We start from the raw sequence: 56,931 nt of genomic DNA on the forward strand, positions 1-56,931 counted from the left end.
AGGCTCACGCTTCTTGGACTTCTTCTTCGACTTGCGACCACGTGACACCGGAGACACCCGCTCGATGGTAGTGATCCCCTGTGCGCGACACGGCCGCACCGCGGTGTGTCGGACGGACGGTCTCGTCCTCAGGCCTCGGTCACAATCTCAACTGCGAGGCCCGGCACGCTACACACGGCGCCGTGCGGGCGACGGCGTACCGCGTCCCATGGCTGGTGTATGATGTGGTGTATGAAGCGGACGAACATCTACCTCGACGAGAAGCAGGCCGAGCTGCTAGATCGTCTAGCTCGCAGTGAGGGCGTCTCCCGGGCCGAGATGATCCGCAGGCTGCTCGATCGCTCCCTGCGCAATGAGATAGATGATGTCGCCGCAGGGCTCGCAGCAATCGACGAATCGTTCGGGGTTCTGGCCGACACCAAGTGGCCAGAACGACGCGACGGCAACCGGGAGGAACACCTCGCCAAGATGTGGGCGATCGGGTCATAGTCGTGTATCTGGTTGACTCCGATGTGCTCATCGCCCACCTACATGGCGTCGAAGCGGCCAGAGACTGGCTGCGGAAGGAACGAGAGGCAGGCCCGCTCGCGGTCAGCGCCGTGTCCGTCACCGAGATCACCGGCGGCATGCGCTCGGCCGAACGGCGCGAGGTCTGGCAGCTGCTCGGTTCGTTTCGCGTCGAACCAGTCACCGCGCACTCGGCTGGACGAGCTGGCGAGCTCATGCGGAAGTACCGCCGCAGCCATACCGGAATCGGCATCGCCGACTACCTCATAGCCGGCACAGCCGACGTCCGCGGCCTTCAGCTCGCTACGCTCAACGTTCGCCACTTCCCGATGTTCGACCAACTCACCGCTCCTTTCCACGTCTGAACTTCACGAGGAAACAGGCAGGCGTGGCCGTTGTCCGGTAGCGCCAGTGTCGTCCGAGGCACGGTTCACCCGGCCTGCGGGTCAGGACCGTCGGCTACGGATGGGGACACCATGAATGTCGCGCTAGTGGACGCGGGTGTCGTCTTGGTAATCCTGTTGCCCCAGGCGCGTCTCTCTCGGCGGACAGCCAGCCCCAGACACGAACCACGCTGTCCATGTCCGTGGTGATCGACAGCTCCATCCGGTCGGCCGCGTTCCGCTCTGCAGCACCCGTACGGGGTCATATGGGCGCGGATGCGTGTGGCCAACTTGCCGAGCTGGATCGAGCCGAACCGGTGTGCCTCCCCACCAACTGCTGTTCGACCTGAATACGAGTCCGCGTAGACACGTCGTCTGGTAGTTGCCGACGGCCGACGGACGTAGGCGCGCCAGGTCCGTTCCAGCTCAGGCGCTTCGTCCAGCGGGTCGTTGTTCGCATCGGCCGCACGCGCCCGATCCTCGAGCATCCGGCGCATCTCTCGTCTCTCGCACCACGCCGTCCACCAGCTCGACCGACACCCGGCCCACATTGCACGACCAGCCCGAGTCCGGCGGACACTGCGTGCACCAACTCCTTGAACTCGCTGTCCTGGCCGTACCGCTCGACCAACCCGGCGTGCACGACGTCCCTGGCCGGCGCCGCTTCGACCGCATCTCCAACTCGACCAGCCGTACGGCGTGCTCGGCATCGATCCGCCGGCTCGCTAGGCCACCTCCCCATCATGTGTGGACTCGTTCGGCCACTACACCCGCGCGATCGCCACCAGCAATCGGCGCCGCCGAACTGAGTATCGGTCAGTTCATGCCGCTGTAGGCCGCGACGGGCTGGGCCAGATCCACGCCGAGACCGTCCCGATCCAGTGCGGGCACGAGCAACATCTCGACCAAACCGACCAGGCCGGGCACGCTCGGCTGCCGCTGGCCGGTGCCGGCGCCGGCACCGAAGAAGACCCAGGTCGGGCTTGCCGCCACCTCACGAGGGAGGTCCAGGCACGGGACGGGCAGCTGGCCGAACAAATCCATCGTCGCGCGTCCGGGCGGACCGGAGAACTGCTGCCGGTCCTGTTCCGCTCGGAACGTCGCGCCGGCTTCTTGCAGTCGGGTCTGGAGCTGGGTATGCAGACGACCGCAATCAGTCACGATGTCGACCAGCACCGCTGCACGCCGCTCGCGGTCCAGCTCCTCCGCGTCCCGGATGGCCGTGATGTTCCGCAGTATCGCGTGCTAAGCGCGCCTCGTCGATCAGGTCAGGCACACTCACGCTCCCAGTCGACGACCCGCACGTCCCGCCGGGTGGTGTCCAGCTTGCGCCGCAGCGTCTCGGCGTACTGCACGGTCCGGTACCAGGCCTACTCAGCGGCCAATCTGGCGTCGGACAACCGGCCCCGCTTGATCAGGTTGTCCGGACCCAACCGGTGACGCGGTCGTGTTCAGCGTCGTCGCGGTCCGGTGCCTGCGCAGCTACGAAGGGCCGCACACGCGCCACCACGTGGTCGGACCCGGCGCCGCTGCTGACCTCTCGTTACGCGACCGGCAGCGGCACCGAGCCGGACAGAAACACCTTCAACCGGGCCTCGGCGCGAGCCAGTTGACGGCGAAACTGGTAGGGCGACACACCGCGTTCCTCGGCAAGTGACGACGTCCCTTCTCCCTCGAGACAGGCCCGCACGATCAGCCCGGCCTCGTCATCGGTCAGGCCGTGGTCCCGAACGGCTCGCGCGAGCACCAGATCCGGGTGCCCCTCCACCGAAGGACGGTATCTCGTGGACAAGCTGTCGTCGTATTCTGTGCTTTGCGCCCGGTCTCGATCGGCGTCGAGACGGGCATCCATGCCATAGCGCTGAGCCATGGAACGAAGTCGCGAGTACACCCGCGGCGTTCGCGGATCGACGGTCTTCAGCGCATACAGGAACCCTTCCACGATATTTGAGTCGAAATCGGCGATGTCACCGCGGAAATCGCGAGCCACATCCCCCGCGACCTTCTTCAATGCGGGCATCATCATGCCGATCGCGGCGGTAACCCATGGTTCACCCTCGTCCTGCGCCCGACGCACCAACTCGGTCCAGACCGCGTCGACGGCGTGCCAGGAGGTCCGCCGCTTGAGGAGCATGACTCGTAGCTCATCCAAGGGAATCGCCCGTTCCGGCATGCCGAAGCCAATACAGCAGCCGTCCAGCGAGAGGGGCGCGGGTGGCGAGGTCAGCTTGGCGAAGCTCTGCTCGATCGCCTGCAACGAGGTGGGGGCCAGGTTGGTACGCATGCATTGCTCCTTTGTGATCGACGTTTCGATACCCCAAATAGCAGCCCCACATGTAGATCATGAAATTAATCACCCAATCGTGTTACCGCCCCAACGCCGCGCGTGACCGTTCAACAGAAGGGAACATCCAGGTGAACGCGACAATCCCCAGGTTGCCAACAGTTGCGCCGGAATGGCATGCGCTGGCTCAATGCCGCAACCACCCCGAACTGAACTGGATCGACGCCCTTCCTGGGAGCGCGGACGCAGACCGGTGCAAGTGCGAGTGCCGCCACTGCCCGGTCCGACCGGCGTGCTTGGCGACCGCGATGAAGAACCAGGAACCGTGGGGCGTATGGGGCGGCCTAGACGCCGACCAGCGAACCGACCGTGCCACTGCCGGCGCCACGGGTTCTGCCACCGCACGGACTCAACACTCGCTACGCGAAGCACGGCTGCCGATGCCAACCCTGCCGAGAAGCGCACCGAGTCTACGAATGCCGCCGTCGAATCCGATTGACCGGCAGTCACACCGCAGCGTGAACCTAGCGCAGCACCGAAAGGAGAACATCGTGCCACTCCCAGTCGATCTTGCGAACCTCACTGAGGAACAGCTACGAGGCGAGACATGCGTTCGATGCGGCCGAGTGCCGCTCGACGCCATCAAGATCCACCGCCAGGACGGTATCGAACTGGCCACCTGTGCCGACCGACATGCGCGAGTCTGCACCGACCGCCCGTTCTGGCTGACCCGACCGTGCCCCTCGTGGTGCGACGGCCACCACCATGACCGCGACGGCGGCAACGACCGCACCCACATGTCGGCGTGGCGCGGAGCGGTCCCACTCGTTCTAGAGGACGGCTCGGCGATGGGACGTGGGCTGCCGTACCAGCCCGAATACGCATCGCTGTACCTGCTCCAGGGGATGTACGAGCGCAAACCACGAATCTGGTGCGGAAAAGGTGAATCCAACCAGGGATGGCACATGACGGCCGCCGAAGCCCGCGAACTCGCGGCCACCACCACCGCGGCCGCAGACCTTGCGGACCAGGCCTACGAAGGCGCACCAAGCGCCGTCCTCACCAAACTGGCCGCCTGAGGTTCTGGCTATCAACGCGTACTCCGAACGACTGGTGTTGGGGAGCGCTACGATCCGGTCATCGCCGCCCAGACCGTGTGACGCCGAGTGCCGCGCGCCAGGTCACCGTGATTCGTCCGGTCATGCCGTGCCACCAAGAAGCTGCTGAGTCTGACTGGCCCGTCGATCGCAGCCGTCCACGACCGCGGCACCACGCTGCTGGGTCCTTGGTATTCAGTGGTCCTGTTCTGGCTGCGTCGGGTCGCGCTGCTTGGCGCCAGGCTGCAGGTGTGTCGTGACGTCGTGCGCAGCGGGCGCCGTCATGCCATCCCGTCTGGATCTGTACTGGCGACTCATCGGTGATCAAGTGGAGCCGGGCGACAACCGAGCAGGTCGTAGGCATGGGTGACGCGTACCGCGCTGTTGGAACCCGGAACGTGGATGCCGAACTCGGGGTGTACCTCGGCGTGATGGCCAGGGCAAATGTAACGGCGATTGCCCAAATGCGACATCAAGATGCGACGGCGCGGAGGGGAACCGCTTCGGCCTTTGTTGATCAGTCTGGTCGACCGCCACGCCGGAATTGTCGGTGGTCGGCTCTATCGTCTGCGGCGACGGACCCTCACGCGTCGACTGGGGAGGAGATATGAGCGAGGTCGTCGGTGAACTCGCACGTGCGCAAGATGCGCTCGGCCGTCCCACCTTACGGCTGTTGGACGGCAAGTGGGCGGTATTCCGGGTCGCGGCGCTGCGCAGCTCCTTCTCTCGTGAGCGACGCTCGGTCCAGGCTGATCAGCTCCACGTTCAGGTCGACACATATCTGAGCGAGTTGCAGCGGGAGGGCATGGACGTTCCACCCAATATGAACGGTCGGGCGTTGTGCAACGCTTGGGTCAACGACCAGTGGCTGTTCCGTGACAACGCCTCTGACGGCAGCCTCGTCTATTCACTCACCTCGTCGGCTCTGGAAGCACTCGACCTGGTGCAGAACCTGTCCCGTGACCGTGTGCTCGTGTCGGAATCGCGGTTGACGACGATCCTGGACACGGTCCGCCGGTGGGCACTGGAAGCATCGCCCGATGCTGAGGCTCGCATCGAGCGGCTGAACGCACAGATCCGCGAGTTGGAAGTTGAACGGGATCGCCTCGTGGCCGGCGGTGAGGTGACCGCGGCGTCGGATGATCGGATGCTTGACGGGTACACGAACCTCATCGATCTGATTGGCCAGTTGCCGTCGGACTTCAAGCGGGTCGAGGAGTCCGTACTCGGCATGCATCGCAAGATCCTTCGCGACTTCCGCGACGAAGATCGCCCCGTGGTCGAGGTCCTCGACGAGTATCTGGAGAAGCACGACGAACTCGTGAAAGCGACCCCGGAAGGGCGAGCGTTCGACGGCGCGTTCGTGCTGCTCCGTGATGACGCCCTCCTGCTGGAACTGCGCGAGAACGTCCAGGTCCTCCTCGCACACCCGGCTGCCGCAGCACTCGACGCCCGAGATGTGATCGAGATTCGTGGTGCGGTGGCGGTGATCCGGCAGGGCACGAGGGACGTGCTCGCCCAGCGCCGGCGGCTCACCGCGACGCTGAAGGAGCACATCGTGAACCATGACGTGCTCCAAGAGCGCGAGCTCGATCGTGTGATACGTGGCATCGGGCGTGAGTTGGCGAAGTGGATGGAGACCGCCGGACCACGTGCGGCGGTTCCGGTCGAACTGCTGCCGCCGACGATGAAGGTCGGACACCTTCGTGAACGGCTCTGGGACCCTGCCTCGGACGCACCGCCACCTCCGCTGGAAGAGGTTGAGGACGACACCGTGGAACCGCCGACTGTTGAGGAACTGCGGATGCAAGGCGGTCCGTCGTTGGATGAATTGCGCACGGCGCTCATCGACACATTCACGAATGGTGACATCGACACGGTGGGACAACTGTTCAACGAACTGCCGACCGAGCTGCGTCGACCGGTCGAGATTCTCGGTCTCCTGCATGTGGTGTCCCGGGTCGATGCCCTCAAAGACGACACCGATGCCGAGGTGTTCGAAGCGATCCGTCCGAACGGGGAACGTCGTAATTTTCTGGCTCCCATGATTTCTCTTACTCGGGCGGAGGCTGCGGCGCTCGCGGGCCTCACTGTCGAAGGAGACGTTGATGAGTGACGCAGACGAGGTGTTCGGCTCGGAGTTCGACAACGACAACGACTTCCTCGACGAGGGGTTCGTCGGTGACGAGACCACCGAGGAAGGTTCGACACTCGCCCTGTTCGAGGGAGACGCCGGAGGGCTCTCACTCGAGCAACGTCGCACCTTGGTCGTGCTGTTGAAGAACCGGTTCATCTCAGCCGGGCAGAATCCGACAGAGTGGCGGGTCATCCGCGAGAACCCACTGCCGATCAAGGCTCGACTCAACGACATGTTCCTCGACCTCCACCTGGACGTGCAGCACGAGGTGGCGTTCAAACGACAGGCGGCGTCGGACGGCGGGGGCAAGGAGTTCCCGACACTGCTGCACGACATCGCCTACACGCGCGAGGAAACCATCCTGCTGGTGTTCCTGCGGCACAGGTTCCAGAGCGAACGAGCGTCCGGGCACGAGGACGTCACCATCGAACGTGACGACCTCATCACCCACGTCGCCTCGTTCCGGCCAGCCCATGCGACCAACCGGTCCGGCGACGAGTCGAGAGCCACCAACGCCGTCGACAACCTCATCAAGGCGAAAGTCCTCATCAGGACCAATGACACCTCCCGGCTGCGCGTCTCCCCGGTCATCGCCGTTTTGTTGCCGCTGGCGAAGCTCACCGAACTGTGGGAATGGCTCATGAACGAGAACGGCACCGAACCCGCCACTACCGACGACGACCATCGTTCGGCCGATCTCGGCAGCCAGGCGCCTACGACCATCGAACGGGAGGTGCGCGTGTGACGACCAACAACGCCGACACACCGCTGCTCTACCTCGCCGGAGCCACTGAGGGAACCACCCAGTGGAAGGTCCAGACGCTGCAGCTGATCAACTGGGGCGGTTTCCACGGCCACTCCACCGTCACGTTCGCCCCCACCACCACGCTCCTGTCCGGTGCGTCCGGCACCGGCAAGTCGACATTGCTCGACGCCTACATCGCGTTGATGATGGACTCCGGCACCCCGTTCAACGGCGCCTCCAACGACGCCACCATCGGACGCGCCCGCGGGGCCGACCAGCGCAGCCTCGTCTCCTACCTGCGCGGCAAGATGGACACAAGTCGCAACACCGCCACCGGCGAACTCGCCGACGAGGTCCTCCGAGGAAAGGACTCCGCCACGTGGGGTGCCCTCGCTGTCACGTTCGTCGACGACAACGATCGCCGCTACACCGTCGCACGGCTCTACTACGTGCCACGGGCCGCCGTCCGAGACAGTGAACTCACGCGAAAGATGTGCACCGTCGAAGGCACCATCGACCTTCGCGATGTCGATCCGTTCGCCGAGGGGAAGTTCGACAAGCGGGCCGTTGAAGGCCGGTTTCCGAACCTGAAGATGTTTGAGTCGTACGGGGCGTACTCGCAGGCTTTCTTCACCCGTCTCGGCATCGGAGCCCACGGTGACGGCGCGAAAGCACTGCGCCTGCTCGCACGCATCCAGGCCGGTCACCAGGTCAGGACCGTTGACGACCTCTACAAGTCCATGGTCATCGAACCTCCCGGCACCTACTCCGCCGCCGACGCGGCCGTCGAGCACTTCAGGAACCTCGAGGACGCCTACGAAGCGATGGCCACCGAGGAAAAGAAAGTCGAGGTGCTGTCCTCGATCCCCGACCTGCACGATGCCCGCGAGAAGGCGTTGGAGAAGGCCCGTCTCATCGACACGTTCGGCATCCACCGCACCGGCGACACACCGTTCGAGCTGTGGAAGCTCAACACCGAGGACGCCCTGCTCGAGGCTGCCGAGATCACGAATCAGGGGCAGCGCACCAAGGCTAGGAAGGACAAGGCCGAGGCTGAGGAGTTGCAGGCCGGGCTGAAGTCGCGTAAGGCCGTCCTTGATGCCGATCTCAGCAAGAATGAGTCTCACGCGACCCTCGCGAGGATCGACGCGGACATCACCCAACTCGGCTTCGAACTCGAAGCAGCCACGACCCAGCGGGCCAGCTTCGATGAGTTGACCGCCTGCCTCGACCTGAGCGTCGACACTGAGGAAGACTTCACCGCGGCCCGACAGCAGGCCCAAGTGTTCGTCGACGGTTTCGAGTCGGCGCTACAGGAAGTCACAGGGCGACAGCGAAAGCTCAACGAAGACTCCTACGAACCTCACCGGGATAAAACCGATCTCGTCAAGGAGCGTGCGTCGTTGTCGAACCGCGAAGGACGCATGGATCCGCGGCTCCACAAATCCCGCATGATTATAACTCAAGCGACCGGGATCGCCCCTGAGAATCTCCCGTTTATCGGCGAACTCATTGACGTCCGCCCCGACCAGAAGAAATGGTGCAAAGCAATCGAGACCACCCTTTTCGGCCTCGCTCGCGTGCTGCTCATCGACGCGAACGAACTCGACCGGGTCTCCCGCGTCATCGACCCACTCAAACTTCCCCATCGCATCAACTACGAAGGCGTCGACCTCGCCACGTACCAGCCCAAGAACCTCAACCCGACCTATATGTCCGGCAAACTCGCCTACAAGGACACCCCGTTCACCGCCTGGGTCCAGGACCGCATCACCGCCAGCAACACCGACGCGTTGTGCGTCGATACCGCTGACCAACTCGGCGGCGGAGGACGACGCGTCACCGTCAACGGCCAGACGCGCCAGGGACGGTCCGGCGCGCACGGCGAGATCAACGCCCCGTACGTCATCGGGTTCTCGAAGGAAGAACGCATTGCCGAGATCAAGACCCGCCTCGACGAACTCGAGGCGATTCTGACCAACCTCGACGAGCAGCGCACGGCCGCCGATCGCGAGTTGAGAGGGCTTCTCGCGACCAAGAGCGCGCACGAGCACGTCCTCACGACCACGTGGCACAACATCGATCCCGCCGGCGTCCAGGCCAAGATCGACGACCTGACGGAGCAGAAGAACCGCATTCTCTCCTCAGACGACGCACTCCGCGCACTCCAGGAAGAACTCAACGACCTCAACACGAAGTTGAAGGATGTCGGCAGCGACATCTACGCGGCAGAGGAGAAGCTCAAGACGCTCGATGTGGAACTTGACAAGATCATCACCCGCAAGGACCACGTCGTCACTGAGATCGAACGTATCGACCGCGAGCAGGTCGTCACACTCACCGACAAACAGACAGCCTACTTGGACGCCGAGTTCGCACTGGTCGCCACCCTCGGAGATCGCGACGATTTCAAGGCGGGGGTCGGCCGCCTCAAGTCCCGACTCGCCGAACTCGGCATGGGAGCCCGCGAGAAAGCCGATCAGGCGAGGAAGTCGCTCGAAACCGCGTTCCAACGGTACCTCGACAGATGGCCAGACCCGAACCTGTCAGAATCCGTCGAGAACTATCCGTCGTTCCGGAACATCCTCGACAAGATCCTCGCCACCGGCCTACACGAGCGACGCCAGGAATGGACGAAACGACTCACCGACTGGTCCGGACAAGACCTCGTTCCACTCGCGGGCGCCTTCAGCCTCGCGATCGACGACATCCGCAACCGGCTCGAACCCGTCAACGCGATCCTCGCCAAACTCCCGTTCGGCGCTCACCGATACCGCCTCAAGATCGACCTGCGCGAGCTGAACCGCGAGGACATCCGGAAGTTCAAACAGGAGCTAAACAAACTGTCTCGCGCCAACACCGACGACTTCACCGACGACCAGATCCAGAACTGGTTCAAACGACTCCGCAAGTTCATGGCGCACATCCGCAACGACACCACCGGCAAGAACAACCGGGACTACTTCCTCGACGTACGCAAGCACGTCGAGATCACCGCCGTCTCCTACGACGACCAAGGCCGAGAACGGTCCACATACGCAGCGCTCGGCGGAAAGTCAGGCGGTGAAACCCAAGAACTTGTCGCATTCATCGTCGGTGCCGCACTTCGCTTCCAACTGGGCGACGAAGCCAACGCACGCCCACGATTCGCGCCCGTGTTCCTCGACGAAGGGTTCGTGAAAGCCGACAGCGAGTTCGCCGGCCGAGCCGTCGACGCATGGAAAGGACTCGGGTTCCAACTCATCGTCGGAGCCCCTTACGGCCAGTTCACAGCGCTGGAACCGCACGCCGATCATGTGCTGTACATGGCGAAGAGCAGCAAAGGCTACTCATCCGTGAAGTCCCTGCCCCCAACCAAGCGCCGAGCCGAAGCACAAGCCGACATCACCGAGATGCCCGCATGAAGGCACCCACCGACATCCTCAACGACATCCGACGACGACTCAACCGCACCTGGGCTGGCGACCTCACCGGAGCCACCACATCGTGGCCACACCAGTTCCCTCTCGGCGCGACCACGAAGACGGAACTCGAGGCCGGGTGGCGGACGACTTACCAACCACTGATCCGGCAATGGCGCGACTGGGCACGAGCACACCCCGTACTGCTGCACACCCAACCCAAACGGGTCTACACGACCACCCAGGACATCCCGACCCATGTCGAAGTCGCCGATCTCGACGCCGCCGCGACCTTGGCGGGCGGTGGGGAGATTACGCAGCTGACGCGAGCCCGAGAGCGGCTCCAACTGGTCGGCAGCCGCTTCCCCCAAGTCCTCGACCTCGCACGCCTGATCCGGGCAACCGACGACTACCTCGACGTCGACTTCGCGCTACTGCTCACCGCCGCTGCATGGTTCCGGACCAATGACGCCGCCGGCTACACACCTCGCCAGGTCCCCGTCCCCGGCGTGCACGCGAAATGGCTCAACACCCACCAGCCACACATCCTCATGCTCACCGGACGGGACAGCCTCGACCTGCTCCCCAGACATCCCGCCCGCATCCACTTCACCTACCTCGACCCCACGTACCTGGCCACCGGAGCACGCCACCACGACTCCGCCACCGTCGGCGACACGTTCACTCCCCCATACGACCCCACGGTAATTCTCATCTCCGAGAACAAGGACACCGCAATCCACTTTCCACCAATCAAAGGCGGCATCGCCGTCGAAGGCGCCGGTTTCGGCGGCAGAACCGCAGCCGCCTTCCCCTGGCTGACAAGCGTTCCCAACCTCTACTACTGGGGCGACATCGACGCGCACGGCTACGAAATCCTCAACGGCTGGCGCGAAGACGGCCTCAACGTCACCAGCATCCTCATGGACTCCACCACATACGACATCTACGCAAGCTACGGCACCAACACCGACCAGAACGGCAACCCGCTGAAACTAGGAAAACCCAAACTTCTGCCACAACTCACCCCGGACGAACAGGAAGTCTACAACCGTCTCGCCGATCCAGCATTCCCTGGACATCGACGTATCGAACAGGAACGCATACCACTTCAAGTCGCCGTAGATACCCTCAAGTCTCGTATCTCATAGCACGCCTAAACTACGTGACCGGTTCGGCGATCCCCATTTCAACAAGCGGCTGTTGAAGCCCATCCAGTACCCTGAGGACGTTCCCCTTTTCGTGCGGCTGCCGGTACAAGCCGGTCCGGTCGGGGTCGACCTCGGCGAGCACACGGGTGGTGTCCGCGATCAGGTGCTCGCTCAACTCCTTGCACCACGAACCGGCACGAAGACGCGGGCGACATGGCGTGGCGGCTCACCAGGCTCCAGCGGTCGACCGCTTGCGACCCAGGTGTCCAGTTCGTGCACGAGGTGGTGATGCTCTCGAGAACTCCAGCGCTCCCAGGTCGACCGCGCCGGTTCTACCGTCCGCCCACCGTGCAATCCGCGCATCGTCAGCCGCCGGGCGAGCGGGCTGGTCTGGTCCTACGTGTGAGTGCTCCCTTCGGCACGAACACGTCGACGAACCTCATCCGCGTCCGTGTCTCACCGATACTAGTGCGCACCTCGTCAGTTGATCCCTGACTCGGCTCACGATTCAGGGCCCCGTTCCTGGCCATTTCACCTGGCGAATCGTCCCCCATGGGCGCCGAGCGGCCCGGTGCCACCGGATCCTCCCGGCTCCTTCCTGGCCATCCAGCAGGTGGGCTGGTCATCCCCGCAAGAGAACCGTCTGCGTGCCAACCGCGTGGGTGTTCCTTCGCGTCCGCCATCCGCCGTGTGTCGTCCGCCGTGCGCCTACCGCTCCCGGACGGCGTAGGTCAGGTGCGTCACCCTCGGGGAGGGCTCCGCGCGGACCGGCTCCAGGGCCACGCGGCGCGCGTCCACGCCCTCGAACAGGCGGATTCCGGAGCCGAACAGCACGGGTGACAGCGCGATCGAGAACTCGTCGATCAGGCTGGCGTTCACGTACTCCAGGATCGTCGCGCCGCCGCCTGCGATGCGGACGTCGCGGTCGCCGGCGGCCTCGCGGGCCTGGTCGAGCGCGGGCTCGATGTCGTCGTTGACGAAGTGGAAGGTGGTCCCGCCCGGCCGCTTCCAGGGGTCACGCTTCTCGTGCGTCACGACGAAGACCGGCGTGTGGAACGGCGCCTCCTCCGGCCATGCCTGCTCGCCGGCGTCGAACATGCGCTTGCCCATCACGCTCGCGCCGGTGCGCTCGAACGTCTCCCGCGCGATGTCGTTGTCGCGCCCTTCCTCGCCGCCCTCGCCGAGCTTCAGGTTCTCCCGGAAGAACCGCTGCGGGAAGATCCACTGCTGCAGTTCCATCCACTGCTGCCCCATCAAGTCCTCGAGGGACTCGGGCGCGATGAAACCGTCCAGCGACATCGACACGCTGAAGAACACCTTCCCGGCCATCAGCCCTCAGCTCCCTTCCGAACGATCTCGGTGACGTAGGCAGCCAGGTTGCTCAGGGTCTGCTGGCCGCCCTCGATCGCGCGGTACTTCTCGACCGCCTCGTCGCGCAGCTCCTTGGTGGGGAACACCGTGCGCATCTCGATCCGGGTCGCCGCACCGTCGGGCTCGAACGTCAGGACCGACTCGAAGGCGTTCGGGTCGCCGCGGGACTCACCGTGGAGCAGCGCGATCCGCTCCGGCGGGGCGATCTCGGTCCAGGAGATCCACTCGGTGTAGACCGTCCCGTCCGGTCCGTGCATCACGAAGTCCCACTCCCCGCCGACGCGGAACTCGAACGCCCGCGTGGTGGTGGTGAACCCCTCCGGTCCCCACCACCGCGACAGGTGCCGGACCTCGGTGAACGCCTCGAACACCAGCTCCCGTGGGGCGTCGATGACCCGGGAGATGACGATCTCGCGGTCGGCCGTCGCTGACTGCGCCGGCGCTCCTCGTCCCGTCGTGCTCATCAGCTACTCCTCCTGCCTTGCCTGCTTCAGGTCCTGCACGTATGCGTCCAGCCGGTCGAAGCTCTCGTTCCAGAACCGCTCGAATCCGCCGGTCCACTCGTGGACCGGCCGCAGCCCGCGGGCGTCAAGGCCGTACAGGCGCTGCTTGCCTACCTTGCGGTCCCGCACCAGCCCGACCTCCCGGAGCACCCGCAGGTGTTTGGACGCCCGCGGCTGGCTCATCCCCAGCTCCCGGGCCAACCCGGTCACCGGCCGCTCACCCGCCCGCAGCAGCACCAGGATCTCCCGGCGCTGCGGCTCGGCGATCGCGTTGAACGCATCCGACGTCGTCGCTGCTCGTGCCATGGCCGCCACCATATGCCTATATCGGCATGCGTCAAGTCCACGGCGGACCCATAAGCGACGAGAACTAACTGGAGATCAAACCGCATGTTGGGACACGCCCGACCTTGTCGCGAAGTCCGGTCCGCGAAGAGAAGGTCGCCTACCCTGCACGAATCAGCTACCTCCGTCCGGCCGAAGGCAAGTGAACCGTCGCCCGCATGCCCCCATCTCAAATTGGCCGACCTCGTGATCAACAGCGCCTATGCCCCAAACCGCCCAGGTCATGCCAGCTCCGCAACGACAACATGCTGGCGCACAGGGCATCAGAACCAGCCCTCTCGCCCACAAGATCCGATCTCATGTTGGGAAACCGCTTGTCGATCTCGCCGCGAGGTCCTGTCTGGAGCAAAGAAGAAAGGGCCATCTACCTGCGCAGATGGCCCTTCTCGGTCGGGCTGACAGGATTCGAACCTGCGACCCCTTGACCCCCAGTCAAGTGCGCTACCAAACTGCGCCACAGCCCGGCCACACCCGCAAAGCCGGGTGCCCGGATAGCCTAGCGCACCAGCGCCGTCAGGACTTGCGCGGGCGCTTCTCGCGGACGCGGACCGAGATGCGGATCGGGCTGCCGGTGAAGCCAAACCTCTCTCGGAAGCGGCGTTCGATGAACCTGCGGTAGCCCGCCTCGAGGAAGCCGCTCGTGAACAGGACCAGCGTGGGTGGCCTGGTCTGGGCCTGGGTCGCGAACAGGACCTTCGGCTGCTTCCCGCTCCGCACCGGTGGCGGGGTGGCCGCGATCAGCTCCGACAGCCACGCGTTCAGCTGCCCCGTGGGCACCCGCTGGTCCCACGACACCAGCGCGGTGCGCAGCGCGGGGGCCAGCTTGCGGACGGACCGGCCGGTCAGCGCGGACACGTTGACACGCTCGGCCCACGGCAGGCGGACCAGGCCCCGCTCCAGCTCTCGGATCAGCTGGTGGCGGCGGTCCTCGTCGACGAGGTCCCACTTGTTCAGGGCCAGCACACACGCCCGCCCGGCGTCCACCACCATCGTCAGCACGCGCAGGTCCTGCTCGGTGATCGGCTCGGACGCGTCCAGCAGCACGATCGCCACCTCGGCGGCCTCGATCGCCGCGCGGGTGCGCAGGGAGGCGTAGTACTCCATCCCGGACGCGGTCTTCACGCGCTTCCGCAGACCCGCGGTGTCGACGAACCGCCACGTCTCGCCGTCCAGCTCCACCAGGGAGTCGACCGGGTCGACCGTCGTCCCTGCCACCGGGTCCACGACGGCTCGCTGCTCGCCGGTCAGGCGGTTGAGCAGGGACGACTTGCCCACGTTCGGCTTGCCGACCAGCGCCACCCGGCGGGGGCCCCGGGCCTCCCCGAACGACTCGCGCGGGGTCGTGGGCAGGGCATGCAGCACGGCGTCGAGCAGGTCGCCGGAGTTGCGGCCGTGCAGTGCCGACACCGGATGCGGCTCGCCCAGGCCCAGGGACCACAGCGCGGCCGTGTCGGCCAGCAGGCGGTCGTCGTCGACCTTGTTGGCGGCCAGCAGGACCGGCTTCTTCGAGCGGCGCAGCACCCGCGCGGCGGCCTCGTCCGTCGTGGTCGCGCCGACTCTCGCATCCACGACCAGCAGGACCGCGTCCGCCGTCATCATCGCCAGCCCGGCTTGCTCGGTGACCGACGCCTGCAGGCCCGCCGCCTTCGGGTCCCAGCCACCGGTGTCGACGACCGTGAACCTGCGCCCGTTCCACAGGGCGTCGTAGGCCACGCGGTCGCGCGTCACGCCCGGCCTGTCCTGCACGACCGCCTCGCGCCGGCCGATGATGCGGTTGACCAGCGTCGACTTGCCCACGTTCGGCCGCCCGACGACGGCCAGCACCGGCTGCGGCGGCTGGCCGCCGTCCTCGTCGGGGTGGCCGAACTCCTCGTCCACCGCCGTCCACTCGGACTCCGACGCCCAAGTGCCATCCAGATCGGTCATCACAGTCCTCGTCAGGCAGTCCTCATCAGATACTGGCGGCGCGCTGCTCGTCCAGTTGGTGCACCAGGTCGGCCAGGCGCCGGCGGATCTCCTCGGTCGCCTCCCCCAGGCCGGACCGTCCTCGTTGGACGGTCAGCGAGAACGGCTCGCCGACCAGGACGTCCAGCTTAGGCCGGAAGCGCCGACCGCTTCCGGCCGGCCGCAGCGTCCCGCGCGTCGCCACCGGCAGCACCACCGCGCCGGTGGCCCGCACGAGCCACGCCGCGCCCTGCTCGGCCCGCTCGACGTCGCCGGAACCCCTTGTGCCCTCGGGGAAAACGCCCAGCAGGCCGCCCGCGCGCAGGACCCCGATTGCAGCCGTGAGCGCCCCACGGTCGGCCTCGCCACGGCGCACCGGAAGCTGCCCGATCCGGCGCAGACCCCAGCCGAGCGGGCCGGTCACCAGCTCGCTCTTCACCAGGAACACCGACCGGCGCGGCAGCGCGCCGAAGATCACCGGTGGCTCGATCAGCGTGCTGTGGTTGGCGACCAGCACCACCGGCCCGGCCGGCGGCACCCGGGACAGGCCGTGAACGCGGATACGGTAGACCGGGCGGTACAGCCACCGCGCGATCCACCGGCCGAAGTCGTGCAGACCCGGCCAGGCGCCGTCGGGCAACACCGGGGGTCACCACCTGCCAGGGCCGGCAGCCACCCCACGCAGCTCGCGCTCGTCGACCAACTCCAGGATCCGGTCCAGCACGCCCTGGATGTCCAGGTTCGTCGTGTCCAGCCACACCGCGTCGCCGGCCGGCTGCAGGGGCGACGCCGCCCGCGACGTGTCCAGCCGGTCGCGCCGGTCCACATCCTGCCTCGTCGCGTCGAGCGACGACTCGCGCCCCTCGGCCGTGTCCTGAGTGGTCCGCCGCCGCGCGCGGGCGTCCGACGAAGCCGTGAGGAAGACCTTCAGCGCAGCGTTCGGCGCGATCACCGTGCCGATGTCGCGGCCTTCGACCACGATCCCGCCGTACGATGCGCACGCGTCGGCGATGAGCTCCTGCTGCCGCACCTTCAGCAGCTCGCGCACCCGCGGTACCGCGGACACCGCCGACACGGCCAGCGTGACCGCCTGCCCGCGGATCTCGATGCCGACGCTCTCCTCGCCCAGCAGCACCTCCTGGTGCACCGGGTCGGTCGTGATGCTCAGGGCGACGTGCTCCGCGATGCGTGCCACGGCGTCGTGGTCGGACGGGTCCACCCCGGCCCGCAGCGCCGCGAGCGTCACGGTCCGGTACATCGCACCGGTGTCGAGGTAGCCGGCGCCCAGCAACGTCGCCAGCCGGCGCGCCACCGTGGACTTTCCGGTTCCCGACGGGCCGTCCAGCGCGATCACGCCATGCAGCTCGCCCTCAACCACCGCGGTTGCCTCCTCCGGTCCGACTGACCCTTACCCATTGTGCCTGGTGCCCCTCCGCCGCGGGCGATCAGTACCGGCAGCTGGCAACTGGTGACGGCCAGGTCCCCGACCATCAGCGGGTCCCCACGCGGCACGGGCCGACCTAGCATCCGAAAGGCAGATGACAGGAGGTAACGATGCTCAAACGCACAGTCATCGGCCTGCTCGCTGTCGCGACCGCACTGGTCGGCGGGTTCGTCGTACCCAGCGCGACCGCCGACGTGGAGGCGGCGGCCGTCACCATCACCTACGACGACAGCCAGGCCGGCGAGTTCGTGGACGTCGTCGCCCAGGGCGTCGCCATCTGGAACGACGCGGTCGAGAACGTGGAGATCGTGCGCGCCGAGCCCGGTCAGCACGCCGACATCACCGTCGAGGCCTTCGACGGCTGGCCGCAGGCGACGCTCGGCCCGGTGTTCCCCGGCGGCAGCGCCACCGTCTGGTACGGCCGCCAGGCGGTCGTCGAGGGCTACGACCAGGTCCGCATCGCCTCGCACGAGCTCGGACACAGCCTCGGTCTGCCGGACGTGAAGCCCGGTCCGTGCGAGAGCCTGATGTCCGGCAGCACCGGCGGCGTGGACTGCACGAACGCGCAGCCCAACGCCGAGGAGATCGCCCAGGTCGAGGAGAACTACTCCGGCTCGACGGCGCCGAAGCCCATCCAGCACAAGGTGATCATCGGCTGGCTCGACAACTGAGTCGGCACTAGAACAGCTCGCCGAGCGTGGCGATTGCCTTCTCCAGCTGCTCGTCGGACAAGTACGGGGCGGGGCCGAATCGGAGAAAGTTACCCCGGCTGTCCGTGAGTACGCCACGCTCGGCGAGCTCCTTGCGCAACTCCCCGGCCCGCGGTGACTCCAGCGCCAGGAACCCGCCGTACTCGCCGCGCGGCGCCGACCGGTCCCGCGTGATCAGCTCGGGCGGCGCGTCGAGCGCGTCGAACAGTGCGGCCAGCAGCCCGGTCTGGTGCTGGGACACCGCACGCAGGAACGCCGGCGTCAGGTCCTGCTCGGCGAAGAAGTCGAGCACGCTGGCCGCGCGGTAGTGGCTCGTCGGGTCGTAGGTGGAGCCGGCGAACCGGTCGCCGCCGCGCGCGTAGCCGACGCGACCGGACGGGACCGCCGCCAGGTCCTCGAACTCGGCGAACCAACCGGTCACCACCGGCCGCAGGGACGCCGCGTGCGGAGGCAGCCGCAGGAAGCAGTTGCCCTCCCCGAGCTGGAGGTACTTGTAGCCGCCTCCGGTGATCCATGCCGAGCCCAGACCCTGCTCGTGTATGGACATCGGCACCACGCCCAGCGCGTGGTAGGCGTCCACGAGCAGCTCCACTCCCCCGCGCTCGCACGCCTCGGCGAGCGAGCCCAGGTGCGGCACGATCCGCGAGGTCTCGAACAGCACCGCGGACACCAGCACGGCGGCCGTCCGCCCGGTGAGCGCGGCCGCGAGCCGTTCGGCGAGCGTGCCGACCGGGGCGGCCGGCACCCGGACGACCTCGACGCCCTCCTCGGCCAGCCGGGCGAGCTGGCGGCGCAGCGTGTGGAACTCGCCGTCGGTCGTCACCAGCCGGGGCCGCCGCCGAATGTCCATACTGGACAGAAATCGGACGACGAGGTCGTGCGTGGAGCCGGCGAGCGCGATGTCCCCGCCGGGATCGTCCAGCAGCGCGCGGAAACCCTCGCGCACCCGCTCGGCCTTCGCGAAGGCCCGTTCCCACTTGCCGTCCACGGCGGCGGCGGCGTCGGTGAACGCCTCGAGCTGGCCGTGCAGCGCCACGTCCGGCCACGCCTGGTGCGAGTGCCCGGTCAGCAGCAGCCGGTTCGCGACGTCGAACCGGCCGTAGTGGCTCGCGAGCGCGTTGGGGGCGCGCCGCAGGTCCCCGAGCGTGGTCACAGCCGGCTCCGCACGGCCCACAGGTCGGGGAAAGTGGGATGGAACAAGGTCTTCCGCAGGTAGGCGACGCCGGGTGAGCCGCCGGTGCCGGCCTTCGCACCGATGGTGCGCTCCACCATCTTCACGTGCCGGTAGCGCCACTCCTGCATGCCCTCGTCGAGGTCGACGAGTAGATCAGCCACTGTGGACGGTCCGGCGTCGTCGCCGTACACCTGCACCAGCACCCGTTGCAGGTCCTCGTCCGCTTTCCACGGCTCGCGCAGGTCGCGGTTGAGGTGGCGCAGCGGGATGTCGTAGCCGCTGCCCGCGAGGTAGTGCAGGAACGAGTCGAACACCGTTCGCCGGGACATCGCCGCGACGATCCGGTCCCGGGCCGGACCCTGCGGGTAAGGCTCCAGCATCCGCCCGTCACGGCGGCCGAGCACGGCCTCGAGCTCGCGGAACTGCGCGGACTGGAACCCGCTCGCGGCGTCCAGCCGCGCGCGGAAGCTGGTGAACTGCCGCGGCGTCATCGTCTCCAGCACGTCGATCTGCGCGACCACGACCTTGAGGATCGTCAGCGCGCGGCGCAGCGTGCGCACCGAGTGCGCGGTGTCGACCTTCTCCAGCATGTGCTGCAGGTGGGCCAGCTCGTGCAGCAGCTGCTTGAACCACAGCTCGTACACCTGGTGGATGACGATGAACAGCATCTCGTCGTGCTCGTCGGAGCGCGGCCGCTGCGCGGCGAGGACCTCGTCCAGCGCGAGGTAGGACGTGTACGTCAGCGCCGCGGACTGTCCACTCGGGTGCTGGTCGGTCATGGCACGGTCACCTCGTCGAAGTAGCGCTGCGCCGCCGGGCCCAGCGCGGGGTAGAGATCGTGGAACAACCGCACGGCCTCGGCGCGGTGTGCGGGCGCGGGCACGAGGTCCTCGGGCAGCTCCGGGTCGTGGAACGGGAACTCGCGGAACGTGTGCACCAGGCGGGTGCGCAGCAGCAGGGCCTCCCGGTCGCCGAGAGTCCCGCCGGCCCGCTGGCCGCGGAAGTGCTCGACGAACGCGCGGTACCGCTCGGCGAGCTCGGCCAGGTCCCAGACGCGGGCGACGAACGTCCCGAAGTCCACCGCGGTCGCCGGCCGGCCGAGCAGGACGCCCGCGTGCGCCGCGACGTCCAGCTCGTCGAGCAGCTTCGCGACCTCGGACTCCCGGTCGCGCGGGGCGAGCCAGGTGCCGTCCTGCACCGAGCCGAAGCCGAGGAAGCGCAGCCTGCGCACCAGCCGGGTACGGGCGAGCCGGCGGTCCTCCGGGATCGAGTGCCACAGGACGGTCCAGGTGGCTTCGTGGCGGGGCGAGGAGCCCAGCGTGAAGATCCGGCGGTCACCCTCGGCGAGCACCGCGACCGTGCGCGGCGTGAGCGCGTAGTGCACGTGCCGGCCGTCCTTGCTGCGGGACAGCAGCTCGCGGCCGACCAGACGGTTCAGCGCCACCCGTGCGGCGCCGGCGGAGAAGCCGAACTCCCCGAGCAGCCGGACCAGTCCACCCGACCACACCTCGCCGCGGTCGCGCGGCACGAGATGGGCGCCGAGCAGGCTCAGCACGAGATCCTGCGGGGCCGGTTCGAACCCGCGCAGCACGTCGCCCGCCTCCCCGGAATTAACCCTTGTGGTCACCTTTGGTTGATCCCGTTCAGTTCGGCACGTACTTGTGGCTGGGTTGCGTCCCGGTCCCCTTAGGTGCGGTTTGGACACACGCAGTTCGTGCACGTGTCATGCCCAGGGAGCATAGTTGACGCCTTATCGGGGTCAACCGTAATGTTTTGCCGGTGAAGGTCGGCATCGGGCTCCCCAACACGATCCCGGGCGCGACGGGTGCGTTGCTCGTGGAGTGGGCGCGGCGGGCCGATGCGGGCCCGTTCTCGACCGCCGCCGTGCTCGACCGGCTGGTCTACGACAGCATCGAGCCGTTCGCCGCGCTGTCCGCGGCCGCCGCGGTCACGTCGCGGATCGGGCTGGCCACCAACATCGCGATCGGCCCGCTGCGCGGCCCGGCGATGCTCGCCAAGCAGGCGGTGTCCGTCGACGCCGTCTCGGACGGACGGTTCACGCTCGGGCTCGGCGTCGGCGCCCGGCACGACGACTACGAGGCGGCCGGCGTGACGCGGCGTACCCGCGGCGCGGTGCTGTCCGAGCAGCTGGCGTTCCTGCGCGGGCGGCTCGACGGCTCCGGGATCGGCCCCGCACGGCCGATCCGGCTGCTCGTCGGCGGGTCGAGCGGGGCGGCGTTCACCCGAATGGCCCGCTACGCCGACGGCTACGCGCACGGCGGCGGCCCGCCGCGGGCGTTCGGCTCGGCGGCGACCCGGGCCCGTGCCGCGTGGCGGGACCTGGAGCGGCCGGGCGAGCCGACGCTGTGGGGCCAGGGCTACTTCGCCTTCGGCGACCCGGACCGCGGGTACGACTACCTGCGTGACTACTACGCGTTCACCGGGCCGTTCGCGGAGAAGATCGCGGCCGGCAACCTGACCTCGGCGCGCGCGGTGAAGGACCTCGTGCGCGGGTACGAGGCGGCGGGCTGCGACGAGCTGATCCTCTACCCCACCGTCGCCGACCTCGACGACCTGGACCGGCTGGCCGAGGTGCTGTCGTAGTGCGCGTCAACGTGGTGGGTGCCGGACCGGCGGGGTTGTACCTGGCGATCCTGCTGAAGAAGGCGGACCCGGCGCACGAGATCACCGTGCTGGAGCGCAACGCGCCGGACGCGACGTTCGGCTGGGGCGTGGTGTTCTCGGAGGAGACGCTGGGCGCGCTGCGGGACGCCGACTACGCGACGTACCTGGAGATCACGGACTCGTTCGCCCGGTGGACCTCGATCGACATCCACTACCGCGGGCAGGTGCTGCGCTCGTCCGGCCACACGTTCTCCGCGATCAAGCGCACGCACCTGCTGGACATCCTGCAGCGCCGGGCCCGTTCGCTCGGTGTCGCGCTGGAGTTCGGCGTCGATGTGTCCACTCCGGACTCCGCGGACCTGGTCGTGGCGGCGGACGGCGCGAACAGCACGCTGCGCCGTGCGGGGTCCTTCGGCACGACCGTGGAGCCGCAGGGCTGCAAGTACGTATGGTTCGGCACGGACCTGGTGTTCGACGCGTTCACGTTCGTCTTCAAGGAGACCGAGCACGGGCTGTTCCAGGTGCACGCGTACCCGTTCGACGAGCACACCAGCACGTTCATCGTGGAGACGACCGAGCCGGTGTGGCGGCGGGCCGGCCTGGACACGATGTCGGAACAGGAGAGCATCGCGTTCTGCTCCGCGCTGTTCGCCGACGAGCTGGGCGGGCACCGGCTGCTGTCGAACAAGTCGGTCTGGCTGGACTTTCCCTTGGTGCGCAACAGTTCCTGGCATGACCGTAACGTGGTGCTGGTCGGCGACTCGGCGCACACCGCGCACTTCTCCATCGGCTCGGGCACGAAGCTCGCGATGGAGGACGCGATCGCGCTGGCCAACAGCTTCGTGCGGCATCCGGAGCATGTCGAGCAGGCGTTGGTGGACTACGAGCTGGAACGCCAGCCGGTCGTCGAGCGGTTCCAGCAGGCCGCGGGCGACAGCGCCGCCTACTTCGGCCGGGTCGGCCACTACACCAGCCTGGAGCCGATCCAGTTCGCGTTCAACCTGCTGACCCGCAGCGGGCGGATCAGCCACGCGAACCTGACCCAGCGCGACCCGCACCTGATCCGGGTGCTGGACTCGTGGTTCGCCGCCACGGCACGGGGTTCCTCGTCGGTTCCGGGCGCGGTGGCGGCTCCGCCCGTGTTCGCGCCGCTACGGGTGGGTGGCCTGACCGTGCGGAACCGGATCGTGCGCTCGGGCGGAGATCTGGCGGATGCGGCGCGCGCCGGTGCGGGCCTCGTGCTCACCGGGTTCGTGGCGGTGTCGGCGGACGGCCGGACGAGGCCGTCCTGCCCGGTGCTGGACGACACGTGGGCACCGGTGGTGGACAAGGTGCACGACGCGGGCGCGCTGGTGGGCGTGCGGCTCGGGCACGCCGGCCGGCGCGGCGCGGTCCGGGAGTCCTGTATGGACGTTCCGCTGCGGGAGGGGTGGCCGCTGCTGTCGGCGTCCGCGGTGCGGTACGCGCCGTTCGGATCGGTGCCGCGAGAGATGACGGCGGCCGACATGGACCGGGTGCGCGAGGACTTCGTGGCCTCGGCCGGGCGAGCGCTGGCGGCGGGGTTCGACGCGCTGGAGCTGGACCTGGCGGACGGGTACCTGCTGGCGAGCTTCCTGTCACCGCTGTCGAACCGGCGCACCGACGAGTACGGCGCGGACCGGCTGCGGTTCCCGCTGTCGGTGCTGGCCGCGGTGCGTGCGGCGTGGCCGGCGGATCGCCTGCTCCTCACGCGGTTGGCGGTGACCGACTGGGCGCGCGGCGGGCTGACGGTCGAGGACGGCATCGCCCACGCCCGCGCGGCGGCCGCGCACGGCGCCGACCTGATCCATGTGCGCGCCGGGCACTCCACGGCGGGCTCGCGACCGGAGTACCGCCGTGGCTACCTGACGACGCTGTCGGACCGGGTGCGCAACGAGGCCGGCGTGCCCACTCTGGTCGGCGGCTACCTGACCACCCCGGACGAGGTGAACACGATCGTCGGCGCGGGCCGCGCGGACCTGTGCCTCTTCGAGCCACCACCGACCCCGTTGGAGGCGACCCCGTGACCGCCTTCGCCAACCTGTCCACAGCCCCGAGCCACGACGACCGAAAACGTCAGACCCCGCCACTAGACTGGAAAGCGGGGGGCCCCCGCGCGCGGGGGGCTCATGAACGCGGGTTGCCCACAGGCGGGGCTCGCCGCGGCCGGGATTGTCGGTCCTCGCCGGTAGGCTTGGTTCCGGGGGCCGGAGGCCGCCCATGACCGCCTTCGCCGACCTCACCTCGCCGCGGGTCGCCGAGCTGCTGGCCGGGCCGCGCACCCCCGTGCTGCTGCTGCCGGTGGGCGCGGTCGAACCGCACGGACCGCACGCTCCCCTCGGCACCGACCGGCTCATCTCCGCTGGCATGTGCGCCCGCGCGGCCGAGCGGCTGGCCGGCGACGACGAGCTCCGGGTTCTCGTCCTGCCCGCGCTGAACTACGGCGTCACCGACTTCGGCGCCCCCTTCCCCGGCGGCGTCTCGATCGGACCCGACACCCTGCGCGCGCTCGTCCTCGACGTCTGCGGATCCCTCGCGCGGCAGGGGCTTCGCCGGATCGTGGTGGTCAACAACCACTTCGAGCCGGCCCATGTCGGGGCACTGCGCGCGGCCACGAAGGAGGCGGGCGTCGCCTTCCTCGACCTGCTGCGCCGGGCCAACGTCGCGCGGCTGACCGACGAGTTCCGGTCCGGCTCCTGCCACGCCGGCCAGTACGAGACCTCGCTCGTGCTCGCGGACCGACCCGAGCTGGTCGACACCGCGATGCTGCGCGAGCTGCCCGCGGTGCACGTGGACATGCCGACGGCGATGTCCGCCGGGCACAAGGACTTCGTCGAGATGGGTATGGACCGCGCGTACTGCGGCACCCCGGCCGGCGCGACCGCCGCCGAGGGAATGTCCACATTCGACACGCTAACCGACCTGCTCGTCGAGCTGATCAGGGAAGTGGGGCGCGGCTGATGCGGTACGAGGACCTGCCCGAGCGACTCAACGTCGCCGACTACTTCGTCGACCGCAACCTCGCGGAGGGCCGCGGCGAGCGCACCGCGCTGCTCACCGGTGACGCGGCCGTCACGTACGCCGAGCTGGCGAACCAGGTCAACCGGATCGGCAACGTCCTCCTCGACCTCGGGGTCCGGCGCGGCGACCGGCTGCTGATCGCGCTGTCCGACGGCGTGGAGTTCGTCGCGACCTGGTACGCGGCGCAGAAGATCGGCGCGGTCACGGCCGAGGTGTACACGTTCCTGCCCGCCAAGGACTACCGCTACTTCCTCGACTACACCGGCGCGAACGTCGTGGTGGTCGACCCGGTGACGCTCGAGCGGATGCGCGAGGCGTCCGGGGGCCGCCACCGGCTCCTGGTCGCCGGCGACTTCGAGCCGCGCACGCACGAGTACGACCTGAACGCGCTCGCCGCGCGAGCGCCGGACACCCTCGCCGCCGCACCGACCACGAAGGACGACGTGGCGATCTGGAAGTTCACCACCGGGAGCACCGGCGAGCCCAAGGCGTGCGTGCACACCGCCGCGAGCCCCGTGCTCAGCCACCACGCCTACGCGCGCGGCGTCCTCGACATCGGGCCGGACGACGTCGTGCTGCCCGTGCCGAAGCTGTTCTTCGGCTACGCCCGTGATCTCGCCGCGCTCTACCCGTTCGGCGTCGGCGGCGCCGGCGTCGCCTTCGCCGAGCGCACCACCGCCGACCGGATCTTCGAGGTCATCGCCCGGCATCGGCCGACGATCCTGGTGAACGTGCCGACGATGATGAGCGCGATGGTCGCGCACCCGGACGCGTCCACCCAGGACCTGAGCTGTCTGAGACTGACCACGTCGGCCGGCGAGGCCCTGCCGGCGGAGCTGCACCGCAAGTGGGACACGGCGTTCGGCGTCGAGGTCGTGGACGGCATCGGCTCCTCCGAGGCGTACCACATCTACATCTCGAACAGACCCGGCGCTGCCCGCCGCGGCAGCTGCGGGCAGGCGGTCCCCGGCTACGCCGCTCGGGTGGTCGACGAGGACGGCAAGGAGCTGCCCGACGGCGAGGTCGGCACGCTGGAGGTCACCGGCGGCACGACCGCGAAGGAGTACCACCAGGACCCCGAGAAGTCGGCGGCGACCTTCCGCGGCGACACCGTCCACACGGGAGACCTGTTCGCCCGCGACGCCGACGGGTTCTTCACCTACCACGGCCGCGCCGACGACCTGCTGAAGGTCGGCGGGATCTGGGTGGCGCCGAGCGAGATCGAGCACTGTCTGATCGGCCACCCGGACGTCCTGGAGTGCGGTGTGGTCGGGCACGAGGCGGACGGGCTGGTGCGCACGCGCGCGTACGTGGTGCCGCGCGAGGGCGCCGAGGTCGTCGGCGACACGCTCCGGGACTACGTCGGCACGCGGCTGTCCGGGCACAAGCGGCCGCACGAGGTCGTGTTCGTCACCGAGCTGCCGCGCACCAGCAACGGCAAGCTCGATCGCCGCGCCCTGCGGGAGCGCCCATGAACGAGCGGCTCGTCGTCGTCACGGGCGGCACCAAGGGGATCGGCGCGGCGATCAGCCGGCGGTTCGCGGAGGCCGGTGACAAGGTCATGGCGCTGCGCCGCGCTGACCTCGACGTGACCGACGAGGACGCGGTGCACGAAGTGCTCGGCCAGCTCGAGGTCGACGTGCTCGTCAACAACGCGGGGGTGTCGGTGAGCGCGCCCGTGCACCGGACCTCGCTGCCGGACTGGCTGACGCAGCTCGAGGTCAACGCCACCGGGGCCTTCCTGTGCACCCGGGCGGTGCTGGCGGGCATGCGCGGGCGCGACCGCGGCCGCATCGTCACGGTCGCCTCGACCGCCGCGCACGAGGGCCGGCCCTACACCGCCGGGTACACCGCGTCCAAGCACGCGGCCGTGGGTCTGATGAGGACGGTGGCCGCCGAGGTCGCCGGCACCGGGGTGACCGCCAACGCGGTCTGCCCCACGTTCGTGCGCACAGACATGACCGCCCGCACGATCCAGCGGATCGCCGGGGTCACCGGCAAGTCCGAACAGGACAGTGAGGCGGCGGTCGCCGGGCTCTCGCCGCTGGGCCGGCTGCTGGAGCCCGACGAGGTCGCGTTCGCGGTGGCGTTCCTCGCCGCACCGGAGGCCGGCGCGATCAACGGCCAGACGATCGTCCTTGATGGAGGAGGAATACAGGCATGAGCGAGCTTGCGAGCGAATCATCAACACAGGGTCGCCGCGAGCGGCAGCACCGAGCCTGCGAGGGGCTGTCGTGAGTCCGTTCAGGGCGTCGCCCGGCTTCACGGACAAGTGGGAGCACTTCGACTTCGAGCTGGCCGACGGCGTGGCCACGGTGACGTTCTCCCGGCCGGACAAGCTGAACGCGCTCACCTTCGACGTCTACGCCGACCTGCGCGACATCCTGGCCGAGCTGCCGCATCGCGGCGACGTCCGGGTGGTGGTGCTGGCCGGGCGGGGTCGCGGGTTCTGCTCCGGCGGAGACGTCGAGGAGATCATCGGCGAGCTGCGGACGATGTCGACCGCGCAGCTGCTGGAGTTCACCCGGATGACCGGCGCGGTGGTGAAGGCGCTGCGCGAGTGCCCGCTGCCGGTGATCGCGTCGGTCAACGGGATCGCGGCCGGTGCCGGCTCGGTGATCGCGCTGGCGTCGGACTTCCGGCTGCTCGCCTCGTCGGCGTCGTTCGCGTTCCTGTTCACCAAGGTGGGGCTGGCCGGCGCGGACATGGGTTCGGCGTACCTGCTGCCGCGGCTGGTCGGGCTCGGCCGGGCCACCGAGCTGCTCGTCCTCGGCGACAAGATCGACTCGGCGCGGGCCGACCGGATCGGGCTCGCCACGTCGGTGGTGCCGGACGAGGAGCTGGCGGCCGCGACCACCGCGCTCGCGCGCCGGCTCGCGGACGGGCCCGCGTTCGCCTACTCGACCACCAAGGTGCTGCTGACCCGGGAGCTGGACATGGACCTCGGCAGCGCGATCGAGCTGGAGGCGATGACGCAGGCGTTGCTGTTGAAGAGCGACGACCACGCGGAGTTCTACGCCGCCTGGGCCGCCGGCCGCCGTCCACAGTGGAGCGGACGGTGAACCGCGTCGTCTACGCGCCCGGGCTGGCCGAGCCGGTCGGGTTCGCGCACGCGGTGGTCGCCGGCCCGGGCCACGCGGTGTACCTGGGCGGGCAGACCGCGCAGGGGCCGGACGGCGCGATCGTCGGCTCGACGCTCGTGGAGCAGTTCGACGTGGCCGCCGGGAACGTGGTCACCGCCCTGACCGCGGCCGGCGCCGCCCCCGACCACCTGGTGTCGCTGATCATCTACACGACGTCCGTGCCGGAGTACCGTTCCTCGCTGCGCGAGCTGGGTACGGTGTGGCGCAAGCACTTCGGCCGCCACTTCCCCGCGGTCGCGCTGCTGGGCGTGGCGGAGCTGTTCGACGAGGCGGCGAAGGTCGAGCTGGTCGGGACGGCGGTGATCCCGTGACGTTGCTGGAGCGGGCCGAGGAGGTCGCGCGGTCGCTGCCGGCGGTCGCCGCGGCGGGCGAGCCGGGCCGGGTGAACCCGGCGCTGCTGAAGGCCTTGGCCGAGGCGGGGTTGCTCGGCGACATCTTCCGCCGCGACGACACGGGTTACGCGCCGACCTCCGCGACGGCGCTGTGCCTGATCCGCGAGGGGCTGGCGCGGCACTGCACGGAGGCGGAGACCGCCCTCGCGCTGCAGGGCCTGGGCGCGTACCCGATCCTGCTGGCCGGCAGCGCCGCGACGGTCGAGGCGTGGATTCCGCGGATCGCGGCCGGCGAGGTGGCGGTCGGCTTCGCGCTGACCGAGCCGGGCGCCGGGTCGGACGCGGCCTCGCTCACGCTGGCGGCGACGCGGGACGGCGACGCGTTCCGGCTGAGCGGTGAGAAGACGTTCATCTCGAACGCGCCGGACGCGGCGGTGTACTCGGTGTTCGCCCGCACCAGCGACGCCGGTTCGCGGGGCATCACGGCGTTCGCCGTGCCCGGGGACACCGAGGGACTGCGCGGCACGCGGCAGACGATGGTGTCGCCGCACCCGATCGGCCGGCTCACGTTCGACGAGGTGTACGTGCCGGCCGCGGCGGTGCTCGGCGAGGTCGACGGCGGCTGGCGCGTCGCGATGCGGACACTGGACATGTTCCGACCGAGCGTCGGCGCGTTCGCGGTGGGCATGGGGCAGGCGGCACTGGACGCGGCGGTCGCGTACACGGCCGACCGGCGGGCGTTCGGCCGGCCGCTGCGCGAGTTCCAGGCGGTGTCCCATCAGCTCGCCGACGTCGCGACCCGGCTGCACGCCGCCCGCCTGCTGGTCCACGACGCGGCCGCCGCGTACGACGCCGGGGGCCGGACCGGCCACCTGTCCGCGATGGCCAAGCTGTTCGCCACCGAGACCGCCCAACTCGCCGTCGACGTGGCGATCCAGGTGCACGGCGCCCGGGCGCTGGAGCACGGGCACCTGCTGGAGCACCTGTACCGCGAGGTCCGCGCCCCGCGCATCTACGAGGGGGCGAGCGAGATCCAACGCGAGATCATCGCCCGCCACCTCTACAGCTGACCGTCGCCAGAGCGGGTGCGAATGCGAACGCCGCAGGTCACAGGTGTCCACATCGGCCTGGGGGACCCCTGGTTCCAGCCTAGGCGCGTGCACCGACGGATTCGGTCGCTCGGCGGCGAGCTGTGGACAACCGGTTCGGTTGTGGACAGCCCGGCCGCCGAGCGGCGAACCGGGGCAGCGGGTGGGCAGGTCAGCGGGCTGGGATGGTGGACAGGGCGGCGGACAGCTCGGCGTCGGTCAGCTCGCGGTCCACCATGTCGCCGGCGAGGTAGCTCGCGTACGCTGGCAGGTCCAGGTGCGCGTGCCCGCACAGCGCCATGAGGATGACCTTCTCCTCGCCGGTCTCCTTGCAGCTCAACGCCTCCCGCACGCACTCGGCCAGCGCGTGGGTCGGCTCCGGCGCCGGGATGATGCCCTCCGCCCGCGCGAACCGCACGCCCGCCGCGAAGCACTCGTTCTGCCCGACCGCCACCGCGTTCACCAGGCCCAGCTCCACGATGTGCGACAGCAGCGGCGACATGCCGTGGTACCGCAGCCCGCCCGCGTGAATCGGGTCCGGGATGAACTCGTGGCCCAGCGTGTGCATCTTCAGCAGCGGCGTGAGGCCCGCCGTGTCACCGAAGTCGTACGTGTACGTGCCACGCGTCAGTGACGGGCACGCGGCCGGCTCCACAGCGCGGATCTCCGGCGCGATCTTGCCGGCGAGCTTCTCCCGCAGGAACGGGAACGCCAGCCCACCGAAGTTCGACCCGCCACCCGTGCAACCGACGATCACGTCGGGCGTGTCCCCCGCGACCGCGAACTGGCGCAGCGCCTCCTCGCCGATGATCGTCTGGTGCATCAGCACGTGGTTGAGCACGCTGCCCAGCGCGTACCGGGCGTTCGGGTCTCCGGCGGCCATCTCGACCGCCTCGCTGATCGCGATCCCGAGCGAGCCCGTCGAGTCCGGGTGGGACGCCAGCACCGCGCGGCCGGAGTTCGTCAGGTCCGACGGGCTCGGGTGGACGGTCGCGCCGAACGTCTCCATCATGATCTTGCGGTACGGCTTCTGGTCGAACGACGCGCGCACCTGCCAGACCTCGCACTCGAGGCCGAACTGCGCGCACGCGAACGCCAGCGCGCTCCCCCACTGCCCGGCGCCGGTCTCGGTCGTCAGCTTGGTGACTCCCTCGGCCGCGTTGTAGAACGCCTGCGGCACCGCGGTGTTCGGCTTGTGCGAGCCGACGGGGCTCACGCCCTCGTACTTGTAGTAGATCCGGGCCGGCGTGGCGAGGGCCTTCTCCAGCCGGTGCGCGCGGAACAGCGGAGACGGCCGCCACAACCGGTACACCTCCTGGACCTCGTCCGGGATCGGGATGTACCGCTCGCCGCTGACCTCCTGCTGGATCAGCGACATCGGGAACAGCGGCGCCAGGTCGTCTGGCCCGACCGGCTCTCCTGTCGCGGGGTGCAGCGGCGGGGGCGGCGGCTCCGGTAGGTCGGCCACCACGTTGTACCACTGGGTGGGCATGTCGGCTTCGTCGAGGACGAACTTGGTGCGACCGGCCATGGGAGGACTCCTTGATCGGCAACTAGATCAGGACAACGTTATGACCGCGCGCCCGGGGATGAAAGCTCGGCCTCCGGTGGTTACCCTGACGTGGTGAATGTCGAGGTGACTCCGCTGCCGGGGATCGGCACGCGACAGGATTTCGTGTCCCGAACCGGCCGGCGGATCGGGGTCATCACCTACCGGGACGGTCGCTTCGAGCTGATCATCTCCCGGGAGGACGACCCGGACGCGTGCACCGCGTCGATCCCGCTGTCCGTCGACGAGGCCAGCGCGCTCGCCGGGCTGCTCGGCGCGCCCCAGCTGGTCGCCGACCTGCGCCGGGAGAACGACGGGCTGTCCGGCGTGCACACCAAGCAGCTGTCGCTGCTGCACGGCTCGCCCTTCGACGGCCGCACGCTCGGTGACACGCAGCTACGTACCCGTACCGCGGTCTCCGTGGTGGCTGTCGTGCGCGCGGGCACCGTGCATCCCTCGCCGCTGCCGGACTTCGTGCTCGGCGGCGGTGACGCACTGATCACCGTGGGTACCTCCGAGGGGCTGGCCAAGGCCGCCGACGTCCTCGACAGAGGGTAGCGGGTTCGTGCACGACACGGCACTCGCGCTGATCGAGCTCGGCGCGATCTTCTTCGGGCTGGGCGTGCTCGGTCGGGTGGCGTGGAAGATCGGCATCTCCCCCATCCCCTTCTACCTGCTCGGTGGCCTCGCCTTCGGCAGCGGCGGCCTGGTTCCGCTCTCCGGCGTCGAGGAGTTCACCAAGCTCGCCGGCGAGATCGGGGTCGTGCTCCTGCTCCTGCTGCTCGGTCTGGAGTACTCGGCGGCCGAGCTGGTCACGGGTCTGCGCCGGTCGTGGCTCGCCGGGCTCGTCGACCTCGTGCTGAACGCGGCGCCCGGCGTGGCGGTCGCGCTGCTGCTCGGCTGGGGGCCGGTCGGTGCGCTCGCGATGGCCGGCGTCACCTACATCTCGTCGTCGGGGATCGTCGCAAAGGTGCTCGGCGACCTCGGCCGGCTGGGAAACCGGGAGACCCCGGTGATCCTCTCGATCCTCGTGTTCGAGGATCTCGCGATGGCCGTCTACCTGCCGATCCTCACCGCCGTGCTGGCCGGCGCGACGCTGCTCGGCGGGCTGTCCGCGACCGGCATCTCGCTCGTCGTCGTCACGCTGGTGCTGTTGCTCGCGCTGCGGTTCGGCCGGTACGTGTCGGCCGTCGTGGACAGCAAGAGCCCCGAGGTGTTCCTGCTGCGCGTGCTGGGTGCCGCGCTGCTGGTCGCGGGCATCGCGCAGCAGCTGCAGGTGTCGGCCGCGGTCGGCGCGTTCCTGCTCGGCATCGCGATCTCGGGGTCGACGGCGGAGAACGCCACCCGGCTGCTGGAGCCTTTGCGGGACCTGTTCGCGGCGATGTTCTTCGTGGCGTTCGGGCTCAACACCGTGCCGTCCACCATTCCACCGGTGCTGGGCGCGGCCGTTCTGCTCGCGCTCGTCACGACCGTGACGAAGCTCTTCACCGGTTGGTGGGCTGCGAAGCGCCAGGGCATCGGGCGAATGGGCCGGGCGCGGGCCGGGGCGGCCCTGGTGGCACGGGGTGAGTTCTCGATCGTCATCGCCGGCCTCGCGGTGTCCGCGGGTGTGGTCGACCCGCGACTGGCGGCGCTGACGACGGCCTATGTGCTGGTCATGGCGATCTCCGGCCCGCTGGCGGCCAGGGTCGTCGAACCGATCGCCCGGCTGGTGACGCCACGGCTACGGCCGGCCACCGCCTAGGTCCTCCTCAGACGCGTCCCAGGTCGGCGAGCAGCAGGCCGGAACGGGGCTTCGGGGTGAAGTAGGTGCTCTTGCGGGGCATGCGCTCCCCGGCGGCGTGTACGGCGCGGACCGTCTCAAGTGGAACGGGCGCGAGCAGCAGCACTGCATCCGCTGTGGACGGTGGCGGACGGTCCGCGGCGAGCGCGTGGACGTGCGGGCCCTCCGGGTCGATGCCGAGCGCGGCGCGCAGCAGCCGTTCCTCCACCACGGCGTGGTCCATGCCGCCCGGCAGCTCGACCGTGAGCGTCGCTCGAGGACAGCGCACGACGACCGTTCCGGGCTGGTCCGGCGGGTCGGCGTGGTCCGAGCGCACGACGCCAAGGCCCTCGGCACGCCATGCCTTCTCGAGGTCCGAGGCGGTCAGGCCGGTGCCGGCGAGCACGCGGTGGAAGGCGCCGATCCGCAGCGCAGGGCCGGCGGTGACGAGCGCCAACATGCCGGTCAGCCCGGCCTCGGCCGCGGCGGCGACGCGGTGGTTGCCGTCGGCCACCATCAGCGGGTTCTCGGCGGCCACGGCCAGCAGCCGCGCACGTTCCGGGCCCGGCCCGACCAGCCACAGCCGGTGCCGCCGGCCCGCTGAGTCCACAGTAGACACCGCGGGCGACGCGCCGCCGGTCGTGCGGCGGACGGCCTCGGTGAGCGTGTCCCGCTCGCCGACCGGTACGAGCATCGCCGCACTGGTCGCGTAGCCGAGGCCGGTCAGCGCCTTCGCCCGCTCGGCGACGACCTCGGGGTAGACCTCCTCGCTGTGCCGCACCCGGCCGAGCCCCTCCGCGTCCACGGCGACCGGGTCCACCAGACACAGCAGCCCGCGGGCTGTCCCGTCCGGACCGTCCACTTCGTACGGCGCGACGAGGTCGGTGACCTCGCGGTAGTCCGTGCGCAGGAGCAGGGCCAGCGTGGTGCGGGCCTCGGGCAGGGCGTCGAGCAGGCCGAGCCCGCGAGCGCGCGCGGCGGGCGTGCGGTGCGGGTGCTGGACGGCGAGCAGCGTGCGGGAGTTGGCCCGGCGGAGCGCCTCGACGATCCGGTCCGGCTCGGCGAACTCGTCCACGTCGGGGCCGGGTACCTCGTGGCGCACCACGAAGCCGCGCTCGATGGGCCGCACCCAACTCACAGGTCGACGGCCGCGAAGAGGGACCCGATCTCGGCGCGGGTGAGCGGGCGCAGCGTGCCCGGACGCTGGTTGCCGAGCCGAACGTCGGCGATCTGGGTACGAACGAGCTTGCGGACCGGGTGGCCGACCTCGGCGAGCAGCCGGCGCACGATGTGGTTGCGGCCCTCGTGCAGCACGACCTCGACGAGCGCCTTGCCGCCGGCCGAGTCGACCACGCGGAAGGCGTCGACACGCACGGGACCGTCCTCGAGCTCGACGCCCTCGCGGAGCCGCCGGCCGACCGTGCGCGCGACCGGCCCGCCGACCTCCGCGAGGTAGGTCTTGAGGACGACGTAGGACGGGTGCATGAGGCGGTGCGCGAGCTCGCCGTCGTTGGTGAGCAGCAGCAGACCCTCGGTGTCGGCGTCGAGGCGGCCGACGTGGAACAGCCGTTCCCTGCGGTCGCGGACGTAGTCGCCGACGCAGGGGCGGCCGCGGTCGTCGGACATCGTGGTGTGCACGCCGCGTGGCTTGTTGAACGCGAGGTAGGCGAGATCGGCCCGGACCACGACGCGGACCCCGTCCACGTGGATCACCGCGGTCTCGGGGTCGACCCGGCGGCCGAACTCGCTGACCACCTCGCCGTTCACGCTGACCCGCCCGGCGGCGATCAGCTCCTCGGCGGCCCGGCGGCTCGCGACGCCCGCCTGCGCGAGCACTTTCTGGAGGCGGATCCCTTCGTCAGACCTCATCGATGGAGTCCACTTCCGGCAGCAGGGGCGCGATCGGCGGCAGATCCTCCAAAGAGGACAGACCGAGGCGTTCGAGGAACAGCTCGGTGGTGCGGTAGAGGTAACCACCGGTCTCGAGATCGGTACCGGTCTCCTCGACCAGCCCGCGTGCGAGCAACGTGCGGATGACGCCGTCGCAGTTGACGCCGCGGACCGCCGCGACGCGGGCCCGCGTGACGGGCTGCCGGTAGGCGATGATGGCGAGCGTCTCGAGGGCGGCGCGGGTGAGCTTGGCGCGTTGCCCGTCGAGCAGCATCTTCTCCACGTAGGGGGCGTACTTGTCGCGGGTGTAGAACCGCCAGCCACCACCGACGCGGCGCAGGTCGAGGCCGCGGTCATGCTCGCTGAGGTGGTTCGCCATCCGGTTGAGCCCCTCGCGGACCCGCGCGATGTCGGTACCCACGGCGGTGGCGAGCACGTCCTCCTCGACGGGCGAGTCGACGACGAGGAGGAGCGCCTCGAGGACCTTCTCGAGCTCGTCGCCGTCGAGGTGGGGCAGCTCGTCGGTCTCGGCGTCCTCGCCGGCGGTCTCCTCGACCGCGCCCGACCCACCGAGCCCCTCGTCGCCGGGCACCTCCTCGCCGGCCGCCCCATCGCTAGGCACCTCGTCGCTCGGCGCCTCATCGCCGGCAGCCTCGTCGCCGGGCGCATCGTCGGGCACCTCCTCGGTCGGTGCCTCATCGCCGACAGCCTCATCGCCGGCCGCCTCATCGGCGAGCGCATCGTCGGCAGGCACCTCCTCGGTCAATGCCACATCGGCAGGCGCCTCATCGCCGACAGCCTCATCGCCGGGCACCTCATCGCCGGCCGCCTCATCGCCGAACGCATCGTCGGCAGGCACCTCCTCGGTCAATGCCACATCGGCAGGCGCCTCATCGCCGACAGCCTCATCGCCGGGCACCCCATCGCCGGGCACCCCATCGCCGAACGCATCGTCGGCAGGCACCTCCTCGATAGCCACCTCATCGCCGGCCGCCACGTCGCTGGGCACCTCATCGCCGGGTGCTTCGTCGGTGGGTGCCTCGTCGACGAGCCGAGTGGGCGGATCCGCATCGTGGAACTGCTCCGGCCCCGCGGACTCCGGTTCGCCCACCGAGTCCGTCACCGGACCATCCGACGAACCATCCCAGGCAAGATCATCCGCAACATGATCGTCCGCGGCTCGACCATCCGCCGGCTCCGGAACCAGCTCGGTGGGCGGGTCCGCGTCCGCGACCCGCTCCACCTCGGGCTCCTCCCCCCGCGGGTCCTGCGGTGAACTCACCCGTACTCCTCCTCCTCGCCGCCGTCCGGAGCGGCGGCCGCCGCGTCCGCAACGCTGCCACCGATCCACTGCACGTGCAGCTCCGCCAGCGCCTCGTCCTGCTGGAACACGACAACGTCTTCCTTGTACAAGTCGAGCAGCGCGAGGAACCGCGCCACGACCTCGATGCTGTGCTCGCAGTCCGCCACCAGCTCACCGAACGACGCCCGCCCGGCCGACGCGAGCCGACCCCGCAGCACGGCCGCGTGCTCGCGCACCGACACCTTGCCCTTGTGGAGGTGCTCGAGGGACACCGTCGGCGGGGGCTTCGGCCGAAACACGGCTGCGGCGATCTCCGCGAAGCGCTGGGCGCTCACCCCGAGCATGACCTCGGGCAGCAGCGACGAGTAGCGGTCCTCCAGCGCCACCGACCTCGGGTACCGCCGCAGCGCGCCCTGCTCCAGCTCCGCGAACAGCGCCGCCACCTGCTTGTACGCCCGGTACTGCAACAGCCGCGCGAACAGCAGGTCCCGCGCCTCGAGCAGCGCCAGGTCGTCCTCGTCCTCGACGTCACCGGTGGGCAGCAGCCGCGCGGCCTTGAGGTCGAGCAAGGTCGCCGCGACGACCAGGAACTCCGTGGTCTCGTCCAGGTTCCAGTCGTCGCCCGCCTGGTGGAGGTGGGCGATGAAGTCGTCTGTGACCTGGTGCAACGCGACCTCGGTGACGTCCAGCTCGTGCTGGGAGATCAGCTGCAGCAACAGGTCGAACGGACCCTCGAAGTTCGACAGCCGAACGGTGAACCGCGCCGGTGTCGGCTCCTCCGGGGCGTCGGGGGCCGATGAGATCAACAAGCACTACTTCCCGGTGTCATGACGCAATCGTCGCACCAACACCGAGTCCTCGCCGCGTTCCTCCAGGTCGGCGAGCACCACCGCGACCGCCTCGCGCACCACCCGACCGCGGTCGACGGCAAGCCCGTGGGTCCCGCGCAGTATCAGTCGGGCATGCTCGAGCGCGAGCAGCTCGTCGTCCGACACGTACACAGTGATCTTCGCCGTGTGCTTCTGTCGCGGCGTACCGCGCCTTGGTGTGGTCACCGCGTGCTGGCTCCCCGACTGGCTTCGGTCGAACCACCTTTCCTCGGTCGGCCCGGTGGATCTGAACAGTTCCGCCGCCCCCGGCAACGAGGCCCGGCGGTTCACCGGGCGTGCGCCACTTCGCGGGAGATCACTTCGCGGGCCAGCTGGCGGTAGGCCTTGGCACCGGCCGAGCGCGGCGCCCACACGGTGATCGGCGCGCCGGCCACCGTGGTCTCCGGGAACCGGACGGTCCGGTTGATCACGGTGTCGAACACGGTGTCCGAGAACCGCTCGACGACCCGCGCGATGACCTCCCGCGAGTGCAGCGTGCGCGGGTCGAACATGGTCGGGAGGATGCCGGTGATCTCCAGCTTCGGGTTCAGCCGCTCGCGCACCTTCTCGATGGTGTCGATGAGCAGCGCCACCCCGCGCAGGCTGAAGAACTCGCACTCCAGCGGTATGAGCACACCGTCGGCGGCCGCCAGCGCGTTGACCGTGAGCAGGCCGAGCGAGGGCTGGCAGTCGATCAGGATGTAGTCGTAGTGGTCGACGACCGGGCGCAGCGCGCGAACCAGCGTATGCTCGCGGCCGACCTCGGCGACGAGCTGGACCTCGGCCGCGGACAGGTCGATGTTGCTCGGCAGCAGGTCCATGTTGTCGACGCCGGTCCGGATCACGGAGTCGGTGACGCTCGCGGACCGCTCGATGATGATGTTGTAGATCGTGCGCTCGAGCTGGTGCGCGGGGATGCCGAGGCCGACCGACAGCGCGCCCTGCGGGTCGAAGTCGACGATCAGCACGCGGCGGCCGAACTCGGTCAGCGCCGCGCCGAGGTTTATCGTCGACGTGGTCTTGCCGACGCCGCCCTTCTGGTTGCAGAGCGCGAGCACCTTCGCCGGGCCGTGCCCGTTGAGCAGCGGAGGCTCGGGGATGTGTCGCTTCGGGCGTCCGGTGGGTCCGACGGCACCGTTGGGGCTGTCGTCGAGCGCCTCGTCCTCGTCGGAGGCTGCCCGCGGCGCGATGCTGAGCTCCGAGGGATGAAATGTCGACATATGGACCTAGCTCCTTGTCGTCCGCGCTGTGGGCCGAAGCTTAGAGATCGCCTGGTGCGGGCGGCAAAGAGGCTCGCCGATGGAGTCCGGACCTATCCTGAGAGCCGTGCCTGTCCGCCAGCTTCGCCTCGTCGTCACGCCGCCGACTACGACGAGGCCGTGCATTTTCTACCGTGACGTCCTCGGGTTCGACGAACGGGATGCCGTCCAGTCGCCGGGCGGCCGCGTGGTGCTCCTCGACGCAGGTCAGGCCGCCCTCGAGCTCGCCGAGCCGTCGACCGCCGAGGACATCGACGAGGTCGAGGTCGGCCGGCGCGTGACCGGCCACATCCGCGTCGCCTTCGAGGTCGACGACGCGCACGCGACGACCACGGCACTGGCGGCGGCCGGCGGCCAGTTGCTCGCGGCCCCGCGTCCGACCCCGTTCCGTTCGACCAACGCCCGGCGGGGCGGGCCGGCCGGCCTCCAGCTGACGCTCTTCCAGATGGACTAGCGCGAGTCCATCCACAACCGCCACACCTGTCCACAGCCAGCCCGCGCCACCCCCGTTTGTCAGGGTGCGCCGGTAGGCTGGCACGTGAGGGTGGCCCCCGGGACAGGGTGGGGCTTTCGGTACTTGCGTTCCGCACGCGCGTGCGCGCGCGGGGGTTGTTTTGGGGCCCCAGCCCACGAGGGCTTGGCGGCCGACCAGGGGGCCGGCCGGTCAGGCGCGGGCTCGTGGGTGGGCGGTGGCGTAGACCTCGCGCAGGGTGTTGACCGTGACCAGGGTGTAGATCTGCGTCGTGGTCACCGATGCGTGGCCGAGCAGCTCCTGAACGACCCGGACGTCGGCCCCGCCCTCCAGCAGGTGCGTCGCGAACGAGTGGCGCAGGGTGTGCGGGGAGACCGACGCGGCGATGCCCGCGCGCTCCGCCGCCACCTTGAGCACCTGCCACGCGCTCTGCCGGGACAGCCGGCCCCCGCGCACGTTCAGGAACACCGCCGGCGTGCCGCGGCCGTGCGCCGCCAGGCCGGGGCGGGCGCGCACCAGGTACGCGTCGAGCGCGTCGAGCGCGGGCCGGCCGATCGGCACCAGACGCTGCTTGCCGCCCTTGCCGTCGAGCAGCACGGTGCGCTCGTGGGCGTCGATGTCGTCCAGGTCGAGCCCGACGGCCTCGGAGATGCGCGCGCCCGTGGAGTACAGCACCTCCAGCAGCGCGCGATCACGCAGCGGACCGGCGCCGTCGACCCCGGGAGTGTCGAGCAGCCGCAGCACGTCGTCGACCGGGAGTGCCTTCGGCAGGCGGCGCGGCGCCGCCGGCGGGCGGACCTCGCGGGCCGGGTCGAGGTCGACGAGTCCCTCGCGCACGGCGAACTTGTGCAACCCGCGCACCGCGACCAGCGCGCGGGCGGCCGACGACGCGGCGAGCGGCGGGTGGTCGTCGTCGCCCTCGCGCAGCACCGCCAGGAACGTGGACACGTGCACCTCGGTCACCGCGGACAGGTCGTCGACCCCGGCGAAGGTGAGATGCGCGGCGTAGCGGCGCAAGTCGCGGGCGTAGCCGTCGAGGGTGTTGCGGGACGTGCCGCGCTCGACGGCGAGGTGATCGAGGTAGCCGGCGACCGCGGCGGCGAGAGCCGGCGCGACCGGACGCTCGATCATGGCACCTCCCTGGGAGGCGGCCCAGCTTATGCCGGTTGCCGCGCGAGCTTGCGGAACCGGCGTTGGCGTGGCGCGGTTGCCGTATCGTGAGTTCGTGGGCGAACCGATCGGGTCGGACGAACTCCGCATCGGCACGCAGGAGCGCGAGGACGCCATCAAGATCCTGGGCGACCACTTCTCGGACGGGCGGCTGCCGGTCGACGTGTACGAGGAGCGGGTCGACAAGGTCATCGAGGCCACCACCCGCGGCGAGCTGCGCCCGCTGTTCCGCGACCTGCCCGCCCCGTACCCGGCGTTCCTGGTGCCGCCCGTACGCCCGATCGAGCCCGTCCCGGTCCCGGTGTACCCGCCGCCCAACCCGAACCAGCTGGTCGTGCCCTCCGACCGCCACCGGTACCTCGCCGGCGTGCTGCAGATCATCCTGCCGTTCGGCACCGGCCGGTTCTACACCGGGCACACCAGCATGGCGATGGCTCAGCTATGCATGGTCTTCTGCGGGGTCGGCATCATCTGGAGCATCGTCGACGGCGTGGTGATCCTCGTCGGCGGCGGGACGGACGCCTACGGGCGGCCGCTCAGGCACTAGTGCTAGAGGAACGCGCGTAGCAGGGCGGCCGTGCCCTCGAGGTGCTCGTCCATGGCGGCGCGTGCGGCCGCCGGGTCGCCGGACAGGATGGCGGCCACGATGGCCCGGTGCTGGACGTTCGAGTGCTCGATGTTGGTCGACAGCAACGGGATCGCGTTCAGCAGCTCGTTCACCCGGGTCCGCACGTCGGCCACCGCACTCGTCAGCGACGGGGCCGCCGTGACCTCCGCGACCGCCAGGTGCAGGCGCGAGTCGCGACGCCGGTACTCCTCCGCGGAGTCGGTGCCGACGGCGTCGACCTCGGTGAGCGCCACCATCAGGTGCTGGCGCTCGGCCGGGGTCAGCGTGCGTGCCGCGGCGGACTCGGCGGCGCCGGTCTCCAGCACCCGGCGTAGCGTCAGCACGTCCTCCATGTCCACATCGGACGCTTCCGACGGGTCAGCCGGGTCGGATCGTGGCGAGGAGGGCAGCGTCTCGGCGACGAACGTCCCGCCGTACCGGCCGCGGCGCGACTCCACGTAGCCCGCGTCCGCGACCGCGCGGATCGCCTCGCGCAGGGTCACCCGGCTCACCCCGAGCCGCGCCGCGAGCTCCCGCTCGGCGGGCAGCCGCTCCCCCGGCGCCGCCACACCGAGCCGGATCGCCTGCAGGAGCCGCTCGACGGTCTCCTCGAACGCGTTGCGTGTCCGGACCGGACGGAACACGGCGGCCGACGCGTACCGCACGGTGGTGGCCACGGGACTAGATCGGGGTGACGTAAGCACCGGAGATGCCACCGTCCACGAGAAACGACGACGCCGTGATGAACGAGGCGTCGTCGCTCGCGAGGAACGCCACCGCCGCCGCGATCTCCGACGCCTCCGCGAACCGTCCCATCGGCACGTGCACCAGCCGGCGCTGTGCCCGCTCGGGGTCGGCCGCGAACAGCTCCCGCAGCAGCGGCGTGTTCACCGGCCCGGGGCACAGCGCGTTCACCCGGATCCCCTCGCGGGCGAACTGCACGCCCAGCTCGCGGCTCATCGCCAGCACGCCGCCCTTGGACGCCGAGTAGGAGATCTGCGAGGTGGCCGCGCCCATCACGGCCACGAACGACGCGGTGTTGATGATCGACCCGCGACCCTGCCGACGCATGTGCGGCAGCACGTACTTGCAGCACAGGTACACCGACGTGAGGTTGACCTTCTGTACCCGGTCCCACACGTCGACTCCCGTGGTGAGGATCGAGTCGTCCTCGGGCGGGGAGATGCCGGCGTTGTTGAACGCGACGTCCACGCTGCCGTGCGCCATCGACACCTTCTCGAACAGGTATTCCACGGCGGCCTCGTCTGTCACGTCGCACGTGATCGAGTCGCCGCCGATCTCCCGCTCCAGCTTCTCGATCGCCTCGGTGTCGATGTCGACCGCGACGACGAACGCGCCCTCCTCGGCGAAGCGGCGGGCGGTGGCGAGCCCGATGCCACTCGCCGCGCCGGTCACCACGGCGACCCGGTCCTGCAGGCGTTTCACGACTACTCCCCCTCAGTGGCGATGAAGACGTTCTTGGTCTCGGTGAACGCGTCCAGCGCGTCCGGGCCCAGCTCACGGCCGAGCCCCGACTGCTTGACGCCGCCGAACGGCGTCCAGTACCGCACCGACGAGTGGGAGTTCACCGACAGGTTGCCGGCCTCGACGCCGCGGGCGACCCGCATCGCCCGGCCGACGTCCCGGGTCCAGATCGAGCCGGACAGCCCGTACTCGGTGTCGTTCGCCATCCGCACGGCGTCGGCCTCGTCGTCGAAGGCCTGGACGGTGACGACCGGGCCGAACACCTCCTCGACGACCGCGCGGTCCGCGGGCGTGCGCGGCAGGACCACGGTCGGCGGGTACCAGAAGCCCGGCCCGGACGGCGCGCTGCCGCGGATCGCCACGTCCACCGTGTCGTCCACATAGGACGCGACGGACTCGCGGTGCGCGGCGGAGATGAGCGGGCCCATCTCGGTCTTCTCGTCCCCCGGGTCGCCGACCACGACGCCGTGCACGGCGGGCTCCAGCAGCTCGAGGAAGCGGTCGAACACGCTGCGCTGCACCAGGATCCGCGACCGCGCGCAGCAGTCCTGCCCGGCGTTGTCGAACACCCCGTAGGGCGCAGCGGCCGCCGCGGCCCCGAGGTCGGCGTCGGCGAACACGACATTGGCGTTCTTGCCGCCGAGCTCCAGCGTCACGCGCTTCACCCGCGCCGCGCAGCCGGCCATGACCTGCCGGCCGACCTCGGTAGAGCCGGTGAAGACCACCTTGCGCACCAACGGGTTCTCGACGAACCGCCGGCCCACGACCGACCCCTTGCCGGGCAGCACCTGGAACACGTCGGCCGGGATGCCGGCCGACCGGGCCAGCTCGCCGAGCCGGATCGCCGTCATCGGGGTCAGCTCGGCCGGCTTGAGCACCACGGTGTTGCCGGCGGCGAGCGCGGGTGCGAAACCCCAGCCGGCGATGGGCATCGGGAAGTTCCACGGCACGATCACGCCGACCACGCCGAGCGGCTCGGCGAACGTGATGTTCACGCCGCCGGGCACCGGGATCTGCTTGCCGAACAACCGTTCCGGTGCCGCCGCGTAGTAGTGCAGCACGTCGCGGACGTTGCCGGCCTCCCAGCGGGCGTTGCCGATGGTGTGCCCGGAGTTGGCCACCTCCAGCGTCGCCAGGTTGTCCACATCGGAGTCGACGGCGTCGGCGAACCGGCGCAGCAGCCGGGCCCGGTCGGCCGGCGCCACCGCCCGCCACTCCGGCAGCGCGCGGTGTGCCCGCTCGATCGCCGTGTCGGCCCGCACCGCCGAGGCCGACGGCACGGTGGCGACCACCTGCTCGGTGGCCGGGTTGATCACCTCGGTCATCTCGCCTCCCCCACCAGCGCCTCGAACAGGCGCCGGTCGACTCCGTCCTCCTCCGGATGCCACTGGACCCCCACCGCGAAGACCTCCCCCGCCAGCTCCACGCCCTCGACCGTCCCGTCGGCCGACCACGCGACCGCGCGCAGGTCGTCACCGAGCCGGTCGACGGCCTGGTGATGGTGGCACCACACGTCGACCCGCTCGCCGACGGCCGCCGCGAGCCGGCTGCCCGGCTCGACCGTGACCGGCACCCGCCCGAAGGTGCCCGGCTCCGGCTGGTGGTCGGTGGTGCCGGTCCGGGCCGGCACGTGCTGGTGCAGCGTCCCGCCCAGCACGACGTTCAGCAGCTGCATTCCCCGGCACACGCCGAGCAGCGGGATGCGGAGCTTGAACGCCAGGTTGATCAGCGCCCACTCGGACTCGTCCCGGTCGGGCCGGGCCGGGCCGGTCGCCGGGTCCCGGTCGGCGTCGTAGCACGCCGGATCGATGTCCGCACCACCGGCGATGACCAAACCGTCCAGATTGGACAGATGGCCGGGCTCCCACCCGCCGACCGGCGGCAGCAGGACCGGCGTGCCGCCCGCGTGCACCACCCCGTCGACGTACCCCCGCGGCAGCAGCGCGGCCGGCACGTCCCACACCCCGAACCGGCTCCGCTCGAGGTAGGTGCTGATGCCGATCAGCGGGCTGGCCGCCGCGCTAAAGGCGCTCGAAGCCACGGAACTTCTCCCAGTCGGTGACCACCGCGTCGTACGCGGCGAGCTCCACACGCGCGTTGTTCAGGTAGTGGTCGACGACCTCGTCGCCGAACGCGGCGCGGGCGTGCTTGCTCTCCGCGAGCCGCTCGGCGGCGGCGCGCAGCGTCTTGGGCACCTCCGGCCGGTCGACGGCGTAGGCGTTGCCGGTCAGCTCCGGATCCAGCGGCAGCTCGTTCTCGATGCCGTGCAGACCCGCCGCGACCAGCGCCGCGACCGCGAGGTAGGGGTTCACGTCGCCGCCCGGCACCCGGTTCTCCACCCGCAGCGAGTCGCCGTGACCGACCACGCGCAGCGAGCAGGTGCGGTTGTCGATGCCCCATGCGACCGTGGTCGGCGCGAAGCTGCCGGCCGCGAACCGCTTGTAGGAGTTGATGTTCGGCGCGAAGAAGTACGTGAGCTCGCGCAGCAGCGCCTGCTGCCCGGCGAGGAAGTGCTCCATCAGCGGAGAGAACCCGTGCGGCCCGTCACCGGCGAGCACGGCCGAGCCGTCGGTGCCGCGAAGCGAGATGTGGACGTGGCACGAGTTGCCCTCGCGCTCGTTGTACTTCGCCATGAACGTCAGGCTCTTGCCGTACTGCGCGGCGATCTCCTTGGCACCGGTCTTGTAGACGCTGTGGTTGTCACATGTGGACATCGCGTCGGCGTAGCGGAAGGCGATCTCGTGCTGGCCGGGGTTGCACTCGCCCTTCGCGGACTCGACGTACATGCCGGCACCGGACATGCCGTTGCGGATGGCTCGCAGCAGCGGCTCGAGCCGGCCGGTGCCGAGCATCGAGTAGTCCACGTTGTACTGGTTGGCCGGGGCCAGGTCTCGGTAGGCCTTGTCCCACGCCTGCTCGTAGGAGTCGTCGAACACGATGAACTCGAGCTCGGTGCCGACGTACGCGGTGAGGTCTCGCTCGGCGAGCCGGTCGAGCTGGCGGCGCAGCACCTGGCGCGGCGAGGCCGGCACCGGACCGCCCTCCACCCACTCGATGTCGGCGAGCACCAGCGCGGTTCCGGGGTGCCACGGCACCAGGCGCAGCGTCGACATGTCGGGCCGGAGCACGAAGTCGCCGTAGCCCCGGTCCCAGGAGGACATGGTGTACCCGTCGACGGTGTTCATCTCGACGTCGACTGCGAGCAGGTAGTTGCAGGCCTCGGTGGCGTGCCGGACGACCTCGTTCAGGAAGTACTCGGCGGCGCACCGCTTGCCCTGCAGCCGGCCCTGCATGTCGGTCATCGCCACGAGCACGGTGTCGACCGCGCCCTCGTCCACCAGCTCACGCAGCCGTTCGAGGGTGAGCAGACCGTCGCGGTGCCCCATGAGACCGACCTCCAAAGGACCAGGGCTGACCCATTGACGCCATTCCACACGTGCGCCCGAGAGGGTGTCAAACGCTACCGGCGACGCAAAGCGGGTCTTGACACCTTGGGCAATCAGGATCACGCTGCGACAAGCTCAAAGGACTGATGCTGGCCCATTGGACATCGCGCAGGGAGCATCTCATGTCGACACCACAACGAGGGCCCGAGGGCGTCGAGTACCAGACTGTCGAGGCGAGCTATCTCGAGCACCGGCAGCTGCGCAGGGGTGCCGCCGGCTGGGTGCTGCTGGCCGGGCTCGGCGTCGCCTACGTCATCTCCGGGGACTTCGCCGGGTGGAACTTCGGCCTCGCCGAGGGCGGCTGGGGCGGGCTGCTGATCGCGACCGTGCTGATGGCCGTGATGTACACGTGCATGGTGTTCGGCCTGGCCGAGATGGCGTCGGCGATGCCGGTCGCGGGCGCGGGCTACGGCTTCGCCCGCCGTGCCCTCGGCCCGACCGGCGGGTTCGCCACCGGGACCGCGATCCTCATCGAGTACGCGATCGCACCGGCGGCCATCGCGGTGTTCATCGGCGGGTACGTCGAGGCGCTCGGACTGTTCGGGCTCACCAGCGGGTGGCCGGTGTTCCTGGTCTGCTACCTGATCTTCATCGGCCTGCACCTGTGGGGCGTCGGCGAGGCGCTGCGGGTCATGTTCGCGATCACCATCGTGGCGGTCGTCGCGCTCGTCGTGTTCTCCGTCGGAATGATCGGAAAGTTCGACGGGGACAAGCTGTTCGACATCGTTCCCGAGGCGGGCGGCTCGACGTTCCTGCCGTTCGGCATCGCCGGCGTGCTCGCGGCGTTCGTGTACGGCATCTGGTTCTTCCTCGCCGTCGAGGGCGTGCCGCTGGCCGCCGAGGAGGCCGGTGAACCGCACCGCAACCTGCCGCGCGGCATCATCGCGGCGATGGCGATCCTGCTGGTCTTCGCGGGGTTGATGCTGGTCATCGCGCCGGGAGCGGCGGGATCGAGCGCGATCTCGGGCTCGGACAACCCGCTGCCCGAGGCGATCCGCGCGGCCTACGGCGGCGACAACTTCCTCGCCCAGTTCGTCAACTACGCCGGTCTCGCCGGCCTGATCGCGAGCTTCTTCTCGATCATCTACGCGTACTCGCGGCAGCTGTTCGCCCTGTCCCGGGCCGGCTACCTGCCGCGGTGGCTGTCGATGACCGGCAAGCGGAAGACGCCGTACCTCGCGCTGATCGTGCCCGGCACCGTCGGCTTCGTCCTCGCGACCGCCACGATGGACGGCGCGCTCCTGATCAACATCGCGGTGTTCGGCGCGACCGTGTCGTACGTGCTGCTGAACGTGTCGCACATCGTGCTGCGCTACCGCGAGCCGGGGCTCGAGCGCCCGTACCGCACGCCCGGCGGCGTGGTGACCACCGGCGTCGCCGCCGTGCTCGCGGTGGCCGCGGTGATCGCGACGTTCTTCGTCGACGAGCTGGCCGCGGCGATCACCGCCGGCATCCTCGTGGCCGCGCTCCTCTACTTCTACCTCTACAGCCGCCACCGCCTGGTGGCCAACGCGCCGGAGGAGGAGTTCGCGGCGATCAAGGCTGCGGAGTCCGAGCTCGCGGACTGACCGGGGCGCCGACCTACCTCACCTACCGCCGGCAGGTGAGGTAGGTCCACGTGCACGGGAAGGAGGTCTGCGCCTCGAACAGCTTCTCCAGGCTGTACCGGATCAGGAACATCCGGTCCCGCACGGCGGTCTCGGTCGGCTCGTGCCCCTCCACCCGTCGCGAGCCGCCGATCCAGCTGAGCACCCCGTCGTGGTAGTTGCCCAGCAGCTGGTACCACTCGTCGACCCTGGCGAAGATGGTCTCGTCGAACACGTGCAGCACGGTGAATCCCGCGTCGGCGAACGCGTCGAGGTAGAGCTCGAGCGGCCGGACGGGCACGAACACCTTCTCCCGCAACCTCGTGTGCTTGGCCATCCGCCCGCTGTCGTCGAGGACGTCGCGGTACCGCTCGAACGCCGGCTCCCGGCGAACCAGCGTCGCGGCGATCTCGTTGACCGCGGCCACCGTCTCGTCGATGATCCAGTCACCGGGGCGGCCATTGGGATTGCGTATGTTGGCCGACCCGACGAACACCATCCCGCCGGGTCGCATGGCGCGGGACCACGACTCCAGCGTCGCGGTGAGATCGCCGTAGAGGTGGATGGCGTTGGTGGAGGTGAGGACATCGACCCCCCGGTCGAGCAGTGCCGGCTCGACCACCTCGTCGAGCAGCCGGAGTCGCTTCTCGACTTTCGAGAAACTCAGCAGCCGAAAGGCGACCCGCTCGTCGTCGCGGAAGTGTTCGACCGCCACCCGCAGGAACTTCGGTGAGGCGTCGACGTTGAGGATGCCCACCGGATAGCTGACGTTCGCCAGGATGCGCTTCGTCAGGAGTCCGGTGCCGGCCGAGTAGTCGACGAGCACCTTGTCGTCGTCCAGTGCGGAAAGTGCCTGCGCGACAGTGGGTTCCAGGTTCTTGTACCAGCCGTGCCGGCCGACGTTGTCGTAGTTGAGCCCGAACCGATCCAGCGGTTGGCGGACCCACTCCTCATCCGGAATTCGCTCGAATTCGACCGGCCAGTCGAACACCGCGGAAGGGCGGGAATCCCGTGAGCTGCGAGGCAATATCACGGTCATTGCGGCCTCCAAGGCAAGTGAATGCCACCCACCTTGACCGCTACCGTCGCTCGATACAACACCCGGTTGCCACCAGAGCAACCGCGCCCTGGAGCTGTCGGCGTCGCACCGGCACGGGTAGCTCGGGCCGGCCTGGCCTCACCGCCTGCGGCTGGGTAAGTGGGTCGGCAGGTCGCGCCACGGGGCGTCGGCCGCGCGGACCGGGGCGCCGAGCGTGCGTATCGCGTGGGCGGCGAGCAGGCCACCGATCGCGGCGGCGTTCACGATCTCGCCCGCGAGGATCATGCGCACCGCCTCGTCGAGGGGGAAGCGGCGGGCCACCAGGTCCGCCTCCTCCTCACCCTCCGCCTGTCGCTCGACCGTCGCGAGGTCGGTGGCCAGGTACACGCGCACGACCTCGTCGGTGAACCCCGGCGAGGCGGCCACGTCCACGAGCACCGACCAGTCGGCCGCGGCCAGCCCGACCTCCTCGACCAGCTCGCGCCGGGCGGTTTCGACCGGGTCCTCCCCCACCCTGTCGAGCAGGCCGGCGGGCAGCTCCCAGTTCCGCCTGCCGATGGGGTGGCGGTACTGGTGGATCAGCATGACGTGGTCGTCCTCGTCGAGCGCCAGTATCGCGACCGCGCCGAGGTGCTCGACGACCTCGCGCTTGGCCCGGCCGCCACCGGGCATCGCCAGCTCGTCCACCCGGACCGCGATGATCCGACCGTCATATACGTCCTCTGTGGACAGAACCTCGAAGTTGTGCCGCCCCGGTTCGGTCAAGAGCGCGCTCCCAGTGGCTCCGGCAGCTCGACGGGCAACCGCTCGGCGGCCCGGTAGGCCAGCGCCGCCTGCACGAACCCGGTGAACAGCGGGTGCGGACGGGTCGGACGGCTCTTCAGCTCGGGGTGCGCCTGCGTGCCGACGAAGAACGGGTGCACGTCGGCCGGCAGCTCGACGAACTCGACCAGGTACTCGTCGGGCGACAGGCCGGAGAACCGGACGCCCGCCTTGGCGAGCTTGGTGCGGTAGGCGTTGTTCACCTCGTAGCGGTGCCGATGCCGCTCGGACACCTCACGGGTGCCGTACGCGGTGGCCACCACCGACCCCGCCACGAGCCTCGCCGGATAGGCACCCAGGCGCATCGTGCCGCCCATGTCGCGCTCACCGGCGACCACGTCCTGCTGGTCGGCCATCGTGCTGATCACCGGGTTCTTGGTGGTCTCGTCGAACTCCGAGGAGTTCGCGTCCGCGATGCCGGCCAGGTTCCGCGCGGTCTCGATGACCATGCACTGCAGGCCGAGGCACAGGCCCAGCACGGGAATACCGTGCACGCGGGCGTGGTGGATCGCGCCGATCTTGCCCTCGATGCCGCGCACCCCGAACCCACCGGGAATCAGCACACCGTCCAAACCGGACAGCTGGGCGGTGGCGCCGGCCGGCGTCTCGCAGGTGTCCGAGGCGACCCAGACGACCTCGACCTTGGCCCGGTGGGCGAACCCGCCGGCCCGCAACGCCTCCGTGACCGACAGGTACGCGTCGGGCAGGTCGACGTACTTTCCGACGACGCCGATTCGGACCGTCTCCTTGGGACTGTGCACACGCGACAGCAGGTCGCCCCACACGGTCCAGTCCACGTCCCGGAACGGCAGCCCCAGCCGGCGCACGACGTAGGCGTCCAGGCCCTCGCTGTGCAGCACCTTCGGGATGTCGTAGATGGACGGGGCGTCGGGCGCGGCCACCACCGCGTCGATGTCCACATCGCACATCAGCGCGATCTTTCGCTTGAGCCCGCTCGGAATCTCGCGGTCGGCCCGGCACACGACGGCGTCGGGCTGGATGCCGATGTTGCGCAGCGCGGCCACCGAGTGCTGCGTCGGCTTGGTCTTGAGCTCCCCGGACGGCGCGAGGTAGGGCACCAGCGACACATGCAGGAAGAAGCAGTTGTCCCGGCCGACATCGTGGCGCACCTGGCGGGCGGCCTCGAGGAAGGGCAGCGACTCGATGTCACCGACGGTGCCGCCGATCTCGGTGATCACGACGTCCGGCGCGAGCTGGTCGTCCCCCGGCTCGGCCATGCCTCGGATGCGTGCCTTGATCTCGTCGGTGATGTGCGGGATGACCTGGACGGTGTCGCCGAGATACTCGCCGCGGCGCTCCTTGGCGATCACCGTGGAGTACACCTGGCCGGTGGTGACGTTCGCCCGCCCGGCGAGGTCGCGGTCGAGGAACCGCTCGTAGTGCCCGACGTCGAGGTCGGTCTCCGCGCCGTCCTCGGTGACGAACACCTCGCCGTGCTGGAACGGGTTCATCGTGCCCGGGTCCACATTGAGGTACGGGTCGAGCTTCTGCATCGTGACCCACAGCCCGCGGGCCGTGAGCAGCTGACCGAGGCTGGACGCGGTAAGCCCTTTGCCGAGGGACGACGCAACCCCACCGGTCACGAACACATATTTGGTCGTGCGTGAGTGTTGCACCAGAGACGCCCCCCGTGGACTGACCTTCGGTCCGTGACCGTTGCTGGCGATACCGTTCGAAGTGGGACTACCCGCCTGACTCTCCACGGGGTTTCACCGTATCACCTGCTCGGCCGATCCTCTCCCGACACGCGGTCGCACCTGACTCAGGTGACGCTGCGTTACCCCGCGATTCTCTAGCCAGGAAGGACGCCTTGCTGACGTTGAACGTCAGCAAGGCGTCCTTCCTGGCCTACTCATTCGGCCGGCGCGCCTGGCGCGGGAGCCTCCGCGTTGCCGGCGCTGCCGTAGCGACCGGACGCACCCTCCAGCTGCTCGTGCAGCGCGAGCACGGTCACCACCCGGCCCGCCGGCGTGCTCACGTGGTCCACAGTGGACAGAACCGAGGTAGCGGCGGTATCCGCGCGCACGACGCCGACCGCGCCGGTGCCGTCCGCCGAGCCGTCGGTCCCGGCGAGCACCGCGCCCGCCCCGGACCGGTCCACCTGGGTGGCGAACCGGGCGACGGTGGCCGCGCGGTCACCGGCGCCGTCGCCCTTCGCGGCGCCGCCGGTCAGCACGATCGCGAGCTGCGCCGGCTGAATGTCCTGGCCGGTCTTGACGAACCCGCCCTCGGTGAGCCCGGAGAGCGCGGCGGCGGTCTCGTCCGGGGACGCCTGCGGCTCGTTGTCGTCCTTGCTGATCAACAGCAGCGGGCCGAGCAGACCGCCGGCGAGGGTGCCGGGGTCGGACGCGGTCGGCAGCTGCACACCGGCCGGCAGGAGCCGGGTGACGATGTCCTTGAGCTGGTTGGCCTTGTCGGGGTTGGTGAAGTCGTCGGTGAGCTGCAGCTCGCCGGTGACGCGCGCGCCGGCGTCGGTGAGCAGCGCCTTGAGCGCGTCGCGGTCGGCCGGGTCGGCGTCGGCGGTGGTGACGAGGACGACGGTGCGCTGGTCGAGCTGGCCGCGGACCGCCATCGGGCCGACCTGGGTGGCGAAGCTGTCGGCGTCGGCCAGCCGCGCGTTCTGCGAGTTGCGCTGGTTCTCCAGGTCGTGGACCTGGCCGACGAGCTCCTCGTTGTCGTTGGTGAGCCCGGACAGCAGCGAGCGGGACAGGGTGGTCGAGCCGAGCACCACGCCGACGGCGAGCGCGAGGAGGACCGCGGCGATGGAGATGACGTGGTAGCGCAGGGAGATCACGAGAAGAGCCCCTCGATCCAGGTGACGAAGCTGTTCCAGGTGTCGGCCGCCCAGCCGGCGTAGGCAACGCCCACGCCCGATACCGCTAAGGCGACGGCCACCGCGACGAGCGCGGCGAGCACGAGCACCACGACCGCGCCGAGCGAGACGCGGCTGCGGTGCAGGGCAGCGACGACCTTGCCGTCGACGATCTTGCTGCCGAGCTTGAGCCGGGTGAGGAACGTGGACGGGTTGGAGCCGGAGCGGCCGCGGTCGAGGAACTCGCTGAGCGTGGCCTGGAACCCGATCGTGACGACGAGGCTCGCGCCGTGCGTGTCCGCGAGCAGGAGCGCGAGGTCCTCCGCGTTGCCCGAGGCCGGGAAGGTGACCGCGCCGATGCCGAGGTCCTGGACGCGCTCGAGGCCGGGCGCGTGCCCGTCCATGTGCGCGGGGACGACGACCTCCGCGCCGCTGCGCAGCGTCTCGGTCGACAGGCGGTCGGGGTCGCCGACGATCACGTCCGGCTTGTACCCGCTGTCGTGCAGCGTGTCGGCCCCGGCGTCCACGCCGACCAGCACGGGCCGGTGCTCGGCGATGTACTGCTTGAGCTTGCGCAGGTCCTCCGCGTGCCCGTGGCCCGGGGCGACGATGAGGACCTGGCGGTGCTGGAGGTTCGCGTGCAGCTCGGGGACGCCGACGCCGTCGAGGATGAGCGTGCGCTCGCGGCGCAGGAACTCGATGGTGTTGGCGGAGAAGGCCTCGAGTTGGGCGGACATGCCGGCCTTCGCCTCGATCATGAGGTCGGCGATGGACTCGATGGTCTGCTCGGTGCCCCGGCCGACCTCTTTCTCGCCGACGAAGACGCCACCCTCGTGGACTCGGAGCCTGCTGCCCTCCTTGACCGCGCGGAGCACCTCCGGTCCCACGCCGTCGACCAGCACGATCCCCGCGGCCACGATGATCTCCGGGCCCAGGTTGGGAAATCGGCCGGAGATCGACGGAGCCGCGTTGACCACCGCGGCCACCTCGGCGTCGACGAGCGCGTCGGCCGTGGCCCGGTCGAGGTCGACCTGATCGAGCACGACGACCTCGCCGGCAGAGACCCGGCGAAGGAGATCGCCGGTGCGCCGGTCGACCCTGGCCACGCCGGTGATCCCAGGACGGCCGTGGTTGGAACGCGGCAGGAGGCCGGTGAGCTTCATGGGACTGATGGTGACAAATGGACAGACGATAGTCCGTTCGCCACGCCGTGGATGACGTGCGACAACCGCGTCTCGTGTCCCCTGCCGTCAGCCCGACTCGGCCGGCGCCACGATCCGTCCCCGAGTCAGCGCCGCTTCCGCTTCCCACCCCCGGCCTTGTCCGCCTCCGCGACCCCGAGCAGTTCCTCCGCGTGCGCGCGCCCGGTCTCCGTGGAGTCCATGCCCGCGAGCATCCGGGCCAGCTCCACCACCCGGTCCTTGTCCGCCACCATGCGCACGTCGCTGCGGGTGACACCGCCGCGCGCGCTCTTGTCGACCACCAGGTGCCGGTCCGCGAAGGCGGCCACCTGGGCCAGGTGCGTGACCACGATGACCTGGTGGCTCGTCGCCAGCCTGGCCAGCCGGCGGCCGATCTCCACCGCCGCCCGGCCGCCGACGCCCGCGTCGACCTCGTCGAACACCAGCGTGGGCACCGGGTCGGAATGAGCGAGCACGACCTCGATCGCCAGCATCACGCGGGACAGCTCGCCGCCCGAGGCCGCCTTGTGCACCGGCAGCGGCTGCGCCCCGTCGTGTGCCGACATCCGCAGCTCGACGTCGTCGATGCCGTCCGGGCCCGCGTGGGCGTGCGCGTCGCCCCCATCACCGCCGGCCACCCGCAACGCGTGCGGGTCGCCCGGCTCGGACCAGCGCGTGCTCACCACGAGCTCGACATTCGCCTGCCCCATCGCGAGGCCGCCGAGCTCGCCCGTGACCGCCTTGGCGAACCGGTCGGCCGCCCGCACCCGCAGCGACGTCAGCACCTGCGCCCGCTCGGCCAGCTGCCCGGCGAGCTCACCGCGCCGGCGGTCCAGCTCGGCCAGCGCCTCCTCGGACGTGTCGAGCCCCGTCAGCCGCTCCTCGGCCTCCCGCGCCCACGCCAGCACCCCGTCGACATCGGCGGCGTACTTCCTGGTCAGACCCTTGAGCTCGGCCTGCCGCGCCAGCACCTTCTCCAGCTCGGCCGGGTCGGCGTCCAGCGACTCCACATAGCCACCGAGCTCAGTGCCCACATCGGACAGCAACGCCTCCGACTCGGCCAGCCGCGGCGCCAGCTCCCGCAGCCGCGGGTCCTCCGACGACTCCAGCCGGTGCCGAGCGTCGGCGATCATGCCGAGCGCGCCCGGCGCGTCCGGATCGCCCTCGGGTGAGCCGCTGACCGCGAAGGCCGCGCCGGACGCCGCCTCCCGGAGCTGGTCCGCGTCCGCCAGCCGGCGGGCCCTGGCCACCAGCTCGTCGTCCTCGCCCGGCTGCGGGGCGACGGCCTCGATCTCCGCGAGGCCGTGCCGTAAGAGGTCGGCCTCCCGGGCCATCTCCCGCGACCGCGCGGTCCGCTCGACCAGCTCGGTGCTCACCGCGTGCCACTCCTCGCGCAGCCGCCGGTACTCCGACAGCGCGTTCAGCAACTCCTCGCCGGCGAACCGGTCGAGCACGGCCCGCTGCTCGACGGGCCGCAGCAGCCGCAGCTGGTCGTTCTGCCCGTGCACGGCGATGAGCTGCTCGGACAGTTCCGAGAGCACACCGACCGGCACCGACCGGCCGCCCAGGTGCGCGCGGGACCGCCCGTCCGTATTGACCGTGCGCAGCGCGATGAGCGCGCCGTCCTCGTCCGGCTCGGCACCCGCGTCGGCCGCGACCTTGGCCGCGGAGCTGCCCGGCGGCGCGTCGAACCTGCCCTCGACCGCCGCTCTCTGCGCGCCGCTGCGCACCCGGGACGCCTCCGCCCGCCCTCCCGACAACAGGTGCAGACCGGTGACGACCATGGTCTTGCCCGCACCGGTCTCGCCGGTGACGACAGTGAGTCCCGGATCAAGTTCGAGGGTGGCCTCGTCGATCACGCCGAGGCCCTCGATGCGCATTTCGGCCAACACAGCGCGCACTGTATCGGCTCACACCGACGAAATCCGGGATCTGGTGACCGTGTGTTCGATTGGCTGAGAGATCGCTCAGCGGCTGCGCCAGCCCTGCACCGGCAGTTCGAACTTGTGCACCAGCCGGTCGGTGAACGGCTCCTCCCGCAGCCGCACGAGCCGGGTCGGCTTCGCCCCGCCGACCACCTCGACCCGCGCGCCCGGGGGCAGCACGAACGTCCGCCGGCCATCGCAGCACAGCACCGCAGGATGCCCGTCCGGGTCGACCTCGACCGCGACGACCGAGTCCGGCGACACCACGAGCGGCCGGGAGAACATGGCATGCGCGTTGCTCGGCACCACCAGCAGCGCCTGCACGTCGGGCCACACCACCGGCCCGCCCGCGGAGAACGCGTAGGCCGTCGAGCCGGTCGGCGTCGCGCACAGCACGCCGTCGCAGCCGAACGCGGACACCGGCCGGCCATCGACCTCGATCCGCACGTCCAGGATGCGCTCCCGGCTGCTCTTCTCCACGATGGCCTCGTTGAGCGCCCAGGTGTGCGCGAGCCGCCGGCCGCCGAGCAACGCCGTGACGTCGACTGTCATCCGGTCGTCGACCTCGTACTTCTGCGCGATGACCTGCGCGACCGCCTGCTCGAGGATGTTCGAGTCGGCCTCGGCCAGGAACCCGACCCGGCCCATGTTCACCGCGAGCACCGGCACGCCCGCCGGCCGGGCCAGCTCGGCGGCGCGCAGCAACGTGCCGTCGCCGCCGAGCACGAACACGAGCTCGGTGCCGTCCGCCGCCTCGGGCCCGCTGTCCACGACGTTCTGGTAGCAGGCCGGGTCCAGGTGCGGCGCCTCCTCGGCGAGCACCCGCAGCTCGACGTCCGCGGCGGCGAACCAGCCGGCGACCTTCTCCGCGGTGTGCCGCGTGTCGGCCCGGCCGGTGTGCACGACGAGGAGCACCTCGCGCCCGGTCATTGCGGCCCCTCCCGAACGGCGGTCTCGACGAGTGCGTCCGCGTCGGCGTCCGTTTCGCCGCGACGCAACCACACGAAGTATTCGACATTCCCGGACGGGCCGGGAAGCGGGCTCGCGGTAACGCCGTGCACACGCAGGCCGAGCGTCTCGGCCTCCGTGATGACAGTACGTACGGCATCGGCGCGCAGTTCAGGGTCGCGGACCACACCGCCCGAGCCGAGCCGCTGCTTGCCGACCTCGAACTGCGGCTTGACCATCGGCAGCAGGTCGGCGTCCTGCGTCGCGCACGCGAGCAGCGCCGGCAGCACGAGGCGTAGCGAGATGAACGACAGGTCGGCGACGACGAGGTCGACCGGGCCCCGGGTCTGCTCGGGGGTGAGCGTGCGGACGTTGGTCCGGTCGAGCACGACGACGCGGTCGTCGGCCTGCAGCCGCCAGACCAGCAGCCCGCGCCCCACATCGGCGGCGACGACCTCGCGGGCGTCGCGGCGCAGCAGGACGTCGGTGAAGCCCCCGGTGGACGCGCCGGCGTCGAGCACCCGCCGGCCCGTGACGTCGATGCCGAACGTGTCGAGTGCGCCGATCAGCTTGTGCGCGCCGCGCGAGGCCCAGTCGTCGCCCTGCTGGTCGCGGACGACGACCGGCGCGTCGGTCTCGACGGCGGTCGCGGGCTTGCCGGCGACGGTGCCGCGCACGGTCACCCGGCCGTCGGCGATGAGCTGCGAGGCGTGCTCGCGAGATCGGGCGAGGCCACGGCGAACAAGCTCCGCGTCCAGCCGCGTCCGGCGGGGCATACGGTCAGTCCGTGTCGATGCGCGACAACGCGTCGTTGAGCGCGACGTGGACCGCGTCGAACCGGGCGACGTGCTCGGCGAGCGGGACCTCGTCGAAGGCGCCGGTGCCGGCCACCGCGGTGTCGATGGCGGCCGCCGAATCCTGGGATGTCATGCCGTCCAACTGCACTCCGTCACGCTAGCTCATACGGGAGGCCGAGGTGGTGAAGCGCCGCCGCCGCGTTGCCGTCGCCCGCCCGCAGAGATGACGCCGGCGCGGCGCAGAGCGCGCGGAGCAGGTCGAGTGGGTCGCCGTCGCCGCCGACCACACCGTCGTCGATCTTCCAGCCGGGCTTCTCCCCGATCGCCAGCCGGCCGGGTTCCTCGGTGACCGCGTGGACGTCGGCGGCGAGGTAGGTCGGTTTGAGGTCGCTCGCGAGGAGCTCGGCCGGGGTGGTGACGCCGGACAGGACGAGTAGTGAGTCGAGCCCGACCGCCGCGGCGCCCGCGATGTCGGTGTCGAGCCGGTCGCCGATCGCCAGCGCATGGTCGGCGTTCGCGGCGCGGACTGCCTCGTCCATCAGCGGGGTGGCGGGCTTGCCGGCCA

Annotated in this window: 55 protein-coding genes, 1 tRNA gene and 2 pseudogenes (1 of these 58 only partly in view); 22 read left to right on the top strand and 36 right to left on the bottom strand. The window is 70.0% G+C overall.

Going from position 1 to position 56,931, the window contains the following annotated elements; genetic code table 11:
• The first annotated feature begins 231 nt into the window (after positions 1-231).
• Together ACRDTB_RS12670 and ACRDTB_RS12675 are read left to right on the top strand one after the other, a co-directional pair.
• The gene (locus tag ACRDTB_RS12670; protein WP_431430331.1) at positions 232-489 is read left to right on the top strand and encodes a CopG family transcriptional regulator; all 258 of its coding nucleotides are present in this window, start codon (positions 232-234) and stop codon (positions 487-489) included.
• Entirely contained in the window at positions 471-872 is a 402-nt protein-coding gene (locus tag ACRDTB_RS12675; RefSeq protein ID WP_431430332.1) for a type II toxin-antitoxin system VapC family toxin, read from the top strand. The genes ACRDTB_RS12670 and ACRDTB_RS12675 overlap by 19 nt, the downstream gene beginning before the upstream one ends.
• 861 nt (positions 873-1,733) lie before the next feature.
• On the opposite strand, the pseudogene ACRDTB_RS12680 reads toward ACRDTB_RS12675, so the two are convergent.
• Both ACRDTB_RS12680 and ACRDTB_RS12685 read right to left on the bottom strand, forming a co-directional pair.
• Positions 1,734-2,314, bottom strand: a pseudogene (locus ACRDTB_RS12680) (hypothetical protein); the annotation flags it as partial.
• A 119-nt stretch (positions 2,315-2,433) separates the two neighbouring features.
• A complete protein-coding gene (locus ACRDTB_RS12685; protein ID WP_431430333.1) occupies positions 2,434-3,174 on the bottom strand; it encodes a hypothetical protein in 741 nt (246 codons plus the stop codon).
• Between the two features lie 59 nt (positions 3,175-3,233).
• On the opposite strand from ACRDTB_RS12685, the pseudogene ACRDTB_RS12690 reads away from it, so the two are divergent.
• From ACRDTB_RS12690 to ACRDTB_RS12715, 6 genes and pseudogenes are all read left to right on the top strand, one after another.
• Positions 3,234-3,527 (top strand): annotated as a pseudogene (locus ACRDTB_RS12690) (WhiB family transcriptional regulator); the annotation flags it as partial.
• 273 nt (positions 3,528-3,800) lie between these two features.
• Positions 3,801-4,253 carry a DUF6907 domain-containing protein gene (locus tag ACRDTB_RS12695; protein ID WP_431430398.1) on the top strand — a complete coding sequence of 151 codons (453 nt, stop codon included), beginning with the start codon at positions 3,801-3,803 and terminating at the stop codon, positions 4,251-4,253.
• Between the two features lie 625 nt (positions 4,254-4,878).
• Positions 4,879-6,387 carry a DUF3375 family protein gene (locus ACRDTB_RS12700; RefSeq protein WP_431430334.1) on the top strand — a complete coding sequence of 503 codons (1,509 nt, stop codon included), beginning with the start codon at positions 4,879-4,881 and terminating at the stop codon, positions 6,385-6,387.
• Positions 6,380-7,153: a DUF4194 domain-containing protein gene (locus ACRDTB_RS12705; protein WP_431430336.1), complete on the top strand. Its 774-nt coding sequence runs from the start codon at positions 6,380-6,382 to the stop codon at positions 7,151-7,153. Before ACRDTB_RS12700 ends, ACRDTB_RS12705 begins: the two co-directional genes overlap by 8 nt.
• The gene (locus ACRDTB_RS12710; protein WP_431430337.1) at positions 7,150-10,557 is read left to right on the top strand and encodes an ATP-binding protein; all 3,408 of its coding nucleotides are present in this window, start codon (positions 7,150-7,152) and stop codon (positions 10,555-10,557) included. The genes ACRDTB_RS12705 and ACRDTB_RS12710 overlap by 4 nt, the downstream gene beginning before the upstream one ends.
• Positions 10,554-11,705 (top strand): Wadjet anti-phage system protein JetD domain-containing protein, encoded by a 1,152-nt coding sequence (locus ACRDTB_RS12715; RefSeq protein ID WP_431430338.1) that lies wholly within the window; start codon positions 10,554-10,556, stop codon positions 11,703-11,705. Before ACRDTB_RS12710 ends, ACRDTB_RS12715 begins: the two co-directional genes overlap by 4 nt.
• Positions 11,706-11,715: 10 nt before the next feature.
• On the opposite strand, the gene ACRDTB_RS12720 is transcribed toward ACRDTB_RS12715, so the two are convergent.
• From ACRDTB_RS12720 to cmk, 8 genes are all read right to left on the bottom strand, one after another.
• On the bottom strand, positions 11,716-11,880 hold the full coding sequence (locus ACRDTB_RS12720; protein WP_431430339.1) for a hypothetical protein: 165 nt from the start codon (positions 11,878-11,880) through the stop codon (positions 11,716-11,718).
• 533 nt (positions 11,881-12,413) lie between these two features.
• Positions 12,414-13,034 carry a dihydrofolate reductase family protein gene (locus ACRDTB_RS12725; protein WP_431430342.1) on the bottom strand — a complete coding sequence of 207 codons (621 nt, stop codon included), beginning with the start codon at positions 13,032-13,034 and terminating at the stop codon, positions 12,414-12,416.
• Complete coding sequence (locus tag ACRDTB_RS12730) at positions 13,034-13,540, bottom strand: SRPBCC family protein (RefSeq protein WP_431430343.1); 507 nt, start codon at positions 13,538-13,540, stop codon at positions 13,034-13,036. Before ACRDTB_RS12730 ends, ACRDTB_RS12725 begins: the two co-directional genes overlap by 1 nt.
• Positions 13,541-13,543: 3 nt before the next feature.
• Positions 13,544-13,885 (bottom strand): ArsR/SmtB family transcription factor, encoded by a 342-nt coding sequence (locus ACRDTB_RS12735; protein ID WP_431430344.1) that lies wholly within the window; start codon positions 13,883-13,885, stop codon positions 13,544-13,546.
• Between the two features lie 429 nt (positions 13,886-14,314).
• A tRNA-Pro gene (locus ACRDTB_RS12740) sits at positions 14,315-14,388 on the bottom strand.
• A gap of 49 nt (positions 14,389-14,437) precedes the next feature.
• Complete coding sequence (gene der, locus ACRDTB_RS12745) at positions 14,438-15,850, bottom strand: ribosome biogenesis GTPase Der (RefSeq protein ID WP_431430345.1); 1,413 nt, start codon at positions 15,848-15,850, stop codon at positions 14,438-14,440.
• A gap of 25 nt (positions 15,851-15,875) precedes the next feature.
• Complete coding sequence (locus ACRDTB_RS12750; RefSeq protein WP_431430346.1) at positions 15,876-16,511, bottom strand: lysophospholipid acyltransferase family protein; 636 nt, start codon at positions 16,509-16,511, stop codon at positions 15,876-15,878.
• Positions 16,512-16,517: 6 nt separating this feature from the next.
• Positions 16,518-17,246: a (d)CMP kinase gene (gene cmk, locus ACRDTB_RS12755; protein WP_431430347.1), complete on the bottom strand. Its 729-nt coding sequence runs from the start codon at positions 17,244-17,246 to the stop codon at positions 16,518-16,520.
• 176 nt (positions 17,247-17,422) lie between these two features.
• Between cmk and ACRDTB_RS12760 the strand changes: the two genes are divergently transcribed.
• Positions 17,423-17,983, top strand: a complete 561-nt coding sequence (locus tag ACRDTB_RS12760) for a snapalysin family zinc-dependent metalloprotease (protein ID WP_431430348.1) — start codon at positions 17,423-17,425, stop codon at positions 17,981-17,983.
• Between the two features lie 7 nt (positions 17,984-17,990).
• Here ACRDTB_RS12760 and ACRDTB_RS12765 read toward each other — a convergent pair whose 3' ends face one another.
• Genes ACRDTB_RS12765 through ACRDTB_RS12775 form a run of 3 tightly spaced genes read right to left on the bottom strand, consistent with a single transcriptional unit; the run spans position 17,991 to position 20,823 of the window.
• Positions 17,991-19,175, bottom strand: a complete 1,185-nt coding sequence (locus ACRDTB_RS12765; RefSeq protein WP_431430349.1) for a kynureninase — start codon at positions 19,173-19,175, stop codon at positions 17,991-17,993.
• Positions 19,172-19,975, bottom strand: a complete 804-nt coding sequence (locus tag ACRDTB_RS12770) for a tryptophan 2,3-dioxygenase (protein ID WP_431430350.1) — start codon at positions 19,973-19,975, stop codon at positions 19,172-19,174. Before ACRDTB_RS12770 ends, ACRDTB_RS12765 begins: the two co-directional genes overlap by 4 nt.
• Positions 19,972-20,823 carry a PaaX family transcriptional regulator gene (locus ACRDTB_RS12775; protein ID WP_431430352.1) on the bottom strand — a complete coding sequence of 284 codons (852 nt, stop codon included), beginning with the start codon at positions 20,821-20,823 and terminating at the stop codon, positions 19,972-19,974. Before ACRDTB_RS12775 ends, ACRDTB_RS12770 begins: the two co-directional genes overlap by 4 nt.
• 152 nt (positions 20,824-20,975) lie before the next feature.
• Here ACRDTB_RS12775 and ACRDTB_RS12780 point away from each other — a divergent pair, with 152 nt between their 5' ends.
• From ACRDTB_RS12780 to ACRDTB_RS12815, 8 genes are all read left to right on the top strand, one after another.
• Positions 20,976-21,800 (top strand): LLM class flavin-dependent oxidoreductase, encoded by an 825-nt coding sequence (locus ACRDTB_RS12780; RefSeq protein ID WP_431430353.1) that lies wholly within the window; start codon positions 20,976-20,978, stop codon positions 21,798-21,800.
• The gene (locus ACRDTB_RS12785) at positions 21,800-23,866 is read left to right on the top strand and encodes an FAD-dependent monooxygenase (protein ID WP_431430354.1); all 2,067 of its coding nucleotides are present in this window, start codon (positions 21,800-21,802) and stop codon (positions 23,864-23,866) included. Before ACRDTB_RS12780 ends, ACRDTB_RS12785 begins: the two co-directional genes overlap by 1 nt.
• 193 nt (positions 23,867-24,059) lie before the next feature.
• Positions 24,060-24,800 (top strand): creatininase family protein, encoded by a 741-nt coding sequence (locus tag ACRDTB_RS12790; RefSeq protein ID WP_431430355.1) that lies wholly within the window; start codon positions 24,060-24,062, stop codon positions 24,798-24,800.
• On the top strand, positions 24,800-26,335 hold the full coding sequence (locus ACRDTB_RS12795) for a benzoate-CoA ligase family protein (protein WP_431430356.1): 1,536 nt from the start codon (positions 24,800-24,802) through the stop codon (positions 26,333-26,335). The genes ACRDTB_RS12790 and ACRDTB_RS12795 overlap by 1 nt, the downstream gene beginning before the upstream one ends.
• The gene (locus tag ACRDTB_RS12800; protein WP_431430358.1) at positions 26,332-27,024 is read left to right on the top strand and encodes an SDR family NAD(P)-dependent oxidoreductase; all 693 of its coding nucleotides are present in this window, start codon (positions 26,332-26,334) and stop codon (positions 27,022-27,024) included. Before ACRDTB_RS12795 ends, ACRDTB_RS12800 begins: the two co-directional genes overlap by 4 nt.
• A 70-nt stretch (positions 27,025-27,094) precedes the next feature.
• Complete coding sequence (locus ACRDTB_RS12805; RefSeq protein WP_431430360.1) at positions 27,095-27,922, top strand: enoyl-CoA hydratase family protein; 828 nt, start codon at positions 27,095-27,097, stop codon at positions 27,920-27,922.
• Entirely contained in the window at positions 27,919-28,314 is a 396-nt protein-coding gene (locus ACRDTB_RS12810; RefSeq protein ID WP_431430361.1) for a RidA family protein, read from the top strand. The genes ACRDTB_RS12805 and ACRDTB_RS12810 overlap by 4 nt, the downstream gene beginning before the upstream one ends.
• Positions 28,315-28,319: 5 nt before the next feature.
• Positions 28,320-29,405, top strand: a complete 1,086-nt coding sequence (locus tag ACRDTB_RS12815; RefSeq protein ID WP_431430399.1) for an acyl-CoA dehydrogenase family protein — start codon at positions 28,320-28,322, stop codon at positions 29,403-29,405.
• 190 nt (positions 29,406-29,595) lie between these two features.
• Here ACRDTB_RS12815 and ACRDTB_RS12820 read toward each other — a convergent pair whose 3' ends face one another.
• Positions 29,596-30,954, bottom strand: a complete 1,359-nt coding sequence (locus ACRDTB_RS12820) for a TrpB-like pyridoxal phosphate-dependent enzyme (RefSeq protein ID WP_431430363.1) — start codon at positions 30,952-30,954, stop codon at positions 29,596-29,598.
• 93 nt (positions 30,955-31,047) lie between these two features.
• Here ACRDTB_RS12820 and ACRDTB_RS12825 point away from each other — a divergent pair, with 93 nt between their 5' ends.
• The gene (locus ACRDTB_RS12825; RefSeq protein WP_431430364.1) at positions 31,048-31,530 is read left to right on the top strand and encodes a cation:proton antiporter regulatory subunit; all 483 of its coding nucleotides are present in this window, start codon (positions 31,048-31,050) and stop codon (positions 31,528-31,530) included.
• A 7-nt stretch (positions 31,531-31,537) separates the two neighbouring features.
• Positions 31,538-32,716: a cation:proton antiporter gene (locus ACRDTB_RS12830; RefSeq protein ID WP_431430365.1), complete on the top strand. Its 1,179-nt coding sequence runs from the start codon at positions 31,538-31,540 to the stop codon at positions 32,714-32,716.
• A gap of 7 nt (positions 32,717-32,723) precedes the next feature.
• Here the strand turns inward: ACRDTB_RS12830 and ACRDTB_RS12835 are convergent, their stop codons facing one another.
• From ACRDTB_RS12835 to ACRDTB_RS12860, 6 genes are all read right to left on the bottom strand, one after another.
• Positions 32,724-33,872, bottom strand: coding sequence for a DUF1015 family protein (locus ACRDTB_RS12835; RefSeq protein ID WP_431430366.1), 1,149 nt, complete (start codon positions 33,870-33,872; stop codon positions 32,724-32,726).
• Positions 33,869-34,603, bottom strand: a complete 735-nt coding sequence (locus ACRDTB_RS12840; protein ID WP_431430369.1) for a pseudouridine synthase — start codon at positions 34,601-34,603, stop codon at positions 33,869-33,871. Before ACRDTB_RS12840 ends, ACRDTB_RS12835 begins: the two co-directional genes overlap by 4 nt.
• Complete coding sequence (gene scpB, locus ACRDTB_RS12845) at positions 34,593-35,390, bottom strand: SMC-Scp complex subunit ScpB (protein ID WP_431430401.1); 798 nt, start codon at positions 35,388-35,390, stop codon at positions 34,593-34,595. Before scpB ends, ACRDTB_RS12840 begins: the two co-directional genes overlap by 11 nt.
• A 512-nt stretch (positions 35,391-35,902) precedes the next feature.
• Positions 35,903-36,736 carry a segregation and condensation protein A gene (locus tag ACRDTB_RS12850; RefSeq protein ID WP_431430371.1) on the bottom strand — a complete coding sequence of 278 codons (834 nt, stop codon included), beginning with the start codon at positions 36,734-36,736 and terminating at the stop codon, positions 35,903-35,905.
• A 3-nt stretch (positions 36,737-36,739) separates the two neighbouring features.
• Positions 36,740-37,087, bottom strand: a complete 348-nt coding sequence (locus tag ACRDTB_RS12855; RefSeq protein WP_431430372.1) for a hypothetical protein — start codon at positions 37,085-37,087, stop codon at positions 36,740-36,742.
• Positions 37,084-38,016, bottom strand: coding sequence for a ParA family protein (locus ACRDTB_RS12860; RefSeq protein WP_431430373.1), 933 nt, complete (start codon positions 38,014-38,016; stop codon positions 37,084-37,086). Before ACRDTB_RS12860 ends, ACRDTB_RS12855 begins: the two co-directional genes overlap by 4 nt.
• 106 nt (positions 38,017-38,122) lie before the next feature.
• On the opposite strand from ACRDTB_RS12860, the gene ACRDTB_RS12865 reads away from it, so the two are divergent.
• Positions 38,123-38,509, top strand: coding sequence for a VOC family protein (locus tag ACRDTB_RS12865; RefSeq protein WP_431430374.1), 387 nt, complete (start codon positions 38,123-38,125; stop codon positions 38,507-38,509).
• 210 nt (positions 38,510-38,719) lie between these two features.
• Here ACRDTB_RS12865 and xerD read toward each other — a convergent pair whose 3' ends face one another.
• Complete coding sequence (gene xerD / locus ACRDTB_RS12870; protein WP_431430375.1) at positions 38,720-39,658, bottom strand: site-specific tyrosine recombinase XerD; 939 nt, start codon at positions 39,656-39,658, stop codon at positions 38,720-38,722.
• A gap of 94 nt (positions 39,659-39,752) precedes the next feature.
• Between xerD and ACRDTB_RS12875 the strand changes: the two genes are divergently transcribed.
• Positions 39,753-40,244 carry a DUF1707 domain-containing protein gene (locus tag ACRDTB_RS12875; protein ID WP_431430376.1) on the top strand — a complete coding sequence of 164 codons (492 nt, stop codon included), beginning with the start codon at positions 39,753-39,755 and terminating at the stop codon, positions 40,242-40,244.
• Positions 40,245-40,246: 2 nt separating this feature from the next.
• On the opposite strand, the gene ACRDTB_RS12880 is transcribed toward ACRDTB_RS12875, so the two are convergent.
• The 5 genes from ACRDTB_RS12880 to ACRDTB_RS12900 are packed head-to-tail and all read right to left on the bottom strand — an operon-like array spanning position 40,247 to position 45,175.
• Positions 40,247-40,981: a FadR/GntR family transcriptional regulator gene (locus ACRDTB_RS12880; protein ID WP_431430378.1), complete on the bottom strand. Its 735-nt coding sequence runs from the start codon at positions 40,979-40,981 to the stop codon at positions 40,247-40,249.
• Positions 40,982-40,985: 4 nt separating this feature from the next.
• Positions 40,986-41,750, bottom strand: a complete 765-nt coding sequence (locus tag ACRDTB_RS12885; RefSeq protein ID WP_431430379.1) for a 3-oxoacyl-ACP reductase — start codon at positions 41,748-41,750, stop codon at positions 40,986-40,988.
• Positions 41,751-41,752: 2 nt separating this feature from the next.
• On the bottom strand, positions 41,753-43,114 hold the full coding sequence (locus tag ACRDTB_RS12890) for an aldehyde dehydrogenase family protein (RefSeq protein ID WP_431430380.1): 1,362 nt from the start codon (positions 43,112-43,114) through the stop codon (positions 41,753-41,755).
• Entirely contained in the window at positions 43,111-43,830 is a 720-nt protein-coding gene (locus ACRDTB_RS12895) for a gamma-glutamyl-gamma-aminobutyrate hydrolase family protein (protein WP_431430381.1), read from the bottom strand. Before ACRDTB_RS12895 ends, ACRDTB_RS12890 begins: the two co-directional genes overlap by 4 nt.
• Complete coding sequence (locus ACRDTB_RS12900) at positions 43,811-45,175, bottom strand: glutamine synthetase family protein (protein WP_431430382.1); 1,365 nt, start codon at positions 45,173-45,175, stop codon at positions 43,811-43,813. Before ACRDTB_RS12900 ends, ACRDTB_RS12895 begins: the two co-directional genes overlap by 20 nt.
• A 182-nt stretch (positions 45,176-45,357) precedes the next feature.
• Here ACRDTB_RS12900 and eat point away from each other — a divergent pair, with 182 nt between their 5' ends.
• Positions 45,358-46,803 (top strand): ethanolamine permease, encoded by a 1,446-nt coding sequence (gene eat / locus ACRDTB_RS12905; RefSeq protein ID WP_431430384.1) that lies wholly within the window; start codon positions 45,358-45,360, stop codon positions 46,801-46,803.
• A gap of 22 nt (positions 46,804-46,825) precedes the next feature.
• On the opposite strand, the gene ACRDTB_RS12910 is transcribed toward eat, so the two are convergent.
• The 10 genes from ACRDTB_RS12910 to ACRDTB_RS12955 form a co-directional block, all read right to left on the bottom strand.
• Entirely contained in the window at positions 46,826-47,812 is a 987-nt protein-coding gene (locus tag ACRDTB_RS12910) for a class I SAM-dependent methyltransferase (RefSeq protein WP_431430385.1), read from the bottom strand.
• Positions 47,813-47,998: 186 nt separating this feature from the next.
• Positions 47,999-48,625 carry an NUDIX domain-containing protein gene (locus ACRDTB_RS12915; protein WP_431430386.1) on the bottom strand — a complete coding sequence of 209 codons (627 nt, stop codon included), beginning with the start codon at positions 48,623-48,625 and terminating at the stop codon, positions 47,999-48,001.
• Positions 48,622-50,319: a CTP synthase gene (locus tag ACRDTB_RS12920; protein WP_431430387.1), complete on the bottom strand. Its 1,698-nt coding sequence runs from the start codon at positions 50,317-50,319 to the stop codon at positions 48,622-48,624. Before ACRDTB_RS12920 ends, ACRDTB_RS12915 begins: the two co-directional genes overlap by 4 nt.
• A gap of 236 nt (positions 50,320-50,555) precedes the next feature.
• Positions 50,556-51,497 carry a copper transporter gene (locus ACRDTB_RS12925; RefSeq protein WP_431430388.1) on the bottom strand — a complete coding sequence of 314 codons (942 nt, stop codon included), beginning with the start codon at positions 51,495-51,497 and terminating at the stop codon, positions 50,556-50,558.
• Positions 51,494-52,678 (bottom strand): putative cytokinetic ring protein SteA, encoded by a 1,185-nt coding sequence (steA, locus tag ACRDTB_RS12930; protein ID WP_431430389.1) that lies wholly within the window; start codon positions 52,676-52,678, stop codon positions 51,494-51,496. The genes ACRDTB_RS12925 and steA overlap by 4 nt, the downstream gene beginning before the upstream one ends.
• Before the next feature lie 125 nt (positions 52,679-52,803).
• Positions 52,804-54,597 (bottom strand): DNA repair protein RecN, encoded by a 1,794-nt coding sequence (gene recN, locus ACRDTB_RS12935; protein ID WP_431430390.1) that lies wholly within the window; start codon positions 54,595-54,597, stop codon positions 52,804-52,806.
• Between the two features lie 66 nt (positions 54,598-54,663).
• Positions 54,664-55,551, bottom strand: coding sequence for an NAD kinase (locus ACRDTB_RS12940; protein ID WP_431430391.1), 888 nt, complete (start codon positions 55,549-55,551; stop codon positions 54,664-54,666).
• Positions 55,548-56,345 carry a TlyA family RNA methyltransferase gene (locus tag ACRDTB_RS12945; RefSeq protein ID WP_431430392.1) on the bottom strand — a complete coding sequence of 266 codons (798 nt, stop codon included), beginning with the start codon at positions 56,343-56,345 and terminating at the stop codon, positions 55,548-55,550. Before ACRDTB_RS12945 ends, ACRDTB_RS12940 begins: the two co-directional genes overlap by 4 nt.
• 4 nt (positions 56,346-56,349) lie before the next feature.
• Positions 56,350-56,499, bottom strand: coding sequence for a hypothetical protein (locus tag ACRDTB_RS12950; protein ID WP_431430393.1), 150 nt, complete (start codon positions 56,497-56,499; stop codon positions 56,350-56,352).
• A 19-nt stretch (positions 56,500-56,518) separates the two neighbouring features.
• Positions 56,519-56,931: the final stretch of an HAD-IIA family hydrolase gene (locus tag ACRDTB_RS12955; protein ID WP_431430394.1), read on the bottom strand. It continues 544 nt past the right edge of the window; 413 of the gene's 957 nt are visible here — the last part of the coding sequence; its start codon lies beyond the right edge, outside the window; its stop codon occupies positions 56,519-56,521.

Source organism: Actinophytocola sp., assembly GCF_050699935.1.
Taxonomy (GTDB): domain Bacteria; phylum Actinomycetota; class Actinomycetes; order Mycobacteriales; family Pseudonocardiaceae; genus Actinophytocola.

What these genes read in the sequence shown, in the direction of transcription:
- ACRDTB_RS12725 (WP_431430342.1), bottom strand. Translation starts at nt 13,034, where the DNA reads ATGGCCGGGAAGGTGTTCTTCAGCGTGTCGATGTCGCTGGACGGTTTC.
- eat (WP_431430384.1), top strand. Translation starts at nt 45,358, where the DNA reads ATGTCGACACCACAACGAGGGCCCGAGGGCGTCGAGTACCAGACTGTC.
- ACRDTB_RS12770 (WP_431430350.1), bottom strand. Translation starts at nt 19,975, where the DNA reads ATGACCGACCAGCACCCGAGTGGACAGTCCGCGGCGCTGACGTACACG.
- ACRDTB_RS12760 (WP_431430348.1), top strand. Translation starts at nt 17,423, where the DNA reads ATGCTCAAACGCACAGTCATCGGCCTGCTCGCTGTCGCGACCGCACTG.
- ACRDTB_RS12900 (WP_431430382.1), bottom strand. Translation starts at nt 45,175, where the DNA reads ATGGGGCACCGCGACGGTCTGCTCACCCTCGAACGGCTGCGTGAGCTG.
- ACRDTB_RS12820 (WP_431430363.1), bottom strand. Translation starts at nt 30,954, where the DNA reads ATGGCCGGTCGCACCAAGTTCGTCCTCGACGAAGCCGACATGCCCACC.
- ACRDTB_RS12945 (WP_431430392.1), bottom strand. Translation starts at nt 56,345, where the DNA reads ATGCCCCGCCGGACGCGGCTGGACGCGGAGCTTGTTCGCCGTGGCCTC.
- der (WP_431430345.1), bottom strand. Translation starts at nt 15,850, where the DNA reads ATGACCGATCTGGATGGCACTTGGGCGTCGGAGTCCGAGTGGACGGCG.
- ACRDTB_RS12705 (WP_431430336.1), top strand. Translation starts at nt 6,380, where the DNA reads ATGAGTGACGCAGACGAGGTGTTCGGCTCGGAGTTCGACAACGACAAC.
- ACRDTB_RS12800 (WP_431430358.1), top strand. Translation starts at nt 26,332, where the DNA reads ATGAACGAGCGGCTCGTCGTCGTCACGGGCGGCACCAAGGGGATCGGC.
- ACRDTB_RS12685 (WP_431430333.1), bottom strand. Translation starts at nt 3,174, where the DNA reads ATGCGTACCAACCTGGCCCCCACCTCGTTGCAGGCGATCGAGCAGAGC.
- ACRDTB_RS12950 (WP_431430393.1), bottom strand. Translation starts at nt 56,499, where the DNA reads ATGACATCCCAGGATTCGGCGGCCGCCATCGACACCGCGGTGGCCGGC.
- ACRDTB_RS12860 (WP_431430373.1), bottom strand. Translation starts at nt 38,016, where the DNA reads ATGTCGACATTTCATCCCTCGGAGCTCAGCATCGCGCCGCGGGCAGCC.
- ACRDTB_RS12715 (WP_431430338.1), top strand. Translation starts at nt 10,554, where the DNA reads ATGAAGGCACCCACCGACATCCTCAACGACATCCGACGACGACTCAAC.
- steA (WP_431430389.1), bottom strand. Translation starts at nt 52,678, where the DNA reads ATGAAGCTCACCGGCCTCCTGCCGCGTTCCAACCACGGCCGTCCTGGG.
- ACRDTB_RS12840 (WP_431430369.1), bottom strand. Translation starts at nt 34,603, where the DNA reads ATGAGGTCTGACGAAGGGATCCGCCTCCAGAAAGTGCTCGCGCAGGCG.
- ACRDTB_RS12670 (WP_431430331.1), top strand. Translation starts at nt 232, where the DNA reads ATGAAGCGGACGAACATCTACCTCGACGAGAAGCAGGCCGAGCTGCTA.
- ACRDTB_RS12700 (WP_431430334.1), top strand. Translation starts at nt 4,879, where the DNA reads ATGAGCGAGGTCGTCGGTGAACTCGCACGTGCGCAAGATGCGCTCGGC.
- ACRDTB_RS12790 (WP_431430355.1), top strand. Translation starts at nt 24,060, where the DNA reads ATGACCGCCTTCGCCGACCTCACCTCGCCGCGGGTCGCCGAGCTGCTG.
- ACRDTB_RS12735 (WP_431430344.1), bottom strand. Translation starts at nt 13,885, where the DNA reads ATGGCACGAGCAGCGACGACGTCGGATGCGTTCAACGCGATCGCCGAG.
- ACRDTB_RS12730 (WP_431430343.1), bottom strand. Translation starts at nt 13,540, where the DNA reads ATGAGCACGACGGGACGAGGAGCGCCGGCGCAGTCAGCGACGGCCGAC.
- ACRDTB_RS12940 (WP_431430391.1), bottom strand. Translation starts at nt 55,551, where the DNA reads ATGACCGGGCGCGAGGTGCTCCTCGTCGTGCACACCGGCCGGGCCGAC.
- ACRDTB_RS12795 (WP_431430356.1), top strand. Translation starts at nt 24,800, where the DNA reads ATGCGGTACGAGGACCTGCCCGAGCGACTCAACGTCGCCGACTACTTC.
- xerD (WP_431430375.1), bottom strand. Translation starts at nt 39,658, where the DNA reads ATGATCGAGCGTCCGGTCGCGCCGGCTCTCGCCGCCGCGGTCGCCGGC.
- ACRDTB_RS12890 (WP_431430380.1), bottom strand. Translation starts at nt 43,114, where the DNA reads ATGACCGAGGTGATCAACCCGGCCACCGAGCAGGTGGTCGCCACCGTG.